Raw genomic sequence first — 53,422 nt, 5'->3', positions numbered from 1 at the left:
CTGACCCAGGGCGGCCAGAAGATGATCGCCCTGCTGCAGGAGATCACCGACACCCATTCGCTCGGCATCAACGCGACGCAGGGCCTGATCGTCACCGACGCCTTCTACTGGGACATGAATGACGAGACGCGCGCCTTCTCGAAGCGCTTCAACGACAAGGTCGGGCCGACCATGATCCAGGCCGGGCTCTATTCCGCGACCATGCACTATCTGAAGGCAATCGAGGCCATCAAGACCGACACGGCGCCGAAAGTGATGGAGCAGATGCGCGCGACACCGGTCAACGACTTCTTCGCCAAGAACGGCAAGATCCGCATCGACGGCCGCATGGTCCACGACATGTATCTGTTCGAGGTCAAGAAGCCCGAAGAATCCAAGGGCGAGTGGGACCTCTACAAGCTGATCGCCACCGTGCCCGGCGACGAGGCCTTCCGGCCGCTCGACAAGGGCGGTTGCCCGCTGGTGACGCATTAGCTCTGCTGCGTCGCTGCCAATTCCTCATCCTGAGGAGCTTGCGGAGCAAACGTCTCGAAGGATGAAGGCCCGGCTGGTGGTCGCCCTTCGAGACGCGCGCCGGAGGCGCGCTCCTCAGGGTGAGCGTCAGCATTTCGCAAGGACGGCATGAAGAAGACACGACAGCGCGCCCGGTAAAAACCGGGCGCACGTCGTTTGGGTCGTCAGTCCAGCCGCATTACTCCGAGTACTTGAACTCGGGCATGTTCTTCAGCTCGTCCTTGCTGGCGTTGAACACGGCGTGGTCCGGGTACCATTTCGAGGTGGACGACGTCGAGGTCGCAGCCGGCTTGTCGGTGCCGGTCGCAGCGCCCGTGGTGGTGGTCGCGGCGGGCTTGGCGCCCGGGTTCGCGCCGGTACCGGTGTAGGCGACGGCCTCGTTGACGAACTTCAGCTTCTCATAGGGCACGGCGACGAGATGCTCGCCCATGCCGAGGAAGCCGCCGACGCCGATCACGGCAATCTTGATGTCGCCGTTCTTGTCCATCAGCAGGTCGTTGATCGTACCGATGTTCTCGTTGGCTTCATTGTAGACCTTCAGGCCGTCCATCTTCGACGTACGCCACTGGCCGGACGCGGTCGTGGACGTCGTCGTGGCGGTGGTGGCCGCAGGTGCCGCCTTGTCGGTGGTGGCGGCCGGCGATTGCGCGAACGCAACGGTCGTCAGCAGGGCAGTGCCGGCGAGGCCGGCAACGATCGACTTCATCATGTTGTCCTCTCCTTCAGCAGAAAACTTGTGCGGAGAAAACAGCGCTGATCACGCGCAGTTCCTTGTGCGCGGCAATTTCGTCGCGCTATGCGCGAGCGCGGTATCGCGTGTGAGATGTTCCTGCGTCACTCAGGAACATTGTGCGGCGCACGGTTCCCCGCCGACGATCATGCGCCCTGGGTGAAGCATGATCGCGGCGAGGACACGCGCCGACCTGGCGTCGCCCGGGGTCAGCTCTTGTAGTCGATCAGCAGCGCGGACAAGCTCGAGCCGCTCGACGCGCTGCCATTGGCACCGTAGGACGCCGCCGACGATTGCGATTGCTGGAGCGCCTGGAGGAACTGCTCGAGGATTTCCGCCGTCGTGGCGTCGGCCGACGTGCCGCTGGCGGAATCCGTGGATGACGCCGAATCCGAAGGGCCGTCATCCGGCGGCGGGCCGGGGGCGGTCCGCCTGCTCCACCGGGACCGCCTGCTCCACCAGGGCCACCCGCCCCGCCCGGGCCGCTGGCGAAGGCGGACTGAAACACGCTCTTCAGCTCCTCGGCCTGGTCGGCGGTCAGCGTCCCGTTCGACACCTCGTTCGAGATCAGGTCGTCGATCTTCGACTGCATCTCGTCCTTGGAGGGCCGCGTGCCGCGCGACTGGTCGCTCGTCCGGCTCTGCTGGAGTGCGGTGTCGATGTCGGTCAGCGCCGTCGAGAGCGCGGATTGGTCCGACGACGAGATCGTGCCGGCGGAGACTTGCGATTGCAATTCCTGCTGTAGCCGCTGCAGCGGCGATTGGTGGCTGCCGGCGGAGGCCGCCGAAATCAAGGTCATGATGGCTCCGTGCATCTTGCGGGGTTTCGTCGCGAGCGGCGCCACGGTATGGTTTACGGCCTTAACGAGAACTTGCCACTTCACGGTCCGGTCGTGTCCCGGCATTGCGGCAAGTTCTCCAGAAACATCCTGAAACAAAATTCTTCGCCATTCGGCCCAAATCTTGGACAAACAAAGCGCATGGCCATTCCCAATCCCAGCATCCTGGTCGTCGAGGACGACCGCGAAACCCGGACGTTGATTGCGAAATACCTGCGCAACAACGCGTGTAACGTCACCGCCGTGAGCGACGGCCGCGAGATGTCGCGCGCGATGGCCGACCATCGCGTCGACCTGATCATCCTCGACGTCATGCTGCCGGGCGAGGACGGCCTCAGCCTCTGCCGCAAGCTGCGCGCGGAGTCGCAGACGCCGATCATCATGCTGACCGCGCGCGGCGAGGACGTCGACCGCATCGTCGGCCTGGAGATGGGCGCGGACGACTATCTGCCGAAACCGTTCAACCCGCGCGAGCTGCTCGCCCGCATCAACGCGGTGCTGCGCCGCCAAGCCGCGGCGCAAGCGGCGAGCGCGATCGAAGGCGCTTCCACGCTCGCCTTCGAAGGTTGGCGCATCGATCTGCGCATGCGCGAGCTACGCAATCCCGAAGGCGCGCGCGTCGCGGTGACCAGCGCCGAGTTCGATCTGCTGAGGACATTCTGCGAGCGCCCCGGCCGCGTGCTGTCGCGCGACAGCCTGCTCGACCTCACGCAAGGACGCAACGCCGGCTCGTTCGAGCGCTCCATCGACGTGCTGGTGAGCCGCATCCGCCGCAAGATCGAACCCAATCCGTCCGATCCCACCATCATCAAGACGGTGCGCTCCGGCGGCTATCTGTTCACGCCGCGGACCGAAGCGGCAAGTCCCGAAGCGGTGACCGCGCCTCTGAGCAGCTGAGGAGCGGCCGTCATGACGCCGTTCCGCTTCTTCCACCTCAAGAGCATCGGCGGACAGATCGCCGCGCTGGTGGTGGCCTCGATCGTCGCGCTGCATCTGATCCTGACCGCGAGCTTCCTGATCAGCCGGCCGGACCGCGCCGAGCCGCCCGACAGCGCGCACCAATTGGCCGATGCCGCCCTGCTGCTCAACGGCGCCGATGCGGGCGAGCGGCCGCGCATTCTCGCCGATATCGTGCGCGCATTTCCGAAGGCGAAAATCGAGGTCCTCGCGCCGAAAACGGCTGCCCCCGCCGTCGATAGCGAGAGTCCCCACCTGCGCAATCTGCGCCGGCATCTCGGCCCTCGGTACAAGGTGGTCGCGCTGGCGCCGCAGGATGGCGTGCAGCGGGTCGCGGTCGAACTGTCCGACGGCACCATGATCGCGGGCCGCGTCGAGCACGGTCCCCGTCCGCCGCGGTTCTGGGGCGGACCGTGGATGATCACGCTGCTGTTCGCGCTGATCAGCGTCACCATGCTCGGCCTGTGGGCGGCCTATGCGCTCGCCGCGCCGCTGTCGTCCTTCGCCAAGGCCGCCGAGAATTTCAGTCTGGACGGCACCGCCGAGCCGCTGCCCGAGCGCGGCCCCGAGGAGATCCGCTCGGTGGCGCGCGCACTCAACCGCATGCAGGAGCGCATCGCGCGGCTGATGTCGGACCGCACGCGGATGCTCGCCGCGATCAGCCACGATTTGCGCACGCCGATCACGCGCCTGCGGCTGCGCGCCGAGTTCATCGAGGACGAGGGCAATCGCAAGCGCACGCTGATGGACCTCGACCAGATGCGCTCGATGCTGGAATCGGTGCTGTCGCTGTTGCGCAACGATCGCAAGGTCGAGGCGGTGACGCTGGTGGACATCGCCAGCACGCTCCAGCTCGTCGCCGACCAGTTCGGCGACATGGGCCATGTCGTGCATTACGACGGGCCGGCCTCCGCGACCGCCGCCGCGCGGCCCGACGATTTGCATCGCGGCGTCACCAACCTCGTCGAGAACGCGGTGCGCTTCGGCGCCGAGGTGACGATCCGCCTCGACGTCGCCAGCACCACGCTCGTCATCGACGTCGAGGACGACGGCCCCGGCATCTCGGATGCGCGCAAGCAGGAGATGCTGGAGCCGTTCGTGCGCGGCGACGATGCGCGCACGATGGACGAGTCCACCGGGTTCGGGCTCGGCCTGTCGATCGCGCGTGCGATCGCGCTCGCCCACGGCGGCGAGCTGTCGCTGCACGACCGCGCCCCGCACGGATTGATCGTGCGGATGCAATTGCCGGTCTGGCAGGAGCCGCGGCTGGCGGCGTAATCAAGCCGCGAGCGGCGGGTGCGCGATGGCCTCGCGTTCGAAGATCGCCACCGCCTCGAAGCGATAGCCGCAGGCCTGGCAGGCCCAAAGATAAGATACGCGGCCTTCGCCCGGTTCGATCCAGTCCGGAAACGGGATCGGTGTGCCACATTGCGCACAGGGGTTCTGCTTGGGGATGTCGCCGATGTCTGCTCGGGTCATGGACGTCCTCCCAAATGCTGTTTTCGAAGAGCGATTTTTGGGCGGATGCGCGAAGGGACAAACCTGCTGTCGCGTCGACGCGCACCACCAGCTCGGATCGTGACTCGGGTTTAAGTCGTAAAAGCGACCGCGCGGCGAAAATCGCCGCCGGCGACTTTTCGCCACATCATCGCCGTGTTCCCACGGCCTAACGCACAAGGGTGCAGGTCCGTTCGACCGAGGAACATTTCGATGAAAATTTTACGCACTGCCGCGCTGCTCGCGGCCGCACTGACGTTGCCGCAGGCCGCCTTCGCCGGCGAAGCTGAATATGCCGAGATGGTTGCGGCCCACGCGCGCGCCAATGGCGTGCCGGAGGCGCTGGTGCACCGCGTCATCATGCGCGAGAGCCGCTATCAGCCGCACCTCGTCGGCCGCGGCGGCACCATCGGATTGATGCAGATCAAGCTCGCGACCGCCCGCGGCGTCGGCTACACCGGCGATGCCGCCGGCCTGCGCGACCCCAACACCAACCTCACCTATGCGGTAAAATACCTCGCCGGCGCCTATCGCGCCGCCAATGGGGACCACGCCCGAGCCGTGCGTTATTTCGCGGGCGGCTATTACTACGCTGCAAAGCGCCAGCGCCAGGAGATGGTGCAGGTCGCCAACATGGGCGAGACGAGTATGGGTCAACCTTGGCTGGAGCCGAACGGCAACCCGCAGCCGATGTTCGGCGCGCCGTCGCACCGCAAGCTGGCGCAGCGCGTCCGCAACGCGCGTGCGCAGGCCGTGAAATAGCTCCCGTGTCCCGGACAAGCGGCAGCGCGAAGCGCTGCTGCGCCGAGCCGGGACCCAGCATCCGCACATAAGCAGTGGGCCCCAGCAATGGGCCCCCGGCTCTGCGACGCATCACGCCGCCAAGAGGCGGCGCGCTGCATCGCGTCCGGGGCACGGACCGTGTGGTTCCGTCTCTAACGCGTTGACACCGTCCGTCACTGGCATACATTAGAGCCGTTCCGAGGGGTGCTCCGAGGAGGAGCTGAGATACCGCTAAACGGGCAATAACGCCCGAGACCGCGGTGACCCTTTGAACCTGATCCGGGTCATGCCGGCGAAGGGACAGGGATGTTGCAGACGACCAAGCGACCGGATTCACCGGTATCCATCATCGGCGCAGGCATCGCCGGAGCCTGGCAAGCGTTGCTGTTCGCGCAGGCCGGCCATGCCGTGACCCTACATGAACGCGGTGACGCCGCGATGACCGACGCCACCAGCCATTGGGCCGGCGGCATGCTCGCGCCCTATTGCGAGGCCGAAATCGCCGAGCCCATCATCAGCCGCCTCGGCCTGCGCTCCCTCGATATCTGGCGGCGCGAGCTGCCCGATACGCCCTTCAACGGTTCGCTCGTCGTCGCTCATCCGCGCGAGCGCAACGATTTCGAGCGTTTCGCCCGGATGACCGAGGGCCACCAGCGGCTCGATGCCGCCGGCCTTGCGGCGCTGGAGCCCTCGCTGGAGGGCCGATTCCGCGACGCGCTGTTCTTTCCGACCGAGGGCCATGTCGAGCCGCGCCGCGTGCTGCCCAAGCTGCACGAGCGCATCAAAGCTGCCGGCGGCACCATCAAGTTCTCCAGCGACGTCAGCGCCAAGGATCTCGAAAAGGATCTCGCAAAGGGTCTGGATGGCATCGTGATCGACTGCCGCGGTCTTTCCGCGCGCGACGAACAGGGCGAGCTGCGCGGCGTCAAGGGCGAGATGATCCTGATCGAGACCGGTGAGGTGCAGCTGTCGCGCCCGGTGCGACTAATCCATCCGCGCTGGCCGCTCTACGTCATCCCGCGCGAGGACGGCCTGTTCATGCTGGGCGCGACCTCGATCGAGGCCGAAGACACCGGCGTCAGCGTCCGCTCCGCGCTGGAGCTCCTCGGCGCCGCCTATGCCGTGCATCCCGCGTTCGGCGAGGCCCGCATCGTCGAATTCGGCTCGGGGCTTCGCCCCGCCTTCCCCGACAACCTTCCGCGCATCGGCATTCGCGGCGGCAAGATCAGCGTCAACGGGCTCTACCGTCATGGCTTCCTGCTCGCGCCGGCGCTTGCCGAGCTGACGCTCGCTTATGTCCAGCGCGGCCAGATCGACAACGAGGTGATGCAATGCGCGTGATCGTGAACGGTGAGCAGCGCGAGGTGAACTCCGCCAGCGTGGACGCGCTGCTCAGCGAGCTCGACTACGAGGGCAGCCATTTCGCCATCGCGCTGAACTACGACGTCGTGCCGAAAAGCCGCTGGGCCGAGACCCAGCTGAAAGCCGGCGACGAGATCGAGATCATCACGCCGCGGCAGGGAGGGTGAGGTGATGGTCTCACCAAACACTCCACTGTCATCGCCCGGCTTGACCGGGCGATCCAGTACGCCGCGTCGTCACGTTTCCAGCCGCGCTGCCACGGCGTACTGGATCCCCGCCTTCGCGGGGATGACAGCTATGTTTGGGTCGGCACCGTCACTCCAGGAGACACCTTCACCATGGTGACCTTCTACGGCAAGACCTTCGCCTCGCGCCTGCTGATCGGCAGCGCGCTCTATCCCTCCCCCGCGATCATGCAGGAAGCGATCCGCGCCTCCGGCTCCAACATCGTCACGGTGTCGCTGCGGCGCGAATCCGCCGGCGGCAAGACCGGCGATGCCTTCTGGAAGCTGATCCGCGAGCTCGACGTCACCGTGCTGCCGAACACCGCCGGCTGCCGCACCGTGCGGGAAGCCGTCACCACGGCCAAGCTCGCCCGCGAATTGTTCGGCACGTCCTGGATCAAGCTGGAGGTGATCGCCGACAATGACACGCTACAGCCCGACGTCGTCGGCCTGGTCGAGGCCGCCACCATCCTGATCAAGGACGGCTTCGAAGTGTTCCCCTATTGCACCGAGGATCTCTCGGTCGCGAACCGCCTGGTCGATGCCGGCTGCAAGGTGGTGATGCCGTGGGCAGCCCCAATCGGCAGCGCCAAGGGCATCATCAACCGCGACGCGCTCAAGCTTCTGCGCGACCGCCTCCCCGACATCACGCTGGTGGTCGACGCGGGCCTGGGCGCACCGAGCCACGCCGCCCACGCGCTCGAGCTCGGCTATGACGCCGTGCTGCTCAACACCGCCATCGCCAAAGCCGCCGATCCCGTCGCGATGGCGAATGCCTTCCGCCTCGGCTGTGATGCCGGCCGCACCGCTTATGAAGCCGGGCTGATGAACGCCCGCGATTTCGCTTCCCCCTCCACCCCTGTCGTTGGGACTCCGTTCTGGCATGCCGTATCCTGATCGCTTTTATCCCGTCGTCGACAGCCTCAAATGGGTCGAGCGGCTGACCAAGCTCGGCGTCGGCACCATCCAGCTGCGCGCCAAGGAGCTCAACGACGCCGACGCGCTGCAGATCGTCACCGATGCGCTGGCGATCACGAAAGGAACGCAGGCCAAGCTGGTCGTGAACGATTATTGGCGCGCGGCAGTCGTCGCCGGGGCCAAATATCTGCATCTCGGCCAGGAGGATCTCGCCGAAGCCGACCTCAAGGCGATCCGCGAGGCCGGGCTGTCGCTCGGCATCTCCACCCATGACGACGCCGAGCTCGCGACCGCGCTCGAAGCAAAGCCCGATTACGTCGCGCTCGGCCCGATCTTCTTCACCACGCTCAAGTCGATGCGCTTCGAGCCGCAGGGCATTCCGAAGATCACGGAATGGAAGAAGCGCATCGGCAGCATCCCGCTAGTCGCGATCGGCGGCATCAAGTTCGAGCACGCCGCGGAGATATTTGCCGCGGGCGCGGATTCGATTGCCGTGGTGTCGGACGTCACGCAACACCCCGATCCCGATGCCCGCGTGCGGCAATGGCTCGACGGTTCGAAGGAGGCGGCATGATGCCCACGCCTTCTCTACACCCTCAACTGTCATCGCCCGGCTTGACCGGGCGGTCCAGTACGCCGCCGCCTCTCGGCTTGAGCCGCGCCGCCTCGGAGTACTGGATCCCCGCCCCCCGTGCGCAATTGCGCACTAGGCGGGGATGACGGAGAACCTTCCACCGGCGTCATTCCGGGACACGCATCGGCGCGAACCCGGAATCTCGCTCAACAACCTCGAGGTTCCGGATCGGACCGCAATGCGGTCCGTCCGGAACGACGCCCCATAAAAGGAGGATCCCATGAACATCCGCTCCAACCCTGATAAGACCGTCCCCGCCGTTACCACCGGCCCGCTCCCCTCCTCGCGAAAAATCTTCGCAACGCCCGACGCCGCGCCCGATCTGCGCGTGCCGCTGCGCGAGATCATCCTCTCCGAAGGCGCGGGCGAGCCCAACCTGCCGGTCTACGACACCTCGGGCCCCTACACCGACCCCTCCGTCACCATCGACGTCAATGCAGGTCTTGCCCGCAACCGCAAGCAATGGGTGCTGGAGCGCGGCGGCGTCGAGGAATATGTGGGCCGCCAGATCAAGCCTGAGGACAATGGCAGCGTCTCCACCGACAAGGCCGCGCGCGCCTTCTCGGCCTATCACAAGCCGCTGCGCGGCCTCGACGGTCACAAGATCACTCAGCTCGAATTCGCCCGGGCCGGCATCGTCACCAAGGAGATGATCTACGTCGCCGCCCGCGAAAATCTCGGTCGCAAGCAGCAGCTCGAGCGCGCGGAAGCCGCCCTTGCCGATGGCGAGAGCTTCGGCGCCTCCGTGCCCGCCTTCATCACGCCGGAGTTCGTGCGCGACGAGATCGCGCGCGGCCGCGCCATCATCCCCTCCAACATCAACCACTCCGAGCTCGAGCCGATGATCATCGGCCGCAACTTCCTGACCAAGATCAACGCCAATATCGGCAACTCCGCGGTGACCTCGTCGGTCGAGGAAGAGGTCGAGAAGATGGTATGGGCGATCCGCTGGGGCGCCGACACCGTGATGGACCTGTCGACGGGGCGCAATATCCACACCACGCGCGAATGGATCCTGCGCAACTCGCCGGTGCCGATCGGCACCGTGCCGATCTATCAGGCGCTGGAGAAGTGCAACGGCGATCCGGTCAAGCTGACCTGGGAGCTCTACAAGGACACCTTGATCGAGCAGTGCGAGCAGGGCGTCGACTATTTCACCATCCACGCCGGCGTGCGCCTGCAATACATCCACCTCACCGCCAGCCGCGTCACCGGCATCGTCTCGCGCGGCGGCTCTATCATGGCGAAGTGGTGCCTGGCGCATCACAAGGAGAGCTTCCTCTACACGCATTTCGACGAGATCTGCGACCTCATGCGCAAGTATGATGTCTCGTTCTCGCTCGGCGACGGCCTGCGTCCCGGCTCGATCGCCGATGCCAACGACCGCGCCCAGTTTGCGGAGCTGGAGACGCTCGGCGAACTCACCAAGATCGCTTGGGACAAGGGCTGCCAGGTCATGATCGAAGGCCCCGGCCACGTGCCGATGCACAAGATCAAGATCAATATGGACAAGCAGCTCAAGGAGTGCGGCGAGGCGCCGTTCTACACGCTTGGACCACTGACCACCGACATCGCGCCGGGCTATGACCACATCACGTCAGGCATCGGCGCCGCCATGATCGGCTGGTTCGGCTGCGCCATGCTCTGCTACGTCACGCCCAAGGAGCATCTCGGCCTGCCCGATCGCAACGACGTCAAGACCGGCGTCATCACCTACAAGATCGCCGCCCACGCCGCCGATCTCGCCAAGGGCCACCCCGCCGCGCAGCTGCGCGACGACGCCCTCTCCCGCGCCCGGTTCGAATTCCGCTGGACCGACCAATTCAACCTCGGCCTCGACCCCGACACCGCCAAGAACTTCCACGACGAGACCCTGCCGAAGGAAGCCCACAAGGTCGCGCATTTCTGCTCGATGTGCGGCCCGAAATTCTGCTCGATGAAGATCACGCAGGACGTGCGCGATTACGCGGCGACGCTGAACGATCCGAACAGCGTGGGCATGTCGATGAGCGGGACTGCCGAGGACGGGATGGCGCAGATGAGCGCGAAGTTCAAGGAGATGGGCGAGAGCTTGTATCTGGATGCGGAGAAGGTGAAGGAGAGTAATCGGGTGCTGTGAGGCAGCCATTTGGCCCGGGCTTAGCCCGGGCTTTCTCTTTGTTGGCTCGCTTCTCAGCTCAGAAGTATTGCTGCAATTCGATGCGAGGAAGGGGCACCGTTGCGGCCATTGTCAGATCGACCAAGTGCCCCTTCTGTGAAGCAGTTTCGTTTGGAGCCGAGTATCCGTGAACATTCACTACGCCAGAACAAACTAGCTCATTGAATGTAACGCGACGGGGCGAGGATTCTAGGGGCAGAACCACGTTGTCTAGAAAGGCATCAGCCAAACAATGGCTTTGAACACCGAAGGCGGGACCTGATGGATGATCCAAATTGGCTTGCAACTCTGTGCAATTGATGCCGACGACATAGCTTCCTGAAATTATGGGCCCCCCGCTTGCGGCTCCATGAATGCGAAAGTCGACCTCGATATAGGGAAACGGCAGCATAACGCGATCGCGAAATTCGCCAAAGCTGAGTACTCGACCGCTGTACGCGTGAGGAGCGAACCGAATGCGCCGTCCATCGTCAACAACGATATGATTTGGAAACGCGTACGTATGAACAAGAGTGCGTTCCGCCGGCTTCCCCCAAGATAATGTCCATGTCCAATTCTTCATTACCTCGCCCGTGACCTTGTGCGTTGAGCTTGCGGCCACACCCAAGGCGACGTCCGCGCTATCGGACACCCAACACTGAGCTATTGGCCTAGCGTGAAATTCTGAAGCTCCAAACACTCCCGTGGGCGAATGAAGGTGCAGAACAAGCAAGGGAGCTCGCTGTCTATTTTCCTCCAAAACCTCTTCAATCACGTGAGCAGCTGTTACAAAGAATCCTCCATCGTTTATGTAGAATCCAGTTCCGACAACTCTCCACTTGCCATCAGCATCATGAGTTACTAACGGAAATGTATGCCCAACAGGATTTGGAAGTGGCCCCTCCTCGCCCAATCGAGAGAAGTGCCAAGCATTGGGATCTGTTTCGCCGTCTAATCTTATTGAGGGAACGTCCGCCATACTGCATCGCCCGAAATTCACTGAGCTATAGCTTTAATTCGCACAGAGGGACTGTCTGATTTCATCGCTATTCTCAAAGTCAGTAGAATCCATCGATAGTAACTCTATCAGGGTTAGCCGCCACTTCTACCGAGATGCAGATTGAGTTGCCCAACGCCGCCCACCGCCTCCCCGATCTCCTCCGCCCTAACCTCCGCCTCGTCTTCGTCGGAACCGCCGCATCGACGCGCTCGGCTGAGCTCGGGCACTACTACGCGCATCACGGCAACCGCTTCTGGCGCGCGATCCATGAGGCCGGGATCACGCCGCGACGCTATCAGCCCAGCGAGTTTGCAGCGCTGATCGCGCTCGGGATCGGCTTCACCGACCTCTGCAAGACCGGCGCGGGGATGGATCACCAGATCGCGGCGAAGGCGATCGACGTGCCGGGCTTCAGGGCGAAGATCGAAATGTACCGGCCGCGGACGATTGCGTTCACGAGCAAGAAGGCGGCGAGCTTGTTTTACGGCAGGCCGTCGGCTGCGATTTCGCTGGGGCGGCAGGCGTCGGATGGAAGCTGGCCGGATGTATTCGTGTTGCCCTCGCCGTCGGGTGCGGCGTCGGGGAGCTGGACGTTGGAGCCGTGGCGGGAGCTTGCGGCGTGGATTAGGGGCGGCCGACAATAGCGCCTCATACTCCGCCGTCGTCCCGGCGAAGGCCGGGACCCATAACCCCATAGAGTAGTTTGGCGAAGACTCGTCGTTCGGTACCGCGACCGTCCGCAATAGAGAGATCACGCGGTATGGGTCCCGGCCTTCGCCGGGACGACACCGAGGGTGCCGCAGTCGGGTACGATCCAGTGGAAGCGCGGGCTTGTCGGAATCCCGACCGCCCGTTCGTCCTCTGCACACAGCGTGCAACACCCGGAGCCGTCCGATGCCTACCATCACTGCCTTCGAAAACTCCCCCGATCGCGGCCGCGGGCAGGCGCGCGACATGCGCGTTCGCTGGGCGCTGGAGGAGGTCGGCCAGCCCTACAGCGTTCGCCTGCTCTCCTTCGCCGCGATGAAGGTACCCGCGCACGTCGCGCTGCACCCGTTCGGGCAGATCCCGACCTATGAGGACGGCGATCTTGCGCTGTTCGAGTCCGGCGCGATCGTGCTGCACATCGCAGAGCGTCACACCAGGCTGCTGCCCGGCGACGCAAACGCGCGCAGCCGCGCCATCGCGTGGATGTTCGCGGCGGTCAGCACAATGGAGCCGCCGATTGTCGAGTTCACCATGGCCATGCTGTTCGAGCGCGACAAGGGATGGTACGCAGATCGCCTGCCCATGTTGCAGGAGCGCGTTCGTGTCAGGCTCGGCGAACTCTCCCGTCACCTTAGCGGTGCCGACTGGCTCGACGGCGCGTTCAGCGCCGGCGATCTCATGATGGTGACGGTGCTGCGCCGGCTCAATACGTCCGGCCTGCTGGACGAGTGCCCCGAGATCGCCGCCTATGTCGCCCGCGGCGAGGCGCGGCCGGCGTTCAAACGGGCGTTCGAGGCGCAGCTCGCGGTGTTCAAGGCGGCTTCGAATTCGTAGGGTGGGTTAGCGGTGCGGCTGCGCGAAGCGCAAGTCCGCACGGCGTAACCCGCCGATTCTGTCGCGGCGGATACGAAGGTGCTGGGTTACGCCTTGCACCTTCGTGCGTTGAACGACTGCGCTCGCGAGCGTCTAACCCACCCTACGAGAGCTGCGCCGGGCGCAACCCGTTGCGCCCGCCGTAACGCTACGGCATCCTGGCCTCCGCCGCCCCAGAGGAGCCCGCCCATGCTGACCCTCTACTCCTACCCGGAACTGTTCGGCGTCGCCGACAACAACGGCTACGGCCTCAAGGTCTACGCCTTCTTCAAGCTCGCGGGCGTGGCGTTCGTGCACGAGCACATCTTCGATGCCTCCGCTGCGCCGCGCGGGCAGCTGCCTTACATCGTCGACGACTTTGAGACCATCGGCGACAGCGAGACCATCATCGCGCACGCGACCGCGAAATATCGCCTCACGATCGATGCCGGCCTGTCACCGGACCAGCGCCGCACCAACCATTTCGTCACGCGCATGCTGGACGATCTCTACTGGGTGATGTCCTATTCACGCTGGAAGGACGAGCGCTTCTATCCTGCGTTCCGCGATGCCTTCATCGCGCAGCATCCGCAGATCGACGCTGCCGGCTTTGAGAGGGCCAAGGCCTATAACGCGCAGCGCTATCATTTCCAGGGCATCGGCCGCTACACGCCCGAGCAGGCCTATGCACGAGGGCTCGCGGATCTGCAGGCGCTGGCCGAGATCGTGCCGGCCGCCGGCTTCGTGCATGGCGCGGCGCCGACCAGCGTCGATGCCGGCATCTATGGCTTCATCGCCAACATCTATTACTTTCCGATCCCGACGCCGCTAAAGGCCTTCGTCGATGCACACGCAAACCTCGTCGCGCATTGCGGGCGGATTCATGCGATGGTGAGCGCGTAGGCCGTACTTCGTAGGGTGGGTTAGCGCAGCGTAACCCACCACTTCTGCTACTGCGGAAACCAAAGAGGTGGGTTACGCCTGCGGCTAACCCACCCTACGGCACCGCGCGACTACCGCATCGTGATCGCGAGCCCGCTGAGATCGGCATTCGCCATCAGGCCGACCTGCGTGCCCGAGAGCTCCAGCACGGCGCCCTTCTGGTTGGTCAGCACGATGGCGCGGGCGCCGGAGCCGACGGCGATGCCGGCACCGGCGGCGCCGTAGACGCCGGCGACGTCGGAGGGACGGTTGATGTTGGAGACGCGGCCGCGCAGCACGGTCTTCGAGCCGCCGAAGACGAGGCCGTAGTCGAGACCGCCAGTGGAGAGCCCGTAGGTGCGGCCGCGGAAGTTGAGCACGCCGGAGCCGCCGGAACCGCCGATGATCCAGCCCGCCTTGTAGATCGTCAGCGTCACGAAGCCGCTGTCGGCCTGCGCCGCAGTCGAAAGGCCGGCAAGAGCGGCGATGGCGACGAGCGCGGCGCGGACGGTGGATGCGAGCTTCATGGGGCGTCTCCGGGGCTATTTTTCAAAGGCAGGATTCGAATCAGACGCAGCGAATGTATCCGATCGATCGCGGCGGCAACATGATCGAAGCGCTGCGCATGACGGGCAACTGCGCGCGCCGCGAGCACGGCTCGCGCCTTTCAGGGTCCGAGCAAGCGCCTCGTCCTTCGAGACGACCGCTTGCAGCGGTCTCCTCAGGATGAGGCTCATCGAGATCGAGACCGCGAAAATAGCTGCCGCGTACTCCGCCCTCATCCTGAGGAGCCCGCCAAAGCGGGCGTCTCGAAGGATGGCCGCGGGGAATTCACTTCCGCGATTGCACTGCACGCGGGCGGTGGCCAACCCGTCAGCTGCGCATCGCCAATCATGCCATTCTGCCACTGTTTTGCCCGACGGAGCAACGTTCACTTCCGATTTTCAGAACACACTGACAACCCTCATCTTTTCTACTGTGCATGGGGTTGTTTTCGCACTTTGTATTTTGAGATGCCCTCGCCTGCCGCTACGCTGAGGCGTCAGCGAACGTTCCCGAGGTGATCCCATGCCGATCCAGCATTTCGCACCCCCGCCGCACGTCAAAGCGCCGCCGCTGTCCTTTGCCACCCGCGTCGGCGACCTCCTGTTCATCTCCGGCATTCCCGGCTTCGATGCGGCTGGCGCGCTGCCCGACGGCTTCGAGGCGCAGTTCGCCAACGTCGTCGTCAACATCCGCCGCGTGCTGGACGAGGCCGGCGCGACGTTCCGCGACCTCGCCAAGGTCAACGTGCTCCTGACCCGCGCCAGCGATGTCGCCGCCATGAATGCGCTCTATGCCGGCGCCTTCGGCCCGCCGCCTTATCCCGCACGCACCACCTGCGTGGTGCAGGCGCTGCCCGATCCGAAGATGTTGATCGAGATCGAGGCGGTGGCCTCGCTGTCGCGGTGAACCTGCTACGTGTGACCCGACGGGCACGCAGGCAAACCAAATGCCGGCTGCACCTGACATGTCCGTGAACGGCCGCTTGCCCCGGCTTGCAAAGGACCTGCTTTTACCGCACGAATTTTCGCATCCCACATCCCCACAGGAGATACTTCATGCGTCGCGTTCTCGCCCTCTGTGCCGTTGCCGGCATCGCCAGTTCCGTGTTCGCCGTGCCCGCCTCGGCGAAGGTCGGCTATTACGTGATCCGCTGGGACAACACCGGCATCTGCCAGATCTGGAATGAGGACCTTCAGCAGAAGCCGTTCCAGTTCGGGGTGTCGACCTACAAGGTCGTCAGCAAACCGTTCCCGACCTTCCAGCAGGCTTCCGACGTTCAGATCAAGATGCGCGGGGAGCGCCGCTGCACGCTCTGAACGCTGCACGACGGATCGAGTTCGAAGGGCGGGTCGCGCGGGCGATCCGCCCTTTGCTTTTGCGGGCGGCGCCGGCGTTTTGCGGCCTTAAAGTCGCGCATTTTCCGAACGCCTTTTTGAACCTCATTGGCAGGCGGAACTACTCACATCTTGTCCGGGGCGCCTGCCAAGCGCGTCCCGCACCAGCCCTCCCCATCATTGGCGGGAGGCGCATTCCATCTTTCATTTGAGGAGCTGATCATGCGTCGTATTTCCATGCTGTGCGCTGCCGCGGGTCTCGCCGTCACTGCGTTCGTCGCAGCGAGCCCTGCCGAAGCCAGCTATCACCTGATCCGCTGGCAGGACAGCGGCTTCTGCCAGATCTGGGACGAGAGCATCCCGACCACGCCGTGGCCGGCCGGCTATCATCGCGCCAGCGCAAGCGTGCCGACCTTCATCGACGCCCTCGCGGTCAAGGACGCCGCGCTCAAGAGCGGCAGCTGCACCTGGTAAGATTTTCGATCGGCGGACGAAGAACCGGGCAAGGACGCCAGCGTCCTTGCCCGGTTTGTTTTTTTTGTTGCGTGAACGAGGGCTGAGCGCTTCTCACGCGTCCTTGTGCGCGCCGGGATGGATCAGGATGTCGCGCGCGGCGGCGAGATCGATGAAGGCCTCCGTGCTGCCGCCGTGATCGGGATGCATGCCCTTGGCGGCGCGGCGATAGGCCTGGTTGATGTCCTCGCAGGTGAGTTGCACCGCGAGCGGCAGGCCGAGCACCTTACGGGCGCGGTCTTCGCTCGACAGTTTCTTCGGCATGGCGTTGCGGCGGCCGAAGCGCGGCGCGCTCAGATCGTGAATGACCTCGAGCACCACACCGATGCGGCGCTGCGCTGCCAGCGTGACGCTGTGATCGTCATTGTCCACGGCCTGGCGCAGCACCGGAAGCGCCTGCTCGGCGGCCTGGCGCAGCGTGACGTCCGTGCTCATCCGCACGATCTCGGCCACGACCCGGCCGGCCTCGCCCCAGTCGGCCGCTTGCGCCGATCGCAGCCGTTCGAGTGCGAGTTTCCAGGTTTCGAGCCGTTCCATCATGCGCGCAACGTTTAGCAATGAAGATCATTATGCCAAGGCCGCCGTTTCCGACCCCTTAATTTCGAGTTAGCCTTTCATGAAACTTCGCAACGAAATCGGGAGGAAATTGTCATGGCATTGCTCGCAAACCACATCGCCGTCGTCACCGGCGCCGGTTCCGGTATCGGCCGGGCCATTGCGGCCGGCTACGCGCGGGAAGGCGCGCAAGTGGTGCTGCTCGACGTCAATGCCGACGCCGTCGCGGAGGCCGCCGAGGAGATCCGCAAAGCCGGCGGCAAGGCCGAGAGCTTTGCGCTCGACGTTGTCAGGCGCGAGGACTGCTTTGCGCTGGCGAAGCAAGTCGCGGACAAGGTCGGGCAGGTCTCGATCCTCGTCAACAACGCCGGCATCACCCGCCGCAACGCCTTCACCGCCGAGACCGAAACAGTGGCGAAGGACTGGAACGACATCATCTCGCTCAATCTCAATGGCGTCTTCAACATGACGCAGGCGTTCCTCGCACCCTTGCGCGCAGCCAAGGGCCGCATCGTCAATATCGGCTCGATCCAGTCCTTCGTGCATCTGCGCACGCCGAGCTCGGCGGCCTACACCACCTCGAAGCACGGCGTGCTCGGCTTCACCAAGGCGCTCGCCGTCGAGCTCGGCAAGGAAGGCGTCCGCGTCAACGCGATCGGGCCTGGCTTCATCGAGACCAACATCAACGCCAATGTGCGCGCGACCAATCCGGCGCTGGTGCAGGCCTTCGTCGATCACACCCCGCTGGCACGCACCGGCAAGCCCGAGGACATCGTCGGCCCCGCGATCTTCCTGGCGTCGGATCTGTCCGCCTATGTGACGGGAACGATCGTGATGGTGGACGGCGGCTATCGGACGGTGTGAGCGGAGCGAGATAGGTCCGCATCACGATGCATCCCGCAGCAAACGCGGCGGCTTCGCGGCATTCCTGGGGTCAATTGGTGCGATCGCCCGCGATTAACCTTTCGTTAACCAAACCCGCCCACCGTGGATCTACGGCTTGGGGGTCGTTTGTTCTCGATCCGCTTCCAACGATGGAAGCGGGCGTTGGTCGGGGAGTATATTGATGACCACTGTTTATGTCGCTGCGCCCGAGCAGGGTGCCCAATTCCTTGCACCCAACCAGATCGTTCCGTTGCTGATCGGCGCAACCGTCGACGAGGTCGAGCGTGAGCTCGTGCTCCAGACACTGGCGCGCTGCGACGGCAACCGCACGCGCGCCTCGCGCGTGCTCGGCCTGTCGGTGCGCACGCTGCGCAACAAGATCCGGATCTATGCCGCGTCCGGCATCGACGTGCCCGCCTATCAGGACTAGCGCGCAGCGGCGCGGCGATTGATGTTGACCGATCCTGAGCGATGCGCCGGCGGAATTGCTGCTGTCGTCAAACGCCGCTAAGTAGCTTGCTTCCGTGACAGGGAGCAGCGGCGTGGCAGACGATCAGGGACGGCGGCAGGGACCTCAGGGACCGCGCGGGCGGCAGGGCGAGCCGGGACGGCCGGGACCGCAGGGTCATCCGGGCCGGCGCGGCCCCGACGGCGCGCGCGGCAAGCCGGGTCCGCAGGGCAAGCCAGGCCCGATCGGAAAGGCCGGACCGCAAGGCAAGCCCGGTCCGCAAGGCAAGCAGGGCGAAGCCGGACTGCGCGGGCCGGCTGGCGCGCAGGGACCTGTCGGCGCGCAAGGTCCGGCAGGACCACAAGGCCCGCGCGGCGAGCCGGGGCCCGCCGGTCAACTGCCGTCGATCGAGCAGGTGCTGCCCTGGCTCGAGCAGCTGTTCGATGCCTGGGACGAACGCCGCCGCCAGCGTGAGCATGAGGCCGCCGAGCGCGAGGCGCTGGAGGCAGCCGTGCAGGAGACTGACGCACCGATCGTCGATGACGACAGCGAGGGCGACGACGGCGACGGTCACAAGAAAAAGAAGAAAAAGAAGAAGCACGGCAAGGATCAGTGACGCGCTCCCGCCCCGGCCGAAGCGCGGCATGCAATGCTGCTCTGCTGAGCGGGCCGTATACCGACCCGCGTGTGTGGCTCCCGGCTCTGCGTCGCACCGCTAACGCGCTGCGCCGCGTCCGGGACGCGAGTCTCGGCTTAGGAAGCTGCCGATGAATCATCCTTGCGCGGCAGCATGCCCATGCGCTCGAACTGCCAGCGCATGGCGCGATACCAGAGATAGCCGACCAACGTGCCGAGCAGCATCAGGACGACGAGGTTGACGCTGCTGGAAGATCCGCTCCACCACATCATCCAGGCGGTCCACAGCACCGTGAAGGTGACGGCTCCTGCTTTTAGCGGAAGAAGGGGGCGGCTCATGTTCCTGCTCCGGGCTTGTCAAGATCCCGGTGAGCATCATCGCGCAGTCAGGCGGCCTTTTCCGTGAGCCAAATCACGTATCGGGCTCGCGCGAGAGCTAGCCGAACCGCAGCCGCGAGCGCTCCCTGGCCTTCTCCGCCTCGATCTCGCGATCGCGCGCCGGCGCATGGGTGTGCAACGAGCTCAATAGCCTTCGCGCAGCCTCCGACACCTCAGCCACTGCGCGCTCGAACACTTCCTCATTGGCCTGCGACGGCTTGTTGAAGCCGGACAGCTTTCGCACGAACTGAAGTGCGGAAGCATGAATCTCGTCCTCCGTCGCCGGCGGCTCGAAGTTGAACAGCGTCTTGATGTTGCGGCACATGCGGTCTCTCCGGATATGACCCAAGGACGATCGGCGGCGCCGAAATCCTACATCCTTCCCCGGGCGTCTGTAAGTTTCCCCGCAACGCGGCCGCCGAACGCAACAAAGCAAGGAACTGGCGCGCCGCTGATTTTGCAGCGCGTCAAGGGCCGTCGATGCCGCATATTATTTGAGCATGCATTACACTGACAGCTCAGGCTTAATCGCGCCAACGATACGAATCGACGCGCGGGGCAATCGCGCGCCAATGGCACGACAGGCGACGAGGAGGATCGCATGCACAGGCTCGTATTGTGCGTTTGGCTGATCACGCTGACGAGCGCCGCGTCCGCGGTCGACAACGGCCAATACGATCACGTCCCGCCCGACATCCGCGCCTGGTTCAAGAGCGTGATTGCGCCGAACGGCGTGCCCTGCTGCGACATTTCGGATGGCCATCGCACCGAATACGACGTGCGCGGCGGCAGCTATTGGGTGCCGATCGAAGGACAATGGATTGAGGTGCCCGAGCGCGCCATCATCCGCGATCGCGGCAATCCCGTCGGTCAGGCCGTGGTGTGGTACGTCCACCACCGCGGCGCCATCATCATCAGCTGCTTCGTGCCGGCGGATGCGGTGTAGAGCATGATCTGGAGAAGTCGGTTTCCGAAAGGATCATGCTCAAGCCGAACATCATGGATTCCGTTGGCTGCAGGCGCCCGATCGGGTAGCTTGAGGCTACACTGATCCGGAGGCACGTCGTTGACCAAACTGAGCGCCGAAGACCTCGCCACCATCTATGCCAAGCCGACCCCGCGCGTGATCGCGAAGGCACGGCCCGCGATCGATGCGCATGCGAAGAAGTTCATCGAGATGTCGCCGTTCTGCGTGCTCGCGACATCAGGCGCGGACGGCAACGTCGATGCTTCGCCGCGCGGCGGCGGCGTCGGCTTCGTCCAGGTCGCCGGCCCCAACCAGCTGCTGATGCCCGACCGCTCCGGCAACAACCGGATCGACAGTTTTCGCAACGTCGTCGAAGGCTCCGGCTTCGTGCATCTGTTGTTCTTCGTGCCGGGGATCGACGAGACGCTGCGCGTCGGCGGACGCGGCACGCTGTCGGCTGATCCGGATCTGCTGGCCTCGATGGTGGAGTTCGGCAAGCCGCCGCGCGCGGTGCTGAACGTCGCGGTCAGCGAAGTCTATTTCCATTGCGGCAAGGCGCTGATGCGCTCGAAGCTATGGTCATCGGAAAAGGTGCAGCGCTCGGTGATGCCGAGCATCATCGAGGTCATCCACGATCAGACTGGCCTCGGCGAACGGCAGAGCCAGGAGGTCGTGGAAGAACTCTACAAGACGCAGCTGTAGCCGGGCTTGCTTGCTGTTCAAACAGGCCGTCATGCCCGGGCTTGATCCGGGCATCCACGCCTTCGTCGTGCGGCATCACGTGGATGGCCGGGTCAAGCCCGGCCATGACGAAGGAGCGAGCAGAACTTAGTGCCCCTCGCCCTCGAGGCCGCCAACGTGCTTCTGGGTGTAGAGCTCGAGGCCGATACGGCCGATCAAATCGAGCTGGGTTTCGAGGAAGTCGATGTGGTGTTCCTCGTCGCTCATCAGCTTCTCGAACAGGTCACGCGTGACGTAGTCCTTGGCGCCGTGGCAGTACGTCGCCGCTTCCTGATAGAGCGCCCGCGCGCTCATCTCGGCGGCGAGATCGCATTCGATGATCTCCTTGACGTTCTGGCCGATGCGCAGGGGATCGAGCACCTGCATGTTGGGAAAGCCGTCGAAGAACAGGATGCGCGCGGTGAGCTTGTCGGCGTGCTCCATCTCCTCGATCGACTCCTTGCGCCACACCTTGGCCATGTCCAGCAGCCCCCAATTGTCGAGGAAACGGTAGTGCAGCCAGTACTGGTTGATCGCAGTCAGCTCGTGACGCAGCGCCTTGTTGAGATAATCGATGACTTTTGCGTCGCCCTGCATGGTCCACTCCAGCTCTTTGCAGTCCAAATCGGCCGTAAACCGACTTTAGAATGCTTCTAAATGACTTTGCGAGTGAGGGCAACGGGCTACGGAGCCGCAACCGGGGAAAAACTCAGCTGATCGTCTGGAGGGGTTCAGCAGGCCGCGAGAGCGAACTGGGCCGGTTCGGAGGTCTCGTCGTTGGCCGCCACGGTGTGGCTGTGCGGACAGCCGGCACAGCAGGACTGAGCGCAGGGGCCGAGCGCTTCGTCGATGATGGTCTTGATGGTCCGGGCGCAGCGGCCGCATTCGGCGCTACAGCCGAGGCATCCATAAATCTGCTTGGCATGGCGCACGGCGTCGTCGGACTCGGCGACGGCGGCGCGGATATCGTCATCGCTCAGCACGTTACAGGAACAAACGATCATGGAAGCGGCAGGCCCTTCGGTGATGCACCATCATCGATATTTAAGGGCCCGGCCGGATGCAAAAGGAAAAACCGGTATTTGAAGCTATTCCAAACTGGCCCGGGGTGCAGCTTAGAACGGTTCAAGATCAGCGCGTTGCGGCGGATCAAGATTGGAGCGGATCTAGTCGCCGCCTCCTCCACCACCACCACCATCGCCGCCTCCGCAATCCCCACCGCCGCTGCTGCTGCTGCCGCCATCGCTGCTGGAGCAGGTGCCCCCGTCAGTCGAACTTCCCGAACTGCCGCCGGAAAACCAGCTTCCCAGCGCGAAGCTATCGCTGGTTCCGGAATAGCCGCAACCACTGCTAGTCCCGTTGTCGCCGCCGGCTATCGCGCGGGAGCGTCGGCCGCCGTCCCGGAGATGCACGATCCAGCCGTAGCCGATCGCGCAAACAATACCAGCTACAATCAGCGCCATCGCGTTGCCCATCATCGTCTCCTGGTGGAGCTGCGGTCCATATCCATTGGTCGCCCCCCCGCAGGGGAGCCGTTCATTGATCATTCAAGCGAAGTATGGAACCTTACGCCCCAAAGAGTTCCCGCGTGTTCGTGCGAAAGGTCTTGCCCCCATGAAGAAGTCGCTCCTGGCAGTCGCTGCCGTCGCCGCCCTGGCCGTGACGGCCGTAACCCCGGCCCAAGCCCAGCGCGCCGTCGCTGCTGGCGTGGCGGCCGGGATCATCGGCGGTGCCATCGTCGGCGGCGCGCTGGCCTCTCCGTATTATTACGGACCCGGTCCCGGCTACTACGAACCGGGCTATTATCCGCCCCGCTACTACGCCCCCGGTCCGGGCTATGTCTCCGATGGTTATTATGGCGGCTGCGCCTGGCAGAAGCAGCGCTTCTGGGACGGTTATGCCTGGCGCGTCCGCCGCGTCAGAGTCTGCGGCTGAGGCGCCGCAGGACGGCTCTCTACGGATGCGCCGTTCATCTCGGAGCCTGAAAAAGACCGCTTTTTCTCGTCACAGCTCCGTGTGCGTTTACCGTGGGTTGACCATTTGCGCGCTTCCTAAGCCCAACGGCCAATTCCATCAGAGTGTGCGTGAACCTTCGGAAACCCGGCCGCCCCTCACAAGGGGAGCCCCTTCTCCCAGGAGAGCCAAGAGCATGAAGAAGACTGTAGTTGCTGCCCTCACGGTCGCGACGGTTGCCGGTTCGCTGGTGACCGCCACCCCGTCCGCGAAGGCCCATGACGGCATCGGCGCCGGCATCGCAGCCGGCCTGATCGGCGGCGCGATCGTCGGCGGTGCCATCGCCTCGAGCCGCCCCGCTTATGGCGGCCCGGTTTACGTGGCCGAGCCCCCGCCGCCCGCGCCCTGCTATTGGCGTCGTGAGCGTTATTGGGACGGCTACGGCTGGGTCAGCCGTCCGATCCGCGTCTGCTACTGATCTGATCGCTGCGCGCGCATCCCGCGCCACGATCGAAGCCCGGCCGAGACCATCGGCCGGGCTTTTTTCTTTGGTCGAAATCGTTATCGCGCCGCCTGGATCGAGCGCAGCACTTCTTCGCTCGGCCAGCAATCGACCTTGAGACCGGCCGACTTCTGGTAGGCGCCGAGCGCGGCGCGGGTCTGCATGCCCGCCTTGCCGTCGATCTTGTCCTTGTAGAGCCCGATGCGCGTGAGCCCGCGCTGCATGGTCTCGACGTCTGTCGTCCGCAGCTGCTTCGAAGCCGACCAGGGCGTTGCGAATGGCTGCGGGCTGGTCATGCGGTCGCTGAGATGGCCGACGAACAGCACATAGAGATCGGAGAAATTGTATTCCTTGATGACGAAGTAGTTCTTCGTGGTCAGGAATGAGGGACCGTAGATGCCCTCCGGCTGGAGCAGCGAGGCCGGCTGCGCCTGCTCGGCCGCGCTGAGCCTCGCGCCACGCACCGGCACAAAGCCTTCGCGCAGCCACTGGCCGATCGGCTTGGTCACCTCGGGCACGCCGGTGGTACAATCGACCTTGGCCGGCGCCTGCACCTCGTAGGCCCAGCGCACACCGCGTTGCCAGCCCTTATTGACGAGTTGCTGCGCCGCGGAGGCCAGCGCATCCGGCACCGAATGCCAGATATCGATGCGGCCATCGCCGTCGAAATCGACGCCGTGCTTGTAATATTCGGACGGCAGGAACTGCGTCAGCCCGGTGGCGCCGGCCCAGGACGAGCGCATGTCCTTGCGCGTGACGACACCTTCGTTGAGGATCTTGAGCGCGACGATGAACTCGTTGCGATACTGATCCTTGCGCCGTCCGACATAGGCCTGCGTCGCCAGCACACGCACCAGATCATGGGGCAGCGTATGGCGGCCATAGTCCGTCTCGCGCCCCCAGATGGCGAGCATGACGGTCGCCGGCACGCCGGATTTCTTCTCGATCTCGTTCAGCGAGGCGCGGTATTTCTGCAGCAGCCGCTGCCCCTCGCCCGCAAGCCGCGCGATCGAGGCTTCCTTGACATAATCGGCGGGCACCTGCACGAACTCGGCCTGCGACGGCGCACCGGTGGCGGGACGGCCCGGCAGCAGCAGATCGGGCAGCTTGTAATCGGGTTCGAGCCCGCGCGTCTCTCGCTCGAACGTCGCGCGCGACACGCCCGCCGCCTGCGCCTCCGGCCAAAGCGAGGCGATGAACTGGGTGAAGGCAGCGTCGGCGGCTCGGGCGGACGACCAGCCGCAGGTGACCACGATCACCGCAGCGATGAGCGCCCGCCGGATCATGCCGGGATCACCGCGTCAGCTTCTTGTACTTCACGCGGTGCGGAATGATGCTGTCCTGGCCAAGCCGGCGCATCTTGTCCTTCTCGTAATCCTGGAAGTTGCCCTCGAACCATTCGACGTGGCTGTCGCCCTCGAAGGCCAGGATGTGGGTCGCGATGCGGTCGAGGAACCAGCGATCATGGCTGATGATGACGGCGCAGCCGGCGAAATCCTCCAACGCCTCTTCGAGCGCGCGCAGCGTGTCGACGTCCAGATCGTTGGTGGGCTCGTCGAGCAGCAGCACGTTGGCACCGGACTTGAGCATCTTCGCAAGATGCACGCGGTTGCGTTCACCGCCGGAGAGCGCGCCGACCTTCTTCTGCTGATCGGCGCCCTTGAAGTTGAACGACGAGCAATAGCCGCGCGAGTTCACTTCCTTCTTGCCGAGCAGGATCAGCTCGTTGCCGCCGGAGATTTCCTCCCACACGTTCTTGTTGCCGTCGAGCGCATCGCGCGACTGGTCGACATAGCCGAGATGCACGGTCTCGCCGACCGTGATCGTGCCCTGGTCCGGCGCTTCCTGCTTGGTGATCATCTTGAACAGCGTGGTCTTGCCGGCGCCGTTGGCACCGATCACGCCGACGATGCCGCCGGGCGGCAGCTTGAAGGTGAGATCGTCGATTAGCAGGCGATCGCCATAGCCTTTGCTGAGGCCTTCGAAATCGACCACGTTGGCACCGAGCCGCTCGGCGACCGGGATGATGATCTGTGCGGTCTGGGTCTGCTTCTCGCTCGCCTGCTTGAGCAGCTCCTCATAGCGCTGATAGCGCGCCTTCGACTTGGCCTGGCGTGCCTTCGGCGAGGACGCAACCCATTCCTGCTCGCGGGCAATCGTCTTCTGATGGGCGGCGTCCTCCCGTCCCTCCTGCTCGAGGCGCTTCTGCTTCTGCACCAGCCAGGACGAGTAGTTGCCCTCGTAGGGAATGCCCTTGCCGCGGTCGAGCTCGAGAATCCAGCTCGTGACGTTGTCGAGGAAGTAGCGATCGTGGGTGACGATCAGGATCGCGCCGGGATAATTGCGCAGATGGCCTTCCAGCCACGACACGGATTCTGCGTCGAGATGGTTGGTCGGCTCGTCCAGCAGCAGAAGCTCTGGCTGGTCGAGCAGCAGGCGGCACAGCGCGACGCGGCGGCGCTCACCGCCCGAGAGCTTGGTCACGTCGGCGTCATCAGGCGGACAGCGTAGCGCGTCCATGGCCTGGTCAACCTTGCTGTCGAGATCCCAAAGGCCCTGGGCCTCGATCTCGTCCTGCAGCTTGGTCATCTCGTCGGCGGTTTCCTCGGAATAGTTCATCGCCAGCTCGTTGTAGCGATCGAGGATGGCCTTCTGCTTGGCGACGCCCAGCATGACGTTTTCGCGCACGGTGAGCGCCGGGTCGAGATGCGGTTCCTGCTCGAGATAGCCGACGCGGGCGCCCTGGGCGACCCAGGCCTCGCCGTTGTACTCCTTGTCGAGGCCGGCCATGATCTTGAGCAGCGTCGACTTGCCCGAGCCGTTGACGCCGAGCACGCCGATCTTGGCGTCCGGGTAGAAGCTCAAGTGAATGTTATCGAGCACCTTCCGGGTCGGGTAGCTCTTGGTCAGGCCCTGCATGAAATAGATGAACTGGCGCGCCATCGGTCCCGTGAAACCTTCGATTTGAGGAAATTTGCTTTGCCAGCGATGTAACGATCCCGCCCCCAAAGGGCAACGTTTTCCGTCCGTTCACCACGGATGAATACGGTTCGGACACCATCTCGCCGCCGATCCGAACAATTGAAACCATCTTTTAATAAATCAGGCCAAAGCTCGGTTTCGCGCGGAAACAGCGCCACCCGCTCAGAACGAACGGGGAGCACGGCGAGACAGCGTCATGGCACTGATCGAAACCCACTCGCTTCCTGTGCCGGCAGAAACCGGGCACGCCTCCGGCTTCGTCTCGGAGATCAAGGGCTTCTGGAAGCGCTTCTTCGCCACGGCGTTCAACCCGTACCGGCCCGAGTTGCACTACATGCGCGGCCCCGGCCCGGCCTGGCGCGCCAAGCACGGTATGGATGCGCCGTTCCGCCTGAAGCCCCGCGACCTCTGAACTCGCCTCCCCTATCGGATTTTTGAAGTCGCTAGCTGCTTGCGCGCAGCTGCGATTGCGCGCAACCATGGCGCCGGTTCCGACGATGGCGCCCTCGCCTGCCACCGTCACCTCTCGCCATGGATGAATGCTGATGACGCGGCTGCGCTGTGCAATTCTCGACGACTATTTCAACCTCGCGCTCGACGTCGCCGACTGGGAAAAACTGTCGGACCGCATCGATGTCACCGTATTCAGCCACCCCTTTGCCTCCGAGCAGGCCGCGGCAAGTGCGCTGGCCGACTTCGAGATCATCTGCGCGATGCGTGAGCGCACGCCATTTCCAAAGGGCCTGCTCGATCGCTTGCCGAAGCTCAAGCTGCTGCTGACCTCGGGCATGCGCAATGCCGCGATCGACTTGGAAGCAGCGAAGGCGCGCGGCGTCGCCGTCGGCGGCACGCAATATTCGCGCGACCCGACCGCCCCGCTCACCATGGGCCTGATCCTGGAGCTGACCCGCGGCATCGGCCGCGAGAATGCGCGCATGCATGACGGCAAGCCCTGGCAGACCTTCGCCGGCATCGAGATCGAGGGGCTGACCCTCGGCATCGTCGGGCTCGGCAAGCTCGGCAGCAAGATGGCCGGGATCGCCAAGGCGTTCGGCATGAACGTGATCGCCTGGAGCCCGAACCTCACGCCGGAGAAGTGCAAGGAAGCCGGCGTCGGCTACGCCACCAAGGACGAGCTGTTCGCCAAGGCCGATATCGTCACCATCCACGTGGTGCTCAGCGAGCGCTCGCGCGGACTGGTTGGCCGCGCCGATCTCGCGCGGATGAAGCCGACCGCCTTTCTCGTCAACACCGCGCGCGGGCCGATTGTCGATGAGGCGGCGCTGCTCGAGGCCTTGCAGCAGAGGACAATCGCAGGCGCCGGCATCGACGTCTTCTCGGCCGAGCCGCTGCCGGTCGATCATCCCTTCCGCAAGCTCGACAATGTCGTCCTGACGCCGCATCTGGGCTACGCCACCACGGACGGACTGCGCATCCATTACGGCCAGATGGTCGAGACGATCGACGCTTTCACCAAAGGCAGTGAGCTGCCGCGCAAGCTGGCCTGAACGACGAAGGGCGTGCCGATGGCACGCCCTTCTGCAATCTGAATATTCTCGGCGCGCTCAGCGCACGGTGACCGGCGCGGGCAGCGGCGGCACCACGGTCGGCTGCGTGCCCGGAACGGGGCCAGCCTGCGCGGCCATCGGGGCCGGACCGGCAGCACCCGGCGTCGGCGCGGCGGAGGCGGTCGCCGTTCCCGGCGGCGGACCACCCGGCATCACGACCACGCGGGTGCCGACCTTGACGCGGTCGAACAGGTCGGAGACGTCCTCGTTCAGCATGCCGATACAACCCGACGACACGAACTTGCCGATGGTCGAAGGCTGGTTGGTGCCGTGGATGCGGTAGACGGTCGAGCCGAGATACATGGCGCGGGCACCAAGCGGATTGCCCGGGCCGCCGGCCATGAAGCGCGGCAGATAGGGCTGGCGCTCGATCATCTCGGTCGGCGGATGCCAATCCGGCCACTCGGCCTTTCGGGTGATCTTCTGCACGCCGGTCCAGGTGAAGCCGTCGCGACCGACGCGGACGCCGTAGCGGATCGCACGGCCATTGCCGAGCACGTAATAGAGGTAGGTGTTCGGCGTATCGACCACGAGCGTGCCGGCAGGCTCCTTGGTCTGGAACGAGACCTCCTGGCGGCGCAGGTTCGGCGGCAGCTGCACCGGCGCAGCATCGGGCTGCTCCTCGGGCGGCAGCGCGGCCAACGTCACCGGGCGACCATCGGTACCGACGGGCGGCTGCCCAGCCTGGACCGTTCCGGTCGCGGCGGGACCGCCCACGGCTTCCGGCGGACGCAGGCCGTCATTGGCCGGAGCCTGGCCCTGGCCCGGACGGTTGGCATAGATCACCGGCGGCGGACCGGCCGGACGGCCGTAGCGGGGATCGTCGGGCGACATCACCGGGCCTTGCGGTGCGGCCGAGTAGACCGGTGGCGCGCCAGCCGGACGGCCATAACGCGGATCATCCGGCGACATCACCGGGCCCTGCGGCGGAGCCGCCGAATAGACCGGCGGCGCGCCCATCGGGCGGCCATAGCGGGGATCATCGACCGGGCCGGGCGGCGGCAAGGATGCCTGCGGCATCGCGTCGTCATCATCCTCCAGCGCGTCGAAATTGGGCGTGCGATCGCCGGGCCGATATTCGGCCGGGGCGCCATAGCTCGGCACCTGCTGGACTGGATAGCTCTGAGCCTGCGCGAGCGAGGTTCCCGCCGCAGCGACTGTTGCGGCAGCGCATATCGTCAGAAAATGTTTGATCATCATCGCTCTTGTATAGTCCCCAAGCCCGTCCGGACCGTTAACGGCCAGATGACGGAAGATAGCGGCACATTCAAGACATATCAGGCCTATTTGCGCCGGATTTGCCGATTTGTGATCCGCAAGACTACCGTTGCCCCGTTGCATCACGGGGCGGAAATCGCATTGCACCGTCAATTGCCGGAGTCTTCGGCCCCGAATTTAGGAAGCGGCGGTGAGACGTTGCGATATGGTCGAATCAGCCTGATTCGCCACTGCTTTGAGCTTCGATCCCGCGCGGCGAACGCGGCAATCAGTACCGTCACCGCGTTCAGATGGCTCATGGGCCCCGGCCACCTCGCCGCCGGGGCGGAAATTCGCAACCCGTCCGATGCTTCCCGGCTTTCGCTTCCTGTTTGCCGCGATCCTGCTGTCAACGTCCATCCTGGTGTTCGGCCTAGGGGCCGCCGCGCTGCTGCGGGCGAGCCATGAGCAGTATGTCAGCAACCCCTCCTGGCGGCACGGCCCGAAGGAGAAGGTGTTTGCCCAGGCCCCCGAGCCGGCCCAGCCGGTGCTCGCGGTGTTGCGGGCCGAGCCTGAGGTGGCCGAGCCGGAGCTCTCCCTGCGCGACCAGATACCGACCATTGGGCTTCCAGTGAGCGAGCCGGAGCAGGTCGCCGCAGTGGCGACCGAAGCCGACGCTCAGTCCACGGTCATTGCACCGCCGGCTGAGGTCGCTGCGCTCGAACCGGCCAAGCCCGACGCGACCGTGGAGGTCGCAGCAGCGGCGCCCACCGACACGCTCACGCCTGACGACACCACGGCCGCGGTCCCCGAGGTCAAGCCGGCCGACGAGCCGGTGCCGGCTGTCTCCGATGCCGCCCTCGCCTCCTCAGCGCTCGACATCGCGTCTGCCAAGCTGGCCGCGCTGAACGATCCGGCGGCGACGTCCGTGAAGGATGCACCGGCGAAAGCCAAGGCGGACAGCAAGGCGACCAAGCCCAAGGCGAAGGCCAAAGCCAAGAAGCGGCAGCGCGTGGTGCGCCGTCCGCCGCCTCAGCAGCTGCAGCAACAACTCGATCCGTTCGGACAGCAGCAGACCTTCGCGACGACGACCACGCGCGCGCGGTGACGCGCCTTCTTTGCGGCTAACAATCATTTCGAAGAGATCGTCATGCCCGGGCTTGTCCCGGGCATCCACGTTCTGTGTACCGCGCCTCAAGGCGTGGATGGCCGGGTCAAGCCCGGCCATGACGATGTGGAAACAGCGAGTTTACGCCGGACCGGTCGCGATCGGCGGGCCCTTCTCCTGGCCCCATTCCGACCATGAGCCGTCATAGAGCGCGGTGTCGGTAATCCCCAAGCGATAGAGCGCGAGCGTCAGCACGCCGGCCGACACGCCCGAGCCGCAGCTCGTCACGATCGGCGCGTCCAGCTTGACGCCGGCACTCGTGAAGGCGGCGCGGAGATCGTCGAGCGGCTTCATCTCACCGGTCGCGGCGTCGAACAGCAGATTGTAAGGCACGTTGCGGGCGCCGGGGATGTGGCCGGAGCGGATGCCCGGCCGGGGCTCCGGCGCGCGGCCCTCGAAACGGTCGGCGGCGCGCGCATCGATCACCTGCTCGGCACGGCTTTCGACGTTGGCGATCAGCTGCTGCATGCTGCGCACGCGCTTGGCGTCGTAGCTCGCCCTAAACGTCGCCGGCTTCGGCTTCACCTCGCCGCTTTCGACCGGACGCCCCTCGGCACGCCATTTCTTCAGGCCGCCGTTGAGGATGCGCACATTGGTGTGGCCGAAGGCCAGGAACATCCACCACGCGCGGGGCGCTGCGACCCAGCCGCCGGCATCGTAGAGCACGACGGTGTCGGCGTTGGTGATGCCGAGGTTGCCGATGTCGCGGCCGAACTGCTCGGCGCTCGGATACATGTGCGGCAGCGGATTGGAATGATCCGACACTGCATCGACGTCGAAGAAGGCCGCATCGGGCAGATGGGTGGCGAGATAGTCGTCCTTCGGCAGCGGCAGCACGCCTGGCAGCTTGAAGCTGGCGTCGAGGATCTTGACGTTGGCGTCGTTGATGTGTGCGGCGAGCCATTCGGTGGAGACGAGGGGATCGGTGGCGGTCACTGCATGCTCCAGCAATTGTCTCAGTCGTCATGGCCGGGCTTGTCCCGGCCATCCACGTTCTTCGTCGCGGCAAAGACGTGGATGCCCGGGTCAAGCCCGGGCATGACGCAGTATGTGGTGAGGGAGGTGTTCACCTCACCCCTTCTTCTTCGGCATCCACTGCTCCGTCGGCCCACCGGCATCGCGCCAGGCGGCGTAGCCGCCGGCGATGTGGGCGACAGGCTTCAACCCCATGTCTTGCGCGGTCTTGGCCGCGAGCGCGGAGCGCAAGCCCCCGGCGCAGTGGAAGACGAACTTCTTGTCCTCCTGGAAGATCGGCTTGGCGTAGGGGCTCTGCGGATCGATCCAGAATTCGAGCATGCCGCGGGTGCAGGCGAACGCGCCGGGAATGCGGCCGTCGCGCTCGATCTCGCGGGGATCGCGGATGTCGACGATGACGACGTCGCCGTTCTTGGAGATCTCGATGGCGTCCTTGGCGTTGAGCGTCTCGATCTCGGCATTGGCCTCGTCGATCAGCGCCTTGATGCCGCGGGTGATGGTCTGGGGCATATGGTTCTCCCTCTTGTTGCGTCGTCGCCCCAGGCGATCTGCCGGAGGTGGAGGTCACCTCTCCCGCTTGCGGGAGTGGTCGACGCGCTCGGAGAGCGCGGCGGGTGAGGGCTCTCTCCTCTTGGGGAGCCTTCGCTCGTGGAGAGACCCTCTCCCCAACCCTCCCCCGCAAGCGGGGGAGGAAGCGCAGTCCCGTCGCCGATAGAGCCAGATTCAATCATGCATCAGTGCGTCAATTCCTTCATCGCACCTTCCAACCCCTCGATCGTGATCGGATACATCCGGTTGGCGAAGATGCGCTTGATGATGGTGGTGGATTCTGAATAGTCCCAATGCTTCTGCTGCACCGGGTTCAGCCAAACCGTATGCGGATAGGTGCGGATGATGCGATCGAGCCAGACCGAGCCCGGCTCCTCGTTGACGTGCTCGACCGAGCCGCCGGGCACCATGATCTCGTAAGGCGACATCGAGGCGTCGCCGACGAACACGACCTTGTAGTCGTGCGGGTATTTGTGCAGCACGTCCCAGGTCGGCGTGCGGTCGGTGAAGCGGCGCTTGTTCTGCTTCCACACGCCTTCATAGAGGCAGTTGTGGAAGTAGAAATACTCCATGTGCTTGAACTCGCTCTTCGCCGCCGAGAACAGCTCCTCGACCTGCTCGATATGCGCGTCCATGGAGCCGCCGATGTCGAAGAACACCAGGAGCTTCACCGCATTGCGCCGCTCGGGGCGCATGTGCACGTCGAGATAGCCGTGATTGGCGGTCTCGCGAATGGTGGTGTCGAGATCGAGCTCGTCGGGCGCGCCGGTGCGCGCGAATTTGCGCAGGCGCCGCAGCGCCACCTTGATGTTGCGGATGCCGAGCTCGACATTGCCGTCGAGATCCCTGAACTCGCGCTTGTCCCACACTTTCACGGCGCGGTTATTGCGGTTCTTCTCCTGGCCGATGCGCACGCCTTCGGGATTGTAGCCGTGGGCGCCGAATGGCGAGGTGCCGGCGGCGCCGATCCATTTCGAGCCGCCCTGGTGCCGGCCCTTCTGCTCCTCGAGGCGCTTCTTCAAGGTCTCCATGAGCTTGTCCCAGCCCATGGCCTCGATCTGCTTCTTCTCTTCTTCCGTCAGGTACTTCTCGGCGAGCTTCTTCAGCCACTCCTCGGGAATCTCAGCCTTGTCCATAGCCTCGAGCAGGCTTTCCAGCCCCTTGAACACCGTGCCGAAGACACGATCGAACTTGTCGAGATTGCGCTCGTCCTTCACCAGCGAAGCGCGCGACAGATAATAGAAGTTCTCGACCGTGTAGTCCGCGAGGTCAGCGTCGAGCGCCTCCATCAGCGTGAGGTATTCGCGCAGCGTCACGGGGACCTGCGCGTCGCGCAGAGAGGTGAAGAATTGCAGGAACATGGGTGACAGATTGCCCGTCGGGGGGCGAACGTCAAGGGGCGGAAGCCCCTGCTCCGCGCTGGACCGCCAGGCATTTTGCTCTAGAATTGACGCCATACGGGGTTGTTTTGGGGACGTTTGCAATGGGAATTCTCGCAGCGCTCATCATCGGCGCGATCGCAGGCTGGCTTGCAGGCAAGATTGTCCACGGGGCGGGATTTGGGCTGGTCGGCAACATCGTCGTCGGCATCATCGGCGCGCTGGTGGCGAGCTGGGTCCTGCCACAGCTGCACATCCAGCTGGCAACCGGCACGATCGGCGCCATCGTCGATGCCACGATCGGCGCGGTGATTGTGCTCGTGATCCTTTCGCTGATAAAACGGGTCTGAAAGCCTGACCGACCCAGGAACGGCCGCCGCGAGCGGCCGTTCGCTTGTCGTGACCACGGCAATGAATTGGCAATGCCTGGCAACGACGACCAACAAGGACGAGCGATGAAGTTTACCGGCACCAAGGACTATGTTGCGACCGACGATCTCAAGGTCGCCGTCAATGCTTCGATCGTGCTGGAGCGCCCGCTCCTCATCAAGGGCGAGCCCGGCACCGGCAAGACGGTGCTGGCGGAGGAAGTGGCGAAGGCGCTGAACGCGCCGCTGCTGACCTGGCACATCAAGTCCACCACCAAGGCGCAGCAGGGCCTCTACGAATACGACGCGGTGTCGCGCCTGCGCGACAGCCAGCTCGGCGATGCCCGCGTGTCCGACATCAGGAACTACATCAAGCGCGGCAAGCTGTGGGAGGCCTTCACGGCCGAGCAGCGCCCGGTGCTGCTGATCGACGAGATCGACAAGGCCGACATCGAATTCCCGAACGACCTCCTGCTCGAGCTCGACCGCATGGAATTCCACGTCTACGAGACCGGCGAGACGATCAAGGCGAAGCAGCGCCCGATCATGATGATCACCTCCAACAACGAGAAGGAGCTGCCGGACGCCTTCCTGCGCCGCTGCTTCTTCCACTACATCAAGTTTCCCGATGCCGACACCATGCATCGCATCGTCGACGTCCACTTCCCCGGCATCAAGAAGCGCCTGGTGGAAGAGGCGCTGCGCATCTTCTTCGAGGTGCGCGAGGTGCCCGGGCTGAAGAAGAAGCCGTCCACGTCCGAGCTTTTGGACTGGCTCAAGCTCCTGCTCAACGAGGACATGAGCGCCGAGCAGCTGCGCGAGCGCGACCCGCGCAAGCTGATCCCGCCGCTGCACGGCGCCTTGCTCAAGAACGAGCAGGACGTGCATCTGTTCGAGCGGCTGGCGTTCTTGAGCCGGCGGGAAGTGTGAGGCTGCTCGTTCTCTTGCGATAGCGCCACGCCCCGCCTCACCATCGGTGTCATGCCCCGACTTGATCGGGGCATCCAGTACGCCGCGACTTCTCGGCTCAATCACATGCGCCACTGGAATACTGGATCACCCGCGTTCGCGGGCGATGACGGGGCGTGTGGAGTTGCAGACACGCCTTCGCAGCCTCGCGGCGCATCTCGCCCGAGCCTTGCTTCATCTCGTTCCCTCTTCGATGAGAGGGCGCAGGGAAGGCCGGGTGCTGACCTCGCACCCGCGGTCTGCTGCGCAAAAGGTGCACGCAGAAAACCGCACAGCAGCATACAGGTGGCGCCGAACACACGGCCTTCCCTGCGCGATGGTCGGACGGCTTATGCCGTGCTCTCCCGGGAGCCGAGTTCCTTCTGGCCTCCCTCACCCCGGCGAAAGTCGCCGGCATTGCGCCGGTTGACGCGACTGCCGCATTCGCCAGGGCTTGACCGTAGCAACGACGGCCAGGACCACACGGTTTTGCCGTACGCGCGGTTCGCTTGACCCCACCGGCTCCGACGGCCTTGTGCAAATTGCCATCGAAACACCAGCGGGACGAACCTGTCAGCGCCGTTCGTCCGCACGACGTTTTGGGCTCACGGAGAGCATCCGCCCTGCCCTTGCTTTCGTGCCCGACGCTGCCGCGTCCATCGCAACCCGGCCCGCGTTTCGAACGACTCGCGAACCGCCCCTCTTCGTCGGGCCGGGCTGCCGCGACTTATGCCGCAATTCCGAATTTCGGTAAAGTGGAATATTTTTGCGGGAAGGGGTTGACGGCGAGCGAAACAGCCACCAGCGAGCGGACGCGTCCCGGACGCGCTGCAGCGTGCAACGCTGCTGCGCAGCGCCGGGACCCAGAAGGCGACACGGCAGATTGCGGCGACATAGGCCCCGGCTCTGCAGCGCACCGCTGAAGAAGCGCTGCGCTGCGTCCGGGGCACGAGACCTTCCTAGGCCACCGCTGTATCCGGAATCCTTGCGGCTTCCATCGGCTGCTTGCCGCGAATCAGGTCGGAGGCGCGGTCGGCGATCATCATCGTCGAGGCATTCAAATTCGCCGAGATCATGCGTGGCATCACCGAGGCGTCGATGACGCGCAGGCCTTCCAACCCGTGGACGCGGAGCTGGTCGTCGACGACCGCCCAGGTCGAATCCGCAGGGCCCATGCGGCAGGTGCAGCCGGGGTGGAAGGTGGTGGTGCCGCGCTCGGTGGCCGCGTGCAGAAATTCGTCGTCGGTGTTGACGTTGGGACCGGGAAAATCCTCATAGGCGTAATAGGGCGACAGCGGCGCACTCTTCAGAAGGTTGCGCGCGAGCTTCATGCCGCCGACGATGACGCGGCGGTCGAGCTCGGCGTCGAGATAATTGGTCTGGATGATCGGCGGCGCGAACGGATCGTTGGAGCGGATGTGGACGTAGCCGCGGCTCTCCGGGCGCTGCTGCCAGGAGGCCACGGTCATGCCGGGCTCGTCCTCGAGCTGGCCCTGCACGCCTTCCTTGTAGGACGCCGGAGTGAACGTGAGCTGGAGGTCGGAGCTCTCGGCGCTCTCGCCGGAATGCCAGAAGCAATAGACCATGGTCGGCGACAGCGACAGCAGGCCGCGGCGCGCGGTCGCCCATTTCAGGGCCTCGATCCACAGCGAGAGGCCGCGGCGGAGTTCGTTGATGGTCTTGATGTCCTTGACGCGCGCCACCGTGCGCGGCGCGTAATGATCCTGAAGGCCCTCGCCGACGGGGAGCGCGTGACGCACCGCGATGCCGTGCTGCTGCAACAGGTCGGGCGAGCCGACGCCGGAGAGCTGCAAGAGTTGCGGCGAGTTATAGGTGCCGCCGGACAGGATCACTTCCTTGTTGGCGCGCACCTCGACGGGATGTCCGCCGCGGCCGCCCTTGGTGTAGCGCACGCCGACGGCGCGCTTGCCTTCAAAAATGATCTCGGTCGCGTGCGCATGGGTGTGCACATGCACGTTCGGCCGCTTCATCGCGGGCTTGAGGAACGCGGTCGCGGCGGAGACGCGCAAGCCATTGTTGATGGTGCGCTGGCAATACGACACGCCCTCCTGGGTCTTGCCGTTGTAATCGGGATTGCGGGGAATACCGAGCGAGACCGCGCCTTCCATGAAGGCTTCGCAGAGCGGATCGCGCCAGTCCATCGTCGTGACGGTGAGGCTGCCCTCGCGGCCGCGATAAGCATCCTCGCCCTCGCCGACCCGCTTCTCCAGCCGCCGGAAATAGGGCAGCACGTCGGCATAGCCCCAGCCGCGATTGCCCATCTGCGCCCAGGTGTCGAAATCCATGCGCTGGCCGCGGTTGTAGATGTGGCCGTTGATCGAGGACGAGCCGCCGAGCGTCTTGCCGCGCGGCGCGTAGATGCTGCGCCCGCCGGTCCAGGGCCCCGGCTCCTGCTGGTAGGCCCAGTTGATGCTCTTCATGTGGAAGGTCTTGATGAAGCCCGCCGGCAGATGGATGTAGGGATGCCAGTCGGAAGGGCCCGCCTCGAGCACGCAGACGCTGACGTTCGGATCTTCGCTCAGCCGGCTGGCGAGCACGCAACCGGCGGAGCCCGCGCCGACGATCACATAATCAAATCTGTCCATGGTGCCTCGGCGCCTCTCAGCGCGGCTTGTCGTTGAGTTGAAATTCCAGATGTGCCTGCACCGTCGGCCATTCAGCGGCGGTGATGCTGTAGACCACGGTGTCGCGCAGCGTGCCGTTCGGCGCGATCTGGTGGCTGCGCAGAATTCCGTCCTGCTTGGCACCCAGGCGCTCGATGGCGCGGCGGCTCTGGTGGTTGAAGAAATGCGTGCGGAACTCGACCGCGATGCAGTTCAGCGTCTCGAAGGCGTGCCGCAGCAGCATGAGCTTGCACTGCGTGTTGAGCGGGCCGCGCTGCGCGCTCTTGCCGTACCAGGTCGAGCCGATCTCGACGCGGCGGTTGGCGGCATCGATGTTCATGTAGGTCGTCATTCCGACGATGGTGCCGGCGGCATCGAACACGGTGAACGGCAGCATCGAGCCGGCGGCCTGCAGGCCGAGGCGGCGATCGATCTCCTTGGCCATGTTCTCCGGCGAGGGGATCGCGGTGTACCAGAGCTTCGACAGCTCGCCGTCCTTGACGGCCTCGACCAGCCCCTCGCGATGATCATGCGCCAGCGGCTCCAGACGGGCGTGCTGTCCGCGCAGGGTGATGGGATCAGGCCAGGGCATTCGAGATACTCTCCGTTGTCATTGGGCAGCGAGGCATTCCAGGTGCCAGATCCTCATCCTGAGGAGCACGGAACGCGCGTCTCGAAGGATGAAGGCCCGGCTGGTGGCCTCGCCCTTCGAGACGCGCGCTCAGGGCGCGCTCCTCAGGGTGAGGGTCTGGCAGTTATTATGCCTCGCTCGCAATGACGGTAACTAGCACCGTTTATTTGTTTAGGAAATTGAGCGGCAAACCGCCGCGCGGCCAATCCATGGCAATCAGCTCGCCCTTGCCCGACAGCGTGATATAGGCGGTCTTCAGCTCGGGGCCGCCGAAGGCGATGTTGGTGGTGACGCGGTCGCCGGTCGGCACCTGCTCCACCAGGGTGCCGTCGGGCGCGATCACCGAGATGCAGCCGGAGACGAGGGTGGCGACGCAGACATTGCCATTGGCTTCCACGGCCAGCGAGTCGAACATCTGGTAGCCGCCGAGGCCGCAAATCGGCTTGCCCCGCTCGCCGCGATAGATCACCTCGCGCGGCTTCAGCGTTCCCGGAGCGGAGAGCTCATAGGCCCAGAGCCGGCCCGTCGGCGTCTCCGCGATGTAGACGGTGTTCTCGTCCGGCGAGAGCCCGATGCCGTTCGCGGGCAGGATGCCGTGCACGATTTCGACGATCTCCTTCATGCCGGGCTTGAGATAATACATGCCGCCGACGTCCATCTCGCGCGCGCGGCGCTTGCCGAGGTCGGAGAACCAGAGGCCACCGTGCCTGTCGAAGACGAGATCGTTCGGGCCGCGCAAATCGTGCGCGCCGCATTTGCTCACGACGGTCTCGACCTTGCCGGATTGCAAATCGACGCGCTGGATCGCGCCGCCGAGATAATCCTCCGGCTGCGGGCCCGGCATGATCATCTTGCCGGCCGGAAGCCAGGAGAAGCCGCCATTGTTGCAGATGTAGATCTTGCCGTCGGGCCCCAGGGCTGCGCCATTGGGACCGCCCGGCACCTTCGCGACGATCTCCTTGCGACCGTCGGGGTAAACGCGCGTCAGGCGCTGGCCGCGGATTTCCACCAGCACGACCGAGCCGTCCGGCATCACGACCGGCCCTTCGGGAAATTCGAGGTCGGTGGCGAGAACACGAACGTTGGACATGGTGGGACCCTCCCGGCTGCTTGTTATGACTTGCACGGGATGTCCGGCATGGGCCCCGCAGGCAAGCTTTGCCTGCGGTTATGACAAAGTCACCGGGGCTTGCCAAGCAAGCGGGATGGTATGCCAGCCTTGCGGAAGCTCTACTCCCTCACCGGCAGCCAGATCTCGAATCCGCCATTGCCGGTTGCAGGATCGAACCTCTCATCGTAGCGCTCGAAGTTCGGCGCATCCGCAGCTTTGAGGCCAGCTGCCGGCAGCCACTGATTCCAGATTGTGTTCACGGTGCGTCGGATCGACGCGACGTGATCCGTGTGCGTAAAGACGGCATAGCGCTGCTCGGGGATGCGGATGCGGCTGAAGCGGCGCGGCAGGTCCGAGAAATCGCTGACCTCGGCACCGGCGATGTAGTCGAAATTACCGGCATCATCGCCGTTGCAGCAGATGCCATAGGCGACGTTGCCGACGCGCGCGGGAACGTCGGCAATCTCCGATGGAAGCGTTGCCACAGACCTGGGATCATGGCGCCGTTGTCACAGGCGATGCGCTCGCCGGGACCGGCGACGAGGAAGGCCTTCGCGGTTTCGAAACGCGGCGGGGCAAGATGGTCGAGCATGGTGGAGTCCATGAGGATCGGCTCCTGAAGCTTGAGATGGCTTACGCACGTTGCCGCCCTCACCGCTTCGGGCGTGGTGCCGAACTGGTCGCGGAACGCGCGGGTGAAGGCTTCGTGCGAGCCGTAATCGGCCTCCAGCGCCAGCGACAGGATGTCGGGTGCACCCTTTGCCAGACTGCGCGCAGCTTCCGTCAGCCGCCGCGCGCGCACGTAACGCATCACCGGGAGGCCGGTGGCTGCGGCAAACGCACGCACGATGTGGAACCGCGACACGCCGGATATCTCAGCGATCTCGTCGAGCGTCATCGGCTGGGCCAGATGGCTCTCGATATACCAGAGCGCGCGCTGGGCTGGATTCACGATGGTCGTCCTCGTTCGAAGCGCAGCAAGGGTGCGCCAGTCATTCCCCCTTCGCTTGATCGGCGTTGCTGTCCCGCATGAGGATAGTCTGGGAATGGCCACTGGCAACGTCCTCGCGTTCGCGGCTACACTCCGCGAGTTTCTGAACCGCTCACAAGAAAGCACGGAGGAACCGCGTCATGGACATCACCGATGTGCGGGCGCACCATATCCGCATTCCCTATGACGCCGGCGTCGCGAGTTTCCGCCAGGGCGCGTCCGCCATCAGCGCACTCGACATGGTGTTGGTCGAGGTCACGACCAATTCCGGGCTGACCGGCTGGGGCGATGCTTTCGCCTATGTCTGCCCGCGCACCACCCGCAGCGCCGTCGAGGAGATGATCGCGCCGCAGGCGCGCGGGCTGACGGTGCCGGATGCGGCCGGCATCCCGGCGGCCATGGAGCAGATCCAGCGCAATCTGCATCTGTTCGGCCGCTACGGCATCACTATGTTCGCGATATCAGGGCTCGACATCGCGCTGTGGGACCTGGCTGCGAAAATCAAGGGTGTTCCGTTGCATCGCTTGCTCGGCGAGACCAGGCGCCCAGCCATCCCGGCCTATGCGAGCCTGTTGCGGATCGGCTCGCCCGACAACATCGCGAACGAATGCAGGAAGGCTCTCGCGCTCGGCTATGGCGCCATCAAGCTGCATGAGACCACGGCCCCTGCGGTGTTCGCCGCGCGCGAGGCGATCGGGCCCAACATTCCGCTGATGGTCGACATGAACTGCGCGCTCACAGCCGCGCAGGGGATCGCCTTCGCGCAGACTTGCGCGGATGCGCAGCCGATGTTCCTGGAGGAGCCGGTGTGGCCGCCGGAGGATTTTGTTGCGCTCGCCGACGTCCGCAGCAGCGGCGGGCTCGGCATTGCCGCCGGCGAGAACGCCTGCACGGAATATCAATTTCGCCAGATGCTGGATGCGGGCGCGGTCAGCCACGCCCAGCCATCGGTCACCAAGGTCGGCGGCATTACGGAGTTCTTGAAGGTCGCGGCGCTGGCCGATCAGTTCGGCGTCAATATCGTTCCGCATTCCCCTTACTTTGGTCCCGGCCTGCTGGCGACGCTGCATTTGCTGGCAACGCGCGAGGACGGGCTCGTCGAGATGTTCTATCTGAAACGCGAGGCCTGCCTCTGGGGCGGCCACGCCGATGTCGATGCGACCGGCCATGTCGCGGTGCCCACGGGTCCCGGGCTTGGCTACGAGCCCGACCGCGGCGTGATGGAGCGATACCGCGTGACGTGACAGGCGCGCTTACTTGGAATCCTTGGCCGGCGGCGCGTCCTGCTTCTTCTTCTGATCCTCGGCCGTCTTGGTCTGAGCAGACTGGAGATCGGCGAGCGTCTTCTGCAGACCGGCCACCGTCGTCTTCAACGCGTCGATCTGGCGATTGGCTGCATCCAGCTTCTGCTGCTGATCGAGCGTGAGCTTGGTGATGGTCTTCTGGAGGAAATCGACATTGCTCTGAAGGCAGCTGGTGCGCCGCTCCATGGTCTTCTCGACGGTGCATATCTCGATACCGGGCACGTCCTGCGCGCGGACCGGCACGATCGCCAGCGTGGCGAGCAGCAACATCGCGAAACAGACGCCGGCGCTTCGGTACAGCATGCAGGTTCCTCGTCAGATCGATCACGGCAATGTGCGCTGTTTAAGCGCAGCAGCGTGAGGCTACCACACTCGTACCGCATTCTCGCGTTGAGCTTGCACCTGTTCCCTGGGACGGGAACGATGATCGGCACACGAAAGATGTGGGCGCTCTTTCCGCGGCTTTGTTTAGGGGAGATTTTTGGAATGGCAACGCGCGATAGACGTCTGGCGGAATTCGACGGCGCCGGAGAACCGCCACCGGGTCTTGCGGTCGAAGTGCTGTGCGAAGACCACAGCGGCACGTATCAGCTGCCGTTCGCCTGCCGTTATGTCGAGGGACGCTGGCGGAACAACGAGGCCGGAATTGCGGTCGAAGCGACCGTCATCGGCTGGCGCCTGCCGCGCATGAAGCATTCGGGCGCAGCCTGAGGCATCGTATCTGTTTCAAAATGCGACGGGGCCGCGCTCAGCTTTAACCTTCGGAACGCGGCCCGAACGAATCACGTCCGAATCAGCCGCCAAGCTTCGTACGCACCTGTTCACGGCTAGATGTCGCCGGCCGGCCAACCAGCTCACACAATATCTACTCAGGGCGGGATTCGGTTTGGGCTGATGCTTGGCGACAAAGGTTAACGGCATCAACGACATGAGCCGGACTCGCCGCCTGTCCTGGGGATGACGGTGCCCAGGCGCCGAAACAGGCAGGCCGCCGCAACGGCTGCCTAATATTCGACCTCGAGCTCCTCGATCTCGGCCGGCTCTTCCCGCGCGGCCGCGATCCATTCCTGCATCTCGGGCATGGCCATGATGGTGTCGGCATAGGCCTTCAGCGGCGGCGCGAGCTTGACGTCATAGGTGACGAAGCGCGTCACCACAGGCGCGTACATCGCATCCGCCATGGTGCGCTTCTCGCCGAACAGGAAGGGGCCGCCCGACTTTTCCAGGCAATCACGCCAGATGAACCAGACGCGGTCGATGTCGGCCTGCGCGCGCGACCAGATCTTGAAGCCGGGAAAGTGCCCCTTCAGATTGACCGGAAGCGAGGCGCGCAACGTGGTGAAGCCGGAATGGATTTCGCCCGAGATCGAGCGGCAATGCGCGCGCTGGATGCGGTCATCAGGCAATAGACCGGCGTCCGGCATCGCCTCATTGAGATATTCGGCGATCGCCAGCGTATCCCAGATCACGGCGCCCTCGTGCCGCAGGCAGGGCACCAGGATAGAGGACGACAACAGAAGGATTTCGGCGCGGGCGGATGCGTCGTCGGGCGCCGTGACGATCTCCTCGAAATCAAGCCCGGAGAACTTCGTCAGCAGCCAGCCACGCAGCGACCAGGACGAATAATTCTTGCTGCTGATGGTCAGTGTCGCCTTCGCCATTTGGCCCTTCCCTGAACCCGACGCCTGCTCGGCCCTCGGCGCGCGCCTACAAGCTGTGCTTTCGGCAAATTGAAGAGCAAGCGATGTGCCAATTCCAGGGGCGTCCGGCTCCCGCTTGGCTTCGATATTGCATAATGCCAGGGGGACAGGTGGGCATTTCAGTATGATGTCGATGTATTATCAGGCCTTTCAGAACCATATGGACCTCACCGCGCCCTGGCGGGCCGGCGCTTCATCCGCGCTCAGATTCCTCAACCTGGTGCCGCAGGGCGCATCGGACCAGGTGGTCGGCCGGCTCTCGGCGGCGCTGGAGCTGATCTCGCGCTCCACCCTCACCTACGACCGTCCGGCCTACGGCATCGACAGCGTCATGGTGGGCAACCGCGAGATCGCGGTCACCGAGGAGATCGCCTATGCGACGCCGTTCGGCTCGCTGCTGCATTTCAAGAAAGACGGCGTCGGCGAGCAGCCACGCATGCTGCTGGTGGCGCCGATGTCCGGCCATTTCGCGACGCTTCTGCGCGGCACCGTGAAGACGCTGCTCCAGGACCACGACGTCTACATCACCGACTGGCACAATCCGCGCGACATTCCGCGCAGCGAAGGCCGCTTCGGGCTCGACGACTACACCGAGCACCTGATCGACTTCCTCGGCCAGCTCGGTCCGCGCCCGCACATGGTGGCGATCTGCCAGCCCTCGGTCTCGGCGCTCGCGGCCGCCGCGGTCATGTGCGAGGACAATCATCCCGCGCGCCCTGCGACGCTGACGCTGATGGCCGGACCGATCGACACACGGATACAGCCGACCAGGGTCAACGAGTTCGCCAAGAGCAAGCCGATCGAATGGTTCGAGCGCAATCTGATCAACTACGTGCCGGTGCAATGCCGCGGCGCCTTGCGCAAGGTCTATCCCGGCTTCGTGCAGCTCACGGCGTTCGTCTCGATGAATCTCGAGCGCCACATCAAGCAGCACATGGATCTCGCCAACCACATCGCCAAGGGCGAGAAGGAGAAGGCGGCGACGATCAAGACCTTCTACGACGAATATTTCGCGGTGATGGATTTGCCGGCCGAGTTCTACATCGAGACCGTGCGCGACGTGTTCCAGGATCACCTGCTCCCGCAAGGCAGACTGATGCATCGCGGCCGACCGGTGAACACCAAGGCCGTCAGCCGCATGGGACTGATGACGGTCGAGGGCGAGAAGGACGACATCTGCGCGATCGGCCAGACCCTCGCCGCGCAGGACCTCTGCACCGGCGTGCGCGCCTATCGCCGCGTCCACCACATGCAGGCCGGCGTCGGCCATTACGGCGTGTTCTCGGGTAAGCGCTGGAACAACGAGATCTATCCGCTGCTGCGGGATTTCGTGCACGTCAATTCGTGACCGACATCCTCTTGTCTCCGAGCGGTCAAAAGGGCGAAACGGCGCATGCCTAATGCTCTTGCGCGAGCAGCTCTTTTGCTTCCACGAATTCAGGAAGATTCTGCTCCATCTCGAATGCGGCCAGCACGGGAGCGAGCAATTCGGATACCGCGCCTGCACGGCCATTTGCCTTGTGCAGGCGGGCAAGTCCAAGAGCGCTACGCAGCTCGAAGGTCTTCGTCTGCTGTTGTCGCGCGATCTCCAGCCCTCGCCTGAGGTCGTCTTCGGCGCTGGATTCGTCCGACGCACCATGGCGCGACAAGAGTTCACCGCGGGCACGATGCAGCTCGGCATCAAGCCAATGCTGGCCGGTCTGTTCGGTCCGGGCGATCAATTCGTTCAGGATTTCCAGTCCGGTTTCGACTTGGCCCACCTCTGCATTCGCCACGGCGACATGCATCCCCCAGAAAGGCTCGCAGAGGTAGCAATCGTTCTCCTGCAGCAAGGTCCAGCCGTGACGCATGTCCGTCAGTCCGGCCATTCGATCCCCGGCCCGCCACTTGGCCAGGCCATTCAGGTAGGTGCCCGCAGCCACGTACAGTGGCATCGTGTGGTCGCGCGCAAGACCGAGTGCCAGGATCGTCTCCGTCTGCTGCAACATGCCCCCGCACACCCCGTCGAACACAGCGCGATGAACCAGCGCGTTAGCCCGGGAAAGCGCCCGCTTTTCTCCCGAAGCCCCCACCGCTTCGGCAGCGAGCTTGCGCGCGCGCGCAATCATACCGAGCGGCCACAGCACCAGAGCAAGGAATCTCATGATCACGAACGGCAGATCCAGCGTCGAAGCCCGGAATGTCGCGGGATCCGGCTCGACACTGTAGATCGCCAGCGCCTGCTCGAGATGCGTCCTCGCGTTCAGATAGTCGCCCCCGAACCAGCAGGTGACGCCGCCCGTCCAATGGGCGACAACGGCGGCCACGGGTGAGTCCGGTCGTCGGTCAGCTGCGCTCCTGATGGCATCCGCCAGCTCCCGCATCGGAGCGAGTTCGCCGTGCGTCAAGCAGGCGTTGAAGAGCCCCGAATGAACAGGCGCAAGTTCAACAGGATCATCGATGTCGGCTGCGAACTGGCGCGCCCGCGTCCATGCCGCGATCGTTTCGGGAGCGCTGTGCCCGAGGCTGCCCCTCAGTGCACGGCCATACGAGATTTGAAGATGCAGCCTGCTCGTCATTCGGCGGGGCTCGTCAGGCAGCTCGTCAGCGGTCGAAATGGCCTTGCCGAGATGCGCGATCGCCTCGGAATAGGCCGAGCGTTTCAGTGCCTGCTGGCCCGCCTTGCGCCACCATTCGAAAGCGACCTCGCTCAGCCCCGCTTCGGTGAAGTGGTGCGCCAGAACTTCCGGCTCGGTCTCGGCGACGACTGGAAACCTCTCGCGCAGGACCTCGCCGATCCGCGTGTGCAGCAGCTGCCGTTTGCTCTTGAGCAGACTCTCATAGGCCGCTTCCTGAACAAGGGCATGCTTGAAATTGTAATTTGCCTCCGGCGGCGCTCCGCGGCGAAGCAGCAGTTCGGCCTCTTCAAGTTGTCCTAGCGCAGCGCTCAGCGTCAGATCATCGCGTCCCGCCACGTATTTCAGCAGTGCGTATGAGAAGTCGCGGCCAATGGCGGCGCCTATTTGCGCCACTTCCTTGACCGGAGCGAGCCGGTCGAGCCGTGCCATCAGCGAATCCTGCAGCGTGGCGGGAATAGCTAGCGGCGGGAGCGGACTGGTCAGGCGATAGCGCCCGGCATCTTCGATGAGCAGGCCGGACTCCAGCACCATCTTGGTCAACTCCTCGACGAATAGCGGCACGCCATCCGTCTTGTCGATGATCTGCTGCATCATCTCGCCTGGCAGCTGGCGACCAACGACCACCTGTTCGACCAGCGCGCGCGTATCCTGCCGATCCAGCCGGTCGAGCCGCAACAGACTGACATTCGCAAGGCCCGACCAGGAGGGCTCGAACTCAGGCCGGGAGGTCATGAGCACGAGTATCGGCAGGGCCCTGATCCGATCGACCGCAAGATCGAACAGTTCAAGTGTCGTGGCATCGGCCCAATGCATGTCCTCGCAGATGATCAGCAGAGGTTGATCGCGTGCCAACCCCTCAAGCTGGTCGAGTAGGACAGCAAATGTCTGTCGACGCTGCTGTGCCGGGCTCAGAGCGAGCGGCGGACAGCGGTTTCCGGGTGGAATCGAAAGGAGCGCCGCTATGAGCTGTGTTGCTGGAACGACCTGCTGTGTTCCGAGCACTAGCATCGCCTCGAGCTTGTCGAGCTTTTGCTCGGGCATGTCGTCCGAGCGAATACCGGCGGCGCGTTCGAGCTGCGCGACAAACGGATGAAGCGCACTGTTGGTATGGTAAGGCGAACACTGATATCGCACCCGGCGGTGCGCCCCCAATGCGGGGCTTTCAGAGAGCGTTGCGACTATCCGCGACTTGCCGATGCCCGCTTCACCAGAAATCAATACCATCTGCCCCTGGCCCTGCCATGCCTCCCGTTGGCGCGAGAGGATAAATTCGATCTCGTTCTTGCGGCCGACAAAGCCGATCGAGCGCGCGGCGCGGACTGCCTCGAAGCGGCTTTCGGATGCGGTCGCACCTTCCACCGCCCAGACTGCGATGGGTTCTGCTATTCCCTTGACCTCCCGGCGACCGAGATTGCGAAGAGTGAAGAGATCGCCAAGCAGCCGGCGCGTCGACGAAGCAACGACGACGACCCCCGGTTCCGCCAAGCTCTGGAGGCGAGCAGCGAGATTTGGTGTATCGCCGATGGTTGCGTGCTCCTCAGACGCATCTCCACTGATGAGGTCGCCGACCACCACAAGTCCGGTCGCGATTGCGATCCGCAGTTCAGCCCGTTCGCCGGCGCCCGTCTTGAGCTGGCGAATCGCCGCGATAATATCCAGGCCCGCGAGCACCGCGCGTTCCGCATCGTCTTCGTGGGCACGGGGATAACCAAAATAGACGAGTATTCCGTCACCGACGAACCGAGCTATCCTGCCATCATAGGCAGTAACAACGCTCGCGCAGGCAGCGCGGTAGGCCCGGATCACCTCCCACATATCCTCGGGATCGAGCCGCGCCGAGAGCGCGGTCGAGCCGACCAAATCGCAAAACATGACGGTGAGGTGGCGCCGCTCGGCGTCATGAGCGGGCGCCGACGATGCGATCAACGCGGCCGGATCGAGGTTGGCGATGGCACGCAGCATTTTGCGGCGATGACCGAGCAAGACTCCGAGCTTGTCAAAGTCCTCGTCCATCAGTTCGGGGAGGACGCCCACGTCGATCCCATTTTGGGCAAAACGCTCGGCGTATTGTCCAAGCCCCAACTTCTCGAGCCACTCCGCAATCTGCATGGCTCCACCGATCTTGTGGCTAGCGGTTAGCAGAATGTTGGACCACGGCCGCGCGGAAACAGTATCTCAACATCACCACGATGGCACGTCTTGTCTGTTGTGTGAAAACTTAGGTTACTAGGTACCGGCACGGTTCGCACCAGAACACTTATCGATGCGAACGACTGCACTACCAAACATCGCAGACGCGCAACGTTGGACGGCTGGGGTTGCGATGAGTCGACATTGCGCACTCCGGACCCGAAGCCGAATCTGCACGGTGGCTTGTGCTCACGTGAGCGTGCTTCCTTCATTGCTCGTTCGTGGGTGCATCGTTGTTGCGAGCCATCGTGCCCGCCGCAACTTGAAGCGAAGAACCCACCACCCAACAGCCGGCAACAAAGCCTATCAGGCCGTTGGGCAGGTTTTGATCAAGGACAAGGATGCTGACGGACAGAGTAGCCGCAATGGCCGCGCCGAAGGTTCCGGCCGCACTCATGATCTCAGCCGGCTCGGAGCCGTTCCATTCTTCCGAGATGCTCGATGACGAATTCCGTGCGACTTTGCCGGACAAATCAATACCGACATAATAGCTCAGAGCTCCATAGACCATTGTTATCAGCACAATCCAGCCGCTTTCAAACAGCCCACCTTTCTGGCGCAGCAGGGTCGCACCCACATAGAGGCCGCAAGAGGCCCCAACGGCTCCCAGTCCAATTCTTTCAAGGATATGTGCCGACTTGATCAGACTGGAACGGGCGATCCGAATACTGCCGAGGCGCCTTGCTAAGGAAAAGATGTTGGAAGTTGCGCTGCTTATCTTCATTGGGGGCTCCTCCTGAGCAAGTAGCAGCCGGCCGCTCTCGAATAGAGCTGCCAGGACGCGTTTCTCGATGCCCTTGATTCCAATTTCTGAAAAAGCTGTGCTGAGTGATGGGCTGGCTTGCTCGTGAGCAAGACGAGGAGCCAATCCAAAGCTGCGAGCACGCGGCTGCGCAGGCATTGCATCTCACCCGCGTTCGTCAATTAGATCCGGGTGGGGCAATTTCTTGCGGGAGTGGTAGTTCAGAAAGAGAGTGATCGAGTATGAAGCGGTTCACATACCACTTTTTCCTGACGCTGCACCCGGTCACGATTTCCGGAGGACGCGCGAAGCTCGCAGGTCAGGCCGATCACTTCTCGCCTCACACCTGCACCACGTGGCCAGGCGCCATCCAGGATCTGCCCCTGGATGGTGACGACGTAGCCGCGCTAGAAGGTCTTCCGCCTCAACTCATCCTGCGCCGCAGCGTCGCCGAGGGGGTTTCGCTGAACTTGTCGCGATAGGCGCCGGCCATGCGGCCGAGATGGGTGAAGCCGAGATCGAAGGCGATCTCGGTGATGGAGGCATCGGGCGCAGCTTTTGCAAGGCGGGCATTCAGAGCGGCGAGGCGCATATCCAGCAGCATCTGCGAGATCGACACGCCGAAGTGACGGCGGAAGCCGAGCTGGAGCGCGCGGATGCCGATGCCGGCGGCGCAGGCGAGCTGCGCGAGGTCGAGCGGCTCGCCCGCATTGTCCGCGAGATGGTCACGCGCGGCGCGGAGCGCGCGCGGCAGACGCTCGGCTCGACCTGCGAACATTTGAATCGCATCCGACAGGCCGTGGCGCTGGCCGTTGAGGAGGTGATCGAGCAACGCCTCGCGCCAGTCGGCCATCGCAAGCGGTGATAGTCTGCCGGAAGGACCAACGCGCTCGGCGAGCGTCATCAGCTCGGCAATACGCGCCCGCAACGCTCGCCCGGACGGCGCGTCCAAATCGATCACCGGATCGAATTCGACTCTGCCTGCCGCCCTGCCCGACAGCGCCGCGGCGCGCTGCTCGACCATGCGGCGATCGAGCAGCAGGATCGCCTGCGCACAATCGCGCCACATCATCCGGGTCGGGATCGTCGGCGACAGCAGCGAGGCCGTCCGTTCCGGCGCGGCATCGAGCTCGCGGGCCCCGGCACGAATGCGGGCGCTGCCTGCGAGCGGGACCTGGACCAGGAAGAAGCGATCGAGACAGCCGGGGTCGATGCTGACCGATCCGCCATAGGCGACGTAGTTGATGGAAAAGCCTGCGAATGCCGCGCAATTGTGCCGCGCCGAGAAGCCGTCCGCGCGCGCTTGTGTCGGCTTGAGATCATGCGGGCAGAAGATGCGCCCGATTGCTTCGGCCGCCTCGTCGACATCATCGGTCGTGACGCGGGCAAAGGCCGCGAGCCGTTCGGCGGCGGGGACCCTCGCGCTCATTTCCAGCACGGCTGCGGACATCGTCGACCACGCTTCGCGTCACGGAATTGCTTTAAGCCTATAATAGTTCGCACGACGCGAAAAGGGCCGCGCCCGCAAAATCGTCTTGTTGCATGGCAATAGCGCGGTGCGGATTCGTTTAGCGGATAGACAGGGACCCGTCCCGGGCCGATGCTCCGTCCTCGCCGGAATCCACGAGGAGGCGCGCATGACTGCACTCGAAAAGGGCATTACCGCGAACGGCACGGGCTATGGCGGCAAGACCTGGAATATCCTGGGCCAGGTCTATTTTCCCAAGGCCGTCACCGATTCCACCTTCGCATTCGAGACCAACAGCGATCCCGGCCAGTTCGTGCCGGTGCACATCCACCCGACCCAGGACGAGTTCATCCTGGTGCAGGAGGGCACGCTCGACCTCAAGCTCGACGGCAAATGGGTCAAGGCCCATGCCGGCGATCTCGTGCGCATGCCCCGCGGCATCCCGCACGGCTATTTCAACAAGTCCGACAAGCCGTGCCGCGCGCTGTTCTGGGTCTCGCCGATGCAGAAGCTGGAGGCGCTGTTCAACCAGCTCCACAATCTGACCGACCCTGCCGAAGTGGTGCGCATCTCGGCACTGCACGAGGTCGATTTCCTGCCGCCAGAGGCCAACGAGTAGGCGTCCGGCCTCTTCGTCTACCTTCACCCGTTGGCAGCTCGGTCGGCCGCGCCTTGCGGTCGAACGTCGCTGCTTGCGCGCGAAACATCTCGATTGCGAGCAACCCCATGGTCAACCCAAAACATGTCTGCGTAATCGGCGGCGGCGTCTCCGGCCTTGCTGCCGCCAAGGCGTTCTCCGCCCGCGGCCACCGCGTCACCATCGTCGAGCGCAGCGGCGATCTCGGCGGCGTCTGGGAGCCGGCTCGCTCCTATCCGGACGTGCAGACACAGAGCCCGAAGGAGCTCTACCGCTACACCGACCGCGCCATGCCCGATGCCTATCCGGAATGGCCGACCGGGCCGCAGGTCCATGCCTACCTCGCCGATTACGCCAAGAGTTTTGGCCTCGACCGCATGCTGCGTTTCAATACGTCCGTCGCGGGCATGGCGCGCCGCGCCGACGGCAAGCCGGGCTGGACGCTCGCGCTGACCGGCAAGGACGGCGCGACCACGAACGAGGACTTCGATTTCGTCGCGGTCTGCACCGGCCAGTTCAACGAGCCGCGCGAGCTGCATTGCCCCGGCGAGGACGGCTTTCTGGCCCGGGGAGGCCAGATCCTGCATTCGTCGACATACAACGATGGCGCCCTGGCGAACGGGCGCCGCGTCGTCGTCCTCGGCGGCTCGAAATCGGCGACCGACATCGCGGTCAACGCGGTGAAGGCGGGCGCACGCGAGGTGACGATCGTGATGCGCGAGCCGGTCTGGCGCATCCCCTACTTCATCGGCGGGCTCGTGAACTTCAAGCGCATCCTCTACATCCGCGCGCAGGAAGAGATGTTTCCGGGCTGGGGCATCGGCCCGATGGCGCGGCTCGCGCATCGCCTGGCCGCACCGCTGGTCTGGGCGAACTGGCGCGGGCTGGAGAGCCTGCTGAAGACGCAACTCAAGCTTGGCCGCTGCAACATGGTGCCGAAGGAGCGGATCGAGGACGGCGTCAACTGCTCGGTGCCGATCGCAACGCCGGGCTTCTATCCGATGGTCGCCGACGGCCGCATCAAGGCGGTGTTCGGCACGTTCGATCGTTATGACGGCGACAGCATCGTGATGAGCGGTGGCGAGCGCATCAAGGCGGACGTCGCTGTGCTCGCGATCGGCTACAAGCTCGGCGTGCCGTTCCTGCCTGCGGCCTACCAGCAGAAGCTGGTCGATGCCGACGGCCAGTACCGGCTCTATCGTCTGATCGCCAACCCCGATCTGCCCGAGCTTGGCTTCGTCGGCTTCAACTCGTCGTTCTGCACCGTGCTCTGCGCCGACCTCGCCGCCAACTGGCTGGTACGCTATGCCGACGGCCGGCTCGCCAATCAGCCGACGGCGCAGCAGATGCGCGACAACATCGAGATGATGCTGCACTTCAAGCGCGTCGAACGGCCGGCCGCGGGCGTCTATGGCGGACTGTGCGTTGCGCCCTACCACTACCGCCATTTCGACGAGCTGATGGCCGACATCGGCGCGAAGAACCAGAAGCGCGGCGGGCTTGCCGGGCGCTTCGCACCGCCCGACGCGGACGCCTATGCCAAGTTCCTGGCGACCGCGCCGGACTACCGGGCAGCGTGAGGAGATCGCGGCTGAACGGGATTTGCATCTCGCCAGCCTGCGGCTTCGATGTTTACGATCTCCCAGGCCAGCGAATCGATGGGAACCGGCCATGGGATTGAGACGCCTTGCCGCCGCAGCATTTGCGGTGCTCGCCTTGCTCGTCATGGCACCCGCCTTCGGGCAGACTGGGCTTACGTCCCAGCAAGCGGCTGCGGTCGCTGCCCATGATCGCGCGCTCGCCGATTTCAAATCCATCCTGGCCGAGCGACGGCGTCAGATCGATGCGAAAGAGCGCTTGCCGAACCTACCCGGACAAGCGCTCTACCTGGCGCGCGTTGCCGTGATCAGCACCTACAAGGATCTCACGGACGCCATTCCTTCCCGAATCGGAAAGCCCAACAAGTTCGAGATACCTCCGGCCTATTTCGACGCTGCCATCGAGCCGCTGATCGACGAATATGCCGCATTGTTCGAGATCATGGAGGCGCCGCCCGCCGGCGCGCAGAAATCGCCGACGCCGTTCAAGGATGTCGTCGATCTCGCCGTCGCGATTGCACGCGCCAAGGGGCTGGCATCGCATCACGCGGAAATCGCGGGGCGCATCAGTCTCGGGCTGTTCTATGCGGAAACCAACGGCAAGCAGAACGTCCGCAATGCGCGCTCGAACACCTATATGGGCAGCTTCCAGACCGGCCCTTCCGAAGACCGCAACGGCCTGAAGAAATGGGACAAGATCAAGGGCGACATCGCGGCGATCGATCCCGAGCTGAGCGCGCGCGACGACAAGGAAGAGGCGCGGGCCCGCGGCACCGATCATCGCTTCAATCACTGGACCAATGTGCGCGACGGGCTGATGAATGCTCACGCTGAAATTTTCCGCGAGATCCCGGGGATCGTGAAGACGCTGCCCGACCCGATCGACCAGATGAAACTGTTCCAGCTGATCCAGATCGTTCCGACCCCGACGCGGTCGGCGCTCAAATCGGGCGATCTCCTGAACTACAGGGTGTCCAGTCCCACGGTCATAAAGTATTTGCGCAACAACAGCATCTTCGCGTTCGGACGGGCCGACCGGGCAAGGACCTCGGCGAGCTTCCGCGAGATTCTCGCGGCGATGTGGCTGTTCAACCGCAAGTTCGAGAAAGCGATGGCGAAATATTCGGAGATCAAGGCGCGCTGAGGGATCGGTTGCAACTGCT

At 64.4% G+C, this 53,422-nt stretch carries 57 protein-coding genes, 2 pseudogenes and 1 riboswitch (1 of these 60 only partly in view); of the genes and pseudogenes, 33 read left to right on the top strand and 26 right to left on the bottom strand.

Annotation, left to right across the window (positions count from 1 at the left end; all coding sequences use genetic code 11):
* Positions 1–474, top strand: the end of a protein-coding gene (locus tag BCCGELA001_RS09790; RefSeq protein WP_008556185.1) for an ABC transporter substrate-binding protein. 732 nt of this gene lie to the left of the window's left edge; the window shows 474 of its 1,206 coding nt (coding positions 733–1,206); its start codon lies beyond the left edge, outside the window; the stop codon is at positions 472–474.
* Positions 475–691: 217 nt separating this feature from the next.
* Here BCCGELA001_RS09790 and BCCGELA001_RS09785 read toward each other — a convergent pair whose 3' ends face one another.
* Positions 692–1,222: a PRC-barrel domain-containing protein gene (locus BCCGELA001_RS09785; RefSeq protein WP_060735162.1), complete on the bottom strand. Its 531-nt coding sequence runs from the start codon at positions 1,220–1,222 to the stop codon at positions 692–694.
* A gap of 230 nt (positions 1,223–1,452) precedes the next feature.
* A pseudogene (locus BCCGELA001_RS09780) lies at positions 1,453–2,042 on the bottom strand (hypothetical protein).
* 180 nt (positions 2,043–2,222) lie between these two features.
* On the opposite strand from BCCGELA001_RS09780, the gene BCCGELA001_RS09775 reads away from it, so the two are divergent.
* Together BCCGELA001_RS09775 and BCCGELA001_RS09770 are read left to right on the top strand one after the other, a co-directional pair.
* Complete coding sequence (locus tag BCCGELA001_RS09775; RefSeq protein ID WP_008556170.1) at positions 2,223–2,978, top strand: response regulator; 756 nt, start codon at positions 2,223–2,225, stop codon at positions 2,976–2,978.
* 12 nt (positions 2,979–2,990) lie between these two features.
* Positions 2,991–4,316 carry an ATP-binding protein gene (locus tag BCCGELA001_RS09770; RefSeq protein ID WP_008556168.1) on the top strand — a complete coding sequence of 442 codons (1,326 nt, stop codon included), beginning with the start codon at positions 2,991–2,993 and terminating at the stop codon, positions 4,314–4,316.
* Here the strand turns inward: BCCGELA001_RS09770 and BCCGELA001_RS09765 are convergent, their stop codons facing one another.
* A complete protein-coding gene (locus BCCGELA001_RS09765) occupies positions 4,317–4,517 on the bottom strand; it encodes a hypothetical protein (RefSeq protein ID WP_008556166.1) in 201 nt (66 codons plus the stop codon). It lies immediately after the preceding gene.
* Between the two features lie 231 nt (positions 4,518–4,748).
* Here BCCGELA001_RS09765 and BCCGELA001_RS09760 point away from each other — a divergent pair, with 231 nt between their 5' ends.
* The 6 genes from BCCGELA001_RS09760 to thiC all read left to right on the top strand — a co-directional run bounded on the left by BCCGELA001_RS09760 (position 4,749) and on the right by thiC (position 10,575).
* A complete protein-coding gene (locus BCCGELA001_RS09760; protein ID WP_008556165.1) occupies positions 4,749–5,297 on the top strand; it encodes a lytic transglycosylase domain-containing protein in 549 nt (182 codons plus the stop codon).
* A gap of 211 nt (positions 5,298–5,508) precedes the next feature.
* Positions 5,509–5,637, top strand: a riboswitch (TPP riboswitch).
* Positions 5,625–6,659 (top strand): FAD-dependent oxidoreductase, encoded by a 1,035-nt coding sequence (locus tag BCCGELA001_RS09755; protein WP_060735161.1) that lies wholly within the window; start codon positions 5,625–5,627, stop codon positions 6,657–6,659. It overlaps the preceding riboswitch by 13 nt.
* On the top strand, positions 6,650–6,847 hold the full coding sequence (gene thiS / locus BCCGELA001_RS09750; RefSeq protein ID WP_008556150.1) for a sulfur carrier protein ThiS: 198 nt from the start codon (positions 6,650–6,652) through the stop codon (positions 6,845–6,847). Before BCCGELA001_RS09755 ends, thiS begins: the two co-directional genes overlap by 10 nt.
* A 171-nt stretch (positions 6,848–7,018) precedes the next feature.
* Positions 7,019–7,801: a thiazole synthase gene (locus tag BCCGELA001_RS09745; protein ID WP_060735160.1), complete on the top strand. Its 783-nt coding sequence runs from the start codon at positions 7,019–7,021 to the stop codon at positions 7,799–7,801.
* Positions 7,788–8,396 (top strand): thiamine phosphate synthase, encoded by a 609-nt coding sequence (locus tag BCCGELA001_RS09740; RefSeq protein WP_008556144.1) that lies wholly within the window; start codon positions 7,788–7,790, stop codon positions 8,394–8,396. Before BCCGELA001_RS09745 ends, BCCGELA001_RS09740 begins: the two co-directional genes overlap by 14 nt.
* Positions 8,397–8,676: 280 nt before the next feature.
* The gene (gene thiC / locus BCCGELA001_RS09735) at positions 8,677–10,575 is read left to right on the top strand and encodes a phosphomethylpyrimidine synthase ThiC (protein WP_008556142.1); all 1,899 of its coding nucleotides are present in this window, start codon (positions 8,677–8,679) and stop codon (positions 10,573–10,575) included.
* A gap of 58 nt (positions 10,576–10,633) precedes the next feature.
* Here thiC and BCCGELA001_RS39430 read toward each other — a convergent pair whose 3' ends face one another.
* Complete coding sequence (locus tag BCCGELA001_RS39430; protein ID WP_144441235.1) at positions 10,634–11,572, bottom strand: trypsin-like peptidase domain-containing protein; 939 nt, start codon at positions 11,570–11,572, stop codon at positions 10,634–10,636.
* 134 nt (positions 11,573–11,706) lie between these two features.
* Here BCCGELA001_RS39430 and BCCGELA001_RS09725 point away from each other — a divergent pair, with 134 nt between their 5' ends.
* The 3 genes from BCCGELA001_RS09725 to BCCGELA001_RS09715 all read left to right on the top strand — a co-directional run bounded on the left by BCCGELA001_RS09725 (position 11,707) and on the right by BCCGELA001_RS09715 (position 14,056).
* Entirely contained in the window at positions 11,707–12,237 is a 531-nt protein-coding gene (locus tag BCCGELA001_RS09725; protein WP_008556140.1) for a mismatch-specific DNA-glycosylase, read from the top strand.
* 250 nt (positions 12,238–12,487) lie between these two features.
* Positions 12,488–13,135: a glutathione S-transferase family protein gene (locus BCCGELA001_RS09720; RefSeq protein ID WP_060735158.1), complete on the top strand. Its 648-nt coding sequence runs from the start codon at positions 12,488–12,490 to the stop codon at positions 13,133–13,135.
* Positions 13,136–13,363: 228 nt separating this feature from the next.
* Positions 13,364–14,056 (top strand): glutathione S-transferase C-terminal domain-containing protein, encoded by a 693-nt coding sequence (locus tag BCCGELA001_RS09715; RefSeq protein WP_008556124.1) that lies wholly within the window; start codon positions 13,364–13,366, stop codon positions 14,054–14,056.
* 110 nt (positions 14,057–14,166) lie between these two features.
* On the opposite strand, the gene BCCGELA001_RS09710 is transcribed toward BCCGELA001_RS09715, so the two are convergent.
* Complete coding sequence (locus tag BCCGELA001_RS09710; protein ID WP_008556113.1) at positions 14,167–14,601, bottom strand: hypothetical protein; 435 nt, start codon at positions 14,599–14,601, stop codon at positions 14,167–14,169.
* Positions 14,602–15,142: 541 nt separating this feature from the next.
* On the opposite strand from BCCGELA001_RS09710, the gene BCCGELA001_RS09705 reads away from it, so the two are divergent.
* The 3 genes from BCCGELA001_RS09705 to BCCGELA001_RS09695 all read left to right on the top strand — a co-directional run bounded on the left by BCCGELA001_RS09705 (position 15,143) and on the right by BCCGELA001_RS09695 (position 16,428).
* Positions 15,143–15,526: a RidA family protein gene (locus tag BCCGELA001_RS09705; protein ID WP_008556111.1), complete on the top strand. Its 384-nt coding sequence runs from the start codon at positions 15,143–15,145 to the stop codon at positions 15,524–15,526.
* A gap of 149 nt (positions 15,527–15,675) precedes the next feature.
* The gene (locus tag BCCGELA001_RS09700; protein WP_060735157.1) at positions 15,676–15,936 is read left to right on the top strand and encodes a hypothetical protein; all 261 of its coding nucleotides are present in this window, start codon (positions 15,676–15,678) and stop codon (positions 15,934–15,936) included.
* A 240-nt stretch (positions 15,937–16,176) separates the two neighbouring features.
* Entirely contained in the window at positions 16,177–16,428 is a 252-nt protein-coding gene (locus tag BCCGELA001_RS09695; RefSeq protein ID WP_060735156.1) for a hypothetical protein, read from the top strand.
* A gap of 93 nt (positions 16,429–16,521) precedes the next feature.
* On the opposite strand, the gene BCCGELA001_RS09690 is transcribed toward BCCGELA001_RS09695, so the two are convergent.
* Entirely contained in the window at positions 16,522–17,007 is a 486-nt protein-coding gene (locus BCCGELA001_RS09690; RefSeq protein WP_060735155.1) for a molecular chaperone DnaJ, read from the bottom strand.
* Between the two features lie 111 nt (positions 17,008–17,118).
* On the opposite strand from BCCGELA001_RS09690, the gene BCCGELA001_RS09685 reads away from it, so the two are divergent.
* The 3 genes from BCCGELA001_RS09685 (at position 17,119) to BCCGELA001_RS09675 (ending at position 18,971) form a co-directional block, all read left to right on the top strand.
* A complete protein-coding gene (locus tag BCCGELA001_RS09685; RefSeq protein WP_008556095.1) occupies positions 17,119–17,886 on the top strand; it encodes an SDR family NAD(P)-dependent oxidoreductase in 768 nt (255 codons plus the stop codon).
* Between the two features lie 202 nt (positions 17,887–18,088).
* Positions 18,089–18,337, top strand: coding sequence for a helix-turn-helix domain-containing protein (locus BCCGELA001_RS09680; protein WP_008556093.1), 249 nt, complete (start codon positions 18,089–18,091; stop codon positions 18,335–18,337).
* Between the two features lie 112 nt (positions 18,338–18,449).
* Positions 18,450–18,971 (top strand): collagen-like protein, encoded by a 522-nt coding sequence (locus tag BCCGELA001_RS09675; RefSeq protein WP_060735154.1) that lies wholly within the window; start codon positions 18,450–18,452, stop codon positions 18,969–18,971.
* A gap of 137 nt (positions 18,972–19,108) precedes the next feature.
* On the opposite strand, the gene BCCGELA001_RS09670 is transcribed toward BCCGELA001_RS09675, so the two are convergent.
* Positions 19,109–19,330 carry a hypothetical protein gene (locus tag BCCGELA001_RS09670; RefSeq protein WP_008556082.1) on the bottom strand — a complete coding sequence of 74 codons (222 nt, stop codon included), beginning with the start codon at positions 19,328–19,330 and terminating at the stop codon, positions 19,109–19,111.
* A gap of 97 nt (positions 19,331–19,427) precedes the next feature.
* The gene (locus BCCGELA001_RS09665) at positions 19,428–19,694 is read right to left on the bottom strand and encodes a DUF2277 domain-containing protein (RefSeq protein ID WP_008556081.1); all 267 of its coding nucleotides are present in this window, start codon (positions 19,692–19,694) and stop codon (positions 19,428–19,430) included.
* 276 nt (positions 19,695–19,970) lie between these two features.
* On the opposite strand from BCCGELA001_RS09665, the gene BCCGELA001_RS09660 reads away from it, so the two are divergent.
* Together BCCGELA001_RS09660 and BCCGELA001_RS09655 are read left to right on the top strand one after the other, a co-directional pair.
* Positions 19,971–20,315, top strand: coding sequence for a hypothetical protein (locus tag BCCGELA001_RS09660; protein ID WP_060735153.1), 345 nt, complete (start codon positions 19,971–19,973; stop codon positions 20,313–20,315).
* Positions 20,316–20,435: 120 nt separating this feature from the next.
* The gene (locus BCCGELA001_RS09655; protein ID WP_008556078.1) at positions 20,436–21,038 is read left to right on the top strand and encodes an MSMEG_1061 family FMN-dependent PPOX-type flavoprotein; all 603 of its coding nucleotides are present in this window, start codon (positions 20,436–20,438) and stop codon (positions 21,036–21,038) included.
* 126 nt (positions 21,039–21,164) lie between these two features.
* Here BCCGELA001_RS09655 and bfr read toward each other — a convergent pair whose 3' ends face one another.
* The 3 genes from bfr to BCCGELA001_RS37895 form a co-directional block, all read right to left on the bottom strand.
* Positions 21,165–21,653, bottom strand: coding sequence for a bacterioferritin (bfr, locus tag BCCGELA001_RS09650; protein WP_008556076.1), 489 nt, complete (start codon positions 21,651–21,653; stop codon positions 21,165–21,167).
* Between the two features lie 134 nt (positions 21,654–21,787).
* Positions 21,788–22,060 (bottom strand): (2Fe-2S)-binding protein, encoded by a 273-nt coding sequence (locus tag BCCGELA001_RS09645; RefSeq protein WP_060735152.1) that lies wholly within the window; start codon positions 22,058–22,060, stop codon positions 21,788–21,790.
* Positions 22,057–22,299, bottom strand: a complete 243-nt coding sequence (locus BCCGELA001_RS37895) for a hypothetical protein (RefSeq protein ID WP_060735151.1) — start codon at positions 22,297–22,299, stop codon at positions 22,057–22,059. Before BCCGELA001_RS37895 ends, BCCGELA001_RS09645 begins: the two co-directional genes overlap by 4 nt.
* Positions 22,300–22,670: 371 nt before the next feature.
* On the opposite strand from BCCGELA001_RS37895, the gene BCCGELA001_RS09635 reads away from it, so the two are divergent.
* Both BCCGELA001_RS09635 and BCCGELA001_RS09630 read left to right on the top strand, forming a co-directional pair.
* Positions 22,671–22,991: a hypothetical protein gene (locus BCCGELA001_RS09635; RefSeq protein ID WP_008556071.1), complete on the top strand. Its 321-nt coding sequence runs from the start codon at positions 22,671–22,673 to the stop codon at positions 22,989–22,991.
* 214 nt (positions 22,992–23,205) lie between these two features.
* On the top strand, positions 23,206–23,487 hold the full coding sequence (locus BCCGELA001_RS09630) for a hypothetical protein (protein WP_008556068.1): 282 nt from the start codon (positions 23,206–23,208) through the stop codon (positions 23,485–23,487).
* 83 nt (positions 23,488–23,570) lie between these two features.
* On the opposite strand, the gene BCCGELA001_RS09625 is transcribed toward BCCGELA001_RS09630, so the two are convergent.
* Entirely contained in the window at positions 23,571–24,797 is a 1,227-nt protein-coding gene (locus BCCGELA001_RS09625) for a lytic murein transglycosylase (RefSeq protein WP_060735150.1), read from the bottom strand.
* 7 nt (positions 24,798–24,804) lie between these two features.
* Entirely contained in the window at positions 24,805–26,454 is a 1,650-nt protein-coding gene (ettA, locus tag BCCGELA001_RS09620) for an energy-dependent translational throttle protein EttA (RefSeq protein WP_008556058.1), read from the bottom strand.
* Positions 26,455–26,689: 235 nt separating this feature from the next.
* On the opposite strand from ettA, the gene BCCGELA001_RS09615 reads away from it, so the two are divergent.
* Entirely contained in the window at positions 26,690–26,905 is a 216-nt protein-coding gene (locus tag BCCGELA001_RS09615; RefSeq protein WP_060735149.1) for a hypothetical protein, read from the top strand.
* A 133-nt stretch (positions 26,906–27,038) separates the two neighbouring features.
* On the top strand, positions 27,039–28,001 hold the full coding sequence (locus tag BCCGELA001_RS09610) for a D-2-hydroxyacid dehydrogenase family protein (RefSeq protein WP_060737577.1): 963 nt from the start codon (positions 27,039–27,041) through the stop codon (positions 27,999–28,001).
* 57 nt (positions 28,002–28,058) lie between these two features.
* Here the strand turns inward: BCCGELA001_RS09610 and BCCGELA001_RS09605 are convergent, their stop codons facing one another.
* Complete coding sequence (locus BCCGELA001_RS09605) at positions 28,059–29,258, bottom strand: L,D-transpeptidase family protein (RefSeq protein WP_060737576.1); 1,200 nt, start codon at positions 29,256–29,258, stop codon at positions 28,059–28,061.
* A 367-nt stretch (positions 29,259–29,625) separates the two neighbouring features.
* On the opposite strand from BCCGELA001_RS09605, the gene BCCGELA001_RS09600 reads away from it, so the two are divergent.
* The gene (locus tag BCCGELA001_RS09600) at positions 29,626–30,366 is read left to right on the top strand and encodes a hypothetical protein (RefSeq protein WP_060735148.1); all 741 of its coding nucleotides are present in this window, start codon (positions 29,626–29,628) and stop codon (positions 30,364–30,366) included.
* 141 nt (positions 30,367–30,507) lie between these two features.
* Here the strand turns inward: BCCGELA001_RS09600 and sseA are convergent, their stop codons facing one another.
* The 3 genes from sseA to BCCGELA001_RS09585 all read right to left on the bottom strand — a co-directional run bounded on the left by sseA (position 30,508) and on the right by BCCGELA001_RS09585 (position 33,311).
* Entirely contained in the window at positions 30,508–31,362 is an 855-nt protein-coding gene (sseA, locus tag BCCGELA001_RS09595; RefSeq protein ID WP_060737575.1) for a 3-mercaptopyruvate sulfurtransferase, read from the bottom strand.
* A gap of 135 nt (positions 31,363–31,497) precedes the next feature.
* Entirely contained in the window at positions 31,498–31,911 is a 414-nt protein-coding gene (locus BCCGELA001_RS09590) for a rhodanese-like domain-containing protein (RefSeq protein ID WP_008569015.1), read from the bottom strand.
* A gap of 224 nt (positions 31,912–32,135) precedes the next feature.
* Positions 32,136–33,311, bottom strand: a complete 1,176-nt coding sequence (locus BCCGELA001_RS09585) for a vWA domain-containing protein (protein WP_060735147.1) — start codon at positions 33,309–33,311, stop codon at positions 32,136–32,138.
* A 122-nt stretch (positions 33,312–33,433) separates the two neighbouring features.
* Here BCCGELA001_RS09585 and BCCGELA001_RS09580 point away from each other — a divergent pair, with 122 nt between their 5' ends.
* Together BCCGELA001_RS09580 and BCCGELA001_RS09575 are read left to right on the top strand one after the other, a co-directional pair.
* Positions 33,434–33,679, top strand: a complete 246-nt coding sequence (locus tag BCCGELA001_RS09580) for a GlsB/YeaQ/YmgE family stress response membrane protein (protein WP_008559660.1) — start codon at positions 33,434–33,436, stop codon at positions 33,677–33,679.
* A 105-nt stretch (positions 33,680–33,784) separates the two neighbouring features.
* Entirely contained in the window at positions 33,785–34,627 is an 843-nt protein-coding gene (locus tag BCCGELA001_RS09575; protein ID WP_060735146.1) for an AAA family ATPase, read from the top strand.
* 977 nt (positions 34,628–35,604) lie between these two features.
* On the opposite strand, the gene BCCGELA001_RS09570 is transcribed toward BCCGELA001_RS09575, so the two are convergent.
* The 4 genes and pseudogenes from BCCGELA001_RS09570 to BCCGELA001_RS09555 form a co-directional block, all read right to left on the bottom strand.
* A complete protein-coding gene (locus BCCGELA001_RS09570) occupies positions 35,605–37,251 on the bottom strand; it encodes a GMC family oxidoreductase (RefSeq protein WP_008559679.1) in 1,647 nt (548 codons plus the stop codon).
* A 16-nt stretch (positions 37,252–37,267) separates the two neighbouring features.
* Positions 37,268–37,861, bottom strand: a complete 594-nt coding sequence (locus BCCGELA001_RS09565; protein WP_060735145.1) for a GNAT family N-acetyltransferase — start codon at positions 37,859–37,861, stop codon at positions 37,268–37,270.
* 202 nt (positions 37,862–38,063) lie between these two features.
* The gene (locus BCCGELA001_RS09560) at positions 38,064–38,990 is read right to left on the bottom strand and encodes an SMP-30/gluconolactonase/LRE family protein (protein WP_008559696.1); all 927 of its coding nucleotides are present in this window, start codon (positions 38,988–38,990) and stop codon (positions 38,064–38,066) included.
* Positions 38,991–39,130: 140 nt separating this feature from the next.
* Positions 39,131–39,963: pseudogene (locus tag BCCGELA001_RS09555) on the bottom strand (GyrI-like domain-containing protein).
* Positions 39,964–40,142: 179 nt separating this feature from the next.
* On the opposite strand from BCCGELA001_RS09555, the gene BCCGELA001_RS09550 reads away from it, so the two are divergent.
* On the top strand, positions 40,143–41,246 hold the full coding sequence (locus BCCGELA001_RS09550) for a mandelate racemase/muconate lactonizing enzyme family protein (RefSeq protein WP_060735144.1): 1,104 nt from the start codon (positions 40,143–40,145) through the stop codon (positions 41,244–41,246).
* A 9-nt stretch (positions 41,247–41,255) separates the two neighbouring features.
* On the opposite strand, the gene BCCGELA001_RS09545 is transcribed toward BCCGELA001_RS09550, so the two are convergent.
* Positions 41,256–41,609 (bottom strand): hypothetical protein, encoded by a 354-nt coding sequence (locus BCCGELA001_RS09545; RefSeq protein WP_008559705.1) that lies wholly within the window; start codon positions 41,607–41,609, stop codon positions 41,256–41,258.
* A gap of 183 nt (positions 41,610–41,792) precedes the next feature.
* On the opposite strand from BCCGELA001_RS09545, the gene BCCGELA001_RS09540 reads away from it, so the two are divergent.
* On the top strand, positions 41,793–42,017 hold the full coding sequence (locus tag BCCGELA001_RS09540; RefSeq protein ID WP_008559707.1) for a hypothetical protein: 225 nt from the start codon (positions 41,793–41,795) through the stop codon (positions 42,015–42,017).
* Between the two features lie 293 nt (positions 42,018–42,310).
* On the opposite strand, the gene BCCGELA001_RS09535 is transcribed toward BCCGELA001_RS09540, so the two are convergent.
* Positions 42,311–42,967, bottom strand: coding sequence for a glutathione S-transferase family protein (locus BCCGELA001_RS09535; RefSeq protein WP_060735143.1), 657 nt, complete (start codon positions 42,965–42,967; stop codon positions 42,311–42,313).
* A 163-nt stretch (positions 42,968–43,130) separates the two neighbouring features.
* Between BCCGELA001_RS09535 and BCCGELA001_RS09530 the strand changes: the two genes are divergently transcribed.
* A complete protein-coding gene (locus BCCGELA001_RS09530; protein WP_008559712.1) occupies positions 43,131–44,354 on the top strand; it encodes a polyhydroxyalkanoate depolymerase in 1,224 nt (407 codons plus the stop codon).
* Between the two features lie 49 nt (positions 44,355–44,403).
* On the opposite strand, the gene BCCGELA001_RS09525 is transcribed toward BCCGELA001_RS09530, so the two are convergent.
* From BCCGELA001_RS09525 to BCCGELA001_RS09515, 3 genes are all read right to left on the bottom strand, one after another.
* Positions 44,404–47,733, bottom strand: coding sequence for an adenylate/guanylate cyclase domain-containing protein (locus BCCGELA001_RS09525; RefSeq protein ID WP_060735142.1), 3,330 nt, complete (start codon positions 47,731–47,733; stop codon positions 44,404–44,406).
* A 289-nt stretch (positions 47,734–48,022) separates the two neighbouring features.
* The gene (locus BCCGELA001_RS09520; RefSeq protein ID WP_236840838.1) at positions 48,023–48,715 is read right to left on the bottom strand and encodes a hypothetical protein; all 693 of its coding nucleotides are present in this window, start codon (positions 48,713–48,715) and stop codon (positions 48,023–48,025) included.
* Positions 48,716–48,980: 265 nt separating this feature from the next.
* The gene (locus BCCGELA001_RS09515; RefSeq protein WP_008559736.1) at positions 48,981–50,006 is read right to left on the bottom strand and encodes an AraC family transcriptional regulator; all 1,026 of its coding nucleotides are present in this window, start codon (positions 50,004–50,006) and stop codon (positions 48,981–48,983) included.
* Positions 50,007–50,193: 187 nt separating this feature from the next.
* On the opposite strand from BCCGELA001_RS09515, the gene BCCGELA001_RS09510 reads away from it, so the two are divergent.
* From BCCGELA001_RS09510 to BCCGELA001_RS09500, 3 genes are all read left to right on the top strand, one after another.
* A complete protein-coding gene (locus BCCGELA001_RS09510; protein WP_008559739.1) occupies positions 50,194–50,643 on the top strand; it encodes a cupin domain-containing protein in 450 nt (149 codons plus the stop codon).
* Positions 50,644–50,750: 107 nt separating this feature from the next.
* Positions 50,751–52,241: a flavin-containing monooxygenase gene (locus tag BCCGELA001_RS09505; protein ID WP_060735141.1), complete on the top strand. Its 1,491-nt coding sequence runs from the start codon at positions 50,751–50,753 to the stop codon at positions 52,239–52,241.
* Between the two features lie 91 nt (positions 52,242–52,332).
* Positions 52,333–53,403, top strand: coding sequence for a hypothetical protein (locus BCCGELA001_RS09500; RefSeq protein ID WP_008559756.1), 1,071 nt, complete (start codon positions 52,333–52,335; stop codon positions 53,401–53,403).
* Positions 53,404–53,422 lie beyond the last annotated feature (19 nt).

Source organism: Bradyrhizobium sp. CCGE-LA001 (assembly GCF_000296215.2).
Taxonomy (GTDB): domain Bacteria; phylum Pseudomonadota; class Alphaproteobacteria; order Rhizobiales; family Xanthobacteraceae; genus Bradyrhizobium.
This window is presented reverse-complemented; position numbering and strand designations above follow the sequence as displayed.

Excerpts from the sequence above, each read along its gene's own strand:
- BCCGELA001_RS39430 (WP_144441235.1), bottom strand. The coding sequence starts at position 11,572 with ATGGCGGACGTTCCCTCAATAAGATTAGACGGCGAAACAGATCCCAAT.
- BCCGELA001_RS09585 (WP_060735147.1), bottom strand. The coding sequence starts at position 33,311 with ATGTTCCTGCAATTCTTCACCTCTCTGCGCGACGCGCAGGTCCCCGTG.
- BCCGELA001_RS09610 (WP_060737577.1), top strand. The coding sequence starts at position 27,039 with ATGACGCGGCTGCGCTGTGCAATTCTCGACGACTATTTCAACCTCGCG.
- BCCGELA001_RS09755 (WP_060735161.1), top strand. The coding sequence starts at position 5,625 with ATGTTGCAGACGACCAAGCGACCGGATTCACCGGTATCCATCATCGGC.
- BCCGELA001_RS37895 (WP_060735151.1), bottom strand. The coding sequence starts at position 22,299 with ATGGCGGCAGCAGCAGCAGCGGCGGTGGGGATTGCGGAGGCGGCGATG.
- BCCGELA001_RS09700 (WP_060735157.1), top strand. The coding sequence starts at position 15,676 with ATGCGTCGCGTTCTCGCCCTCTGTGCCGTTGCCGGCATCGCCAGTTCC.
- BCCGELA001_RS09580 (WP_008559660.1), top strand. The coding sequence starts at position 33,434 with ATGGGAATTCTCGCAGCGCTCATCATCGGCGCGATCGCAGGCTGGCTT.
- BCCGELA001_RS09575 (WP_060735146.1), top strand. The coding sequence starts at position 33,785 with ATGAAGTTTACCGGCACCAAGGACTATGTTGCGACCGACGATCTCAAG.
- BCCGELA001_RS09685 (WP_008556095.1), top strand. The coding sequence starts at position 17,119 with ATGGCATTGCTCGCAAACCACATCGCCGTCGTCACCGGCGCCGGTTCC.
- BCCGELA001_RS09745 (WP_060735160.1), top strand. The coding sequence starts at position 7,019 with ATGGTGACCTTCTACGGCAAGACCTTCGCCTCGCGCCTGCTGATCGGC.
- BCCGELA001_RS09520 (WP_236840838.1), bottom strand. The coding sequence starts at position 48,715 with ATGCCTGCGCAGCCGCGTGCTCGCAGCTTTGGATTGGCTCCTCGTCTT.
- BCCGELA001_RS09740 (WP_008556144.1), top strand. The coding sequence starts at position 7,788 with ATGCCGTATCCTGATCGCTTTTATCCCGTCGTCGACAGCCTCAAATGG.
- BCCGELA001_RS09785 (WP_060735162.1), bottom strand. The coding sequence starts at position 1,222 with ATGATGAAGTCGATCGTTGCCGGCCTCGCCGGCACTGCCCTGCTGACG.
- BCCGELA001_RS09525 (WP_060735142.1), bottom strand. The coding sequence starts at position 47,733 with ATGCAGATTGCGGAGTGGCTCGAGAAGTTGGGGCTTGGACAATACGCC.
- BCCGELA001_RS09710 (WP_008556113.1), bottom strand. The coding sequence starts at position 14,601 with ATGAAGCTCGCATCCACCGTCCGCGCCGCGCTCGTCGCCATCGCCGCT.
- BCCGELA001_RS09725 (WP_008556140.1), top strand. The coding sequence starts at position 11,707 with ATGCAGATTGAGTTGCCCAACGCCGCCCACCGCCTCCCCGATCTCCTC.
- thiC (WP_008556142.1), top strand. The coding sequence starts at position 8,677 with ATGAACATCCGCTCCAACCCTGATAAGACCGTCCCCGCCGTTACCACC.
- BCCGELA001_RS09550 (WP_060735144.1), top strand. The coding sequence starts at position 40,143 with ATGGACATCACCGATGTGCGGGCGCACCATATCCGCATTCCCTATGAC.
- BCCGELA001_RS09705 (WP_008556111.1), top strand. The coding sequence starts at position 15,143 with ATGCCGATCCAGCATTTCGCACCCCCGCCGCACGTCAAAGCGCCGCCG.
- BCCGELA001_RS09765 (WP_008556166.1), bottom strand. The coding sequence starts at position 4,517 with ATGACCCGAGCAGACATCGGCGACATCCCCAAGCAGAACCCCTGTGCG.
- BCCGELA001_RS09760 (WP_008556165.1), top strand. The coding sequence starts at position 4,749 with ATGAAAATTTTACGCACTGCCGCGCTGCTCGCGGCCGCACTGACGTTG.
- bfr (WP_008556076.1), bottom strand. The coding sequence starts at position 21,653 with ATGCAGGGCGACGCAAAAGTCATCGATTATCTCAACAAGGCGCTGCGT.
- BCCGELA001_RS09540 (WP_008559707.1), top strand. The coding sequence starts at position 41,793 with ATGGCAACGCGCGATAGACGTCTGGCGGAATTCGACGGCGCCGGAGAA.
- BCCGELA001_RS09625 (WP_060735150.1), bottom strand. The coding sequence starts at position 24,797 with ATGATCCGGCGGGCGCTCATCGCTGCGGTGATCGTGGTCACCTGCGGC.
- BCCGELA001_RS09635 (WP_008556071.1), top strand. The coding sequence starts at position 22,671 with ATGAAGAAGTCGCTCCTGGCAGTCGCTGCCGTCGCCGCCCTGGCCGTG.
- BCCGELA001_RS09530 (WP_008559712.1), top strand. The coding sequence starts at position 43,131 with ATGATGTCGATGTATTATCAGGCCTTTCAGAACCATATGGACCTCACC.
- BCCGELA001_RS09645 (WP_060735152.1), bottom strand. The coding sequence starts at position 22,060 with ATGATCGTTTGTTCCTGTAACGTGCTGAGCGATGACGATATCCGCGCC.
- BCCGELA001_RS09605 (WP_060737576.1), bottom strand. The coding sequence starts at position 29,258 with ATGATCAAACATTTTCTGACGATATGCGCTGCCGCAACAGTCGCTGCG.
- BCCGELA001_RS09670 (WP_008556082.1), bottom strand. The coding sequence starts at position 19,330 with ATGAGCCGCCCCCTTCTTCCGCTAAAAGCAGGAGCCGTCACCTTCACG.
- BCCGELA001_RS09775 (WP_008556170.1), top strand. The coding sequence starts at position 2,223 with ATGGCCATTCCCAATCCCAGCATCCTGGTCGTCGAGGACGACCGCGAA.
- BCCGELA001_RS09590 (WP_008569015.1), bottom strand. The coding sequence starts at position 31,911 with ATGCCCCAGACCATCACCCGCGGCATCAAGGCGCTGATCGACGAGGCC.
- BCCGELA001_RS09535 (WP_060735143.1), bottom strand. The coding sequence starts at position 42,967 with ATGGCGAAGGCGACACTGACCATCAGCAGCAAGAATTATTCGTCCTGG.
- BCCGELA001_RS09565 (WP_060735145.1), bottom strand. The coding sequence starts at position 37,861 with ATGCCCTGGCCTGATCCCATCACCCTGCGCGGACAGCACGCCCGTCTG.
- BCCGELA001_RS09665 (WP_008556081.1), bottom strand. The coding sequence starts at position 19,694 with ATGTGCCGCAACATCAAGACGCTGTTCAACTTCGAGCCGCCGGCGACG.
- ettA (WP_008556058.1), bottom strand. The coding sequence starts at position 26,454 with ATGGCGCGCCAGTTCATCTATTTCATGCAGGGCCTGACCAAGAGCTAC.
- BCCGELA001_RS09690 (WP_060735155.1), bottom strand. The coding sequence starts at position 17,007 with ATGATGGAACGGCTCGAAACCTGGAAACTCGCACTCGAACGGCTGCGA.
- BCCGELA001_RS09680 (WP_008556093.1), top strand. The coding sequence starts at position 18,089 with ATGACCACTGTTTATGTCGCTGCGCCCGAGCAGGGTGCCCAATTCCTT.
- BCCGELA001_RS09715 (WP_008556124.1), top strand. The coding sequence starts at position 13,364 with ATGCTGACCCTCTACTCCTACCCGGAACTGTTCGGCGTCGCCGACAAC.
- BCCGELA001_RS09515 (WP_008559736.1), bottom strand. The coding sequence starts at position 50,006 with ATGTCCGCAGCCGTGCTGGAAATGAGCGCGAGGGTCCCCGCCGCCGAA.
- BCCGELA001_RS09510 (WP_008559739.1), top strand. The coding sequence starts at position 50,194 with ATGACTGCACTCGAAAAGGGCATTACCGCGAACGGCACGGGCTATGGC.
- BCCGELA001_RS09720 (WP_060735158.1), top strand. The coding sequence starts at position 12,488 with ATGCCTACCATCACTGCCTTCGAAAACTCCCCCGATCGCGGCCGCGGG.
- BCCGELA001_RS09600 (WP_060735148.1), top strand. The coding sequence starts at position 29,626 with ATGCTTCCCGGCTTTCGCTTCCTGTTTGCCGCGATCCTGCTGTCAACG.
- BCCGELA001_RS09630 (WP_008556068.1), top strand. The coding sequence starts at position 23,206 with ATGAAGAAGACTGTAGTTGCTGCCCTCACGGTCGCGACGGTTGCCGGT.
- BCCGELA001_RS09770 (WP_008556168.1), top strand. The coding sequence starts at position 2,991 with ATGACGCCGTTCCGCTTCTTCCACCTCAAGAGCATCGGCGGACAGATC.
- BCCGELA001_RS09560 (WP_008559696.1), bottom strand. The coding sequence starts at position 38,990 with ATGTCCAACGTTCGTGTTCTCGCCACCGACCTCGAATTTCCCGAAGGG.
- BCCGELA001_RS09615 (WP_060735149.1), top strand. The coding sequence starts at position 26,690 with ATGGCACTGATCGAAACCCACTCGCTTCCTGTGCCGGCAGAAACCGGG.
- BCCGELA001_RS09505 (WP_060735141.1), top strand. The coding sequence starts at position 50,751 with ATGGTCAACCCAAAACATGTCTGCGTAATCGGCGGCGGCGTCTCCGGC.
- BCCGELA001_RS09500 (WP_008559756.1), top strand. The coding sequence starts at position 52,333 with ATGGGATTGAGACGCCTTGCCGCCGCAGCATTTGCGGTGCTCGCCTTG.
- BCCGELA001_RS09660 (WP_060735153.1), top strand. The coding sequence starts at position 19,971 with ATGCACAGGCTCGTATTGTGCGTTTGGCTGATCACGCTGACGAGCGCC.
- BCCGELA001_RS09695 (WP_060735156.1), top strand. The coding sequence starts at position 16,177 with ATGCGTCGTATTTCCATGCTGTGCGCTGCCGCGGGTCTCGCCGTCACT.
- thiS (WP_008556150.1), top strand. The coding sequence starts at position 6,650 with ATGCGCGTGATCGTGAACGGTGAGCAGCGCGAGGTGAACTCCGCCAGC.
- BCCGELA001_RS09545 (WP_008559705.1), bottom strand. The coding sequence starts at position 41,609 with ATGCTGTACCGAAGCGCCGGCGTCTGTTTCGCGATGTTGCTGCTCGCC.
- BCCGELA001_RS09570 (WP_008559679.1), bottom strand. The coding sequence starts at position 37,251 with ATGGACAGATTTGATTATGTGATCGTCGGCGCGGGCTCCGCCGGTTGC.